Annotated in this window: 62 protein-coding genes and 1 tRNA gene; 13 read left to right on the forward strand and 50 right to left on the reverse strand. The window is 43.5% G+C overall.

Features of this window, described 5'->3' with window-relative positions; all coding sequences use genetic code 11:
- The 4 genes from FVW27_RS08530 to FVW27_RS20610 all read right to left on the reverse strand — a co-directional run.
- Positions 1 to 424 (reverse strand): ERF family protein (locus FVW27_RS08530; protein ID WP_167124330.1); only part of this gene is annotated, 424 nt, incomplete at its 3' end.
- 56 nt (positions 425 to 480) lie between these two features.
- Positions 481 to 972 (reverse strand): HNH endonuclease, encoded by a 492-nt coding sequence (locus FVW27_RS08535; protein ID WP_167124332.1) that lies wholly within the window; start codon positions 970 to 972, stop codon positions 481 to 483.
- On the reverse strand, positions 959 to 1,930 hold the full coding sequence (locus FVW27_RS08540; RefSeq protein ID WP_167124334.1) for a PD-(D/E)XK nuclease-like domain-containing protein: 972 nt from the start codon (positions 1,928 to 1,930) through the stop codon (positions 959 to 961). Before FVW27_RS08540 ends, FVW27_RS08535 begins: the two co-directional genes overlap by 14 nt.
- 3 nt (positions 1,931 to 1,933) lie before the next feature.
- On the reverse strand, positions 1,934 to 2,281 hold the full coding sequence (locus FVW27_RS20610; protein ID WP_208294704.1) for a hypothetical protein: 348 nt from the start codon (positions 2,279 to 2,281) through the stop codon (positions 1,934 to 1,936).
- Between the two features lie 395 nt (positions 2,282 to 2,676).
- Between FVW27_RS20610 and FVW27_RS08550 the strand changes: the two genes are divergently transcribed.
- Together FVW27_RS08550 and FVW27_RS08555 are read left to right on the forward strand one after the other, a co-directional pair.
- Entirely contained in the window at positions 2,677 to 2,907 is a 231-nt protein-coding gene (locus FVW27_RS08550) for a hypothetical protein (RefSeq protein WP_167124337.1), read from the forward strand.
- Positions 2,907 to 3,869 (forward strand): DUF6453 family protein, encoded by a 963-nt coding sequence (locus FVW27_RS08555; RefSeq protein WP_167124339.1) that lies wholly within the window; start codon positions 2,907 to 2,909, stop codon positions 3,867 to 3,869. The genes FVW27_RS08550 and FVW27_RS08555 overlap by 1 nt, the downstream gene beginning before the upstream one ends.
- A 26-nt stretch (positions 3,870 to 3,895) precedes the next feature.
- On the opposite strand, the gene FVW27_RS08560 is transcribed toward FVW27_RS08555, so the two are convergent.
- The 32 genes from FVW27_RS08560 to FVW27_RS08715 all read right to left on the reverse strand — a co-directional run bounded on the left by FVW27_RS08560 (position 3,896) and on the right by FVW27_RS08715 (position 29,369).
- Entirely contained in the window at positions 3,896 to 7,285 is a 3,390-nt protein-coding gene (locus FVW27_RS08560; RefSeq protein ID WP_208294705.1) for a TipJ family phage tail tip protein, read from the reverse strand.
- A gap of 80 nt (positions 7,286 to 7,365) precedes the next feature.
- A complete protein-coding gene (locus FVW27_RS08565; protein WP_167124343.1) occupies positions 7,366 to 7,938 on the reverse strand; it encodes a tail assembly protein in 573 nt (190 codons plus the stop codon).
- A complete protein-coding gene (locus tag FVW27_RS08570) occupies positions 7,919 to 8,677 on the reverse strand; it encodes a C40 family peptidase (RefSeq protein WP_167124345.1) in 759 nt (252 codons plus the stop codon). The genes FVW27_RS08565 and FVW27_RS08570 overlap by 20 nt, the downstream gene beginning before the upstream one ends.
- A 13-nt stretch (positions 8,678 to 8,690) precedes the next feature.
- Positions 8,691 to 9,446, reverse strand: coding sequence for a phage minor tail protein L (locus tag FVW27_RS08575; RefSeq protein WP_167124347.1), 756 nt, complete (start codon positions 9,444 to 9,446; stop codon positions 8,691 to 8,693).
- A 39-nt stretch (positions 9,447 to 9,485) separates the two neighbouring features.
- Positions 9,486 to 9,836, reverse strand: a complete 351-nt coding sequence (locus FVW27_RS08580) for a phage tail protein (protein ID WP_167124349.1) — start codon at positions 9,834 to 9,836, stop codon at positions 9,486 to 9,488.
- A gap of 1 nt (position 9,837) precedes the next feature.
- The gene (locus tag FVW27_RS08585) at positions 9,838 to 10,308 is read right to left on the reverse strand and encodes an HNH endonuclease signature motif containing protein (protein ID WP_167124351.1); all 471 of its coding nucleotides are present in this window, start codon (positions 10,306 to 10,308) and stop codon (positions 9,838 to 9,840) included.
- 71 nt (positions 10,309 to 10,379) lie between these two features.
- Positions 10,380 to 13,355 (reverse strand): phage tail tape measure protein, encoded by a 2,976-nt coding sequence (locus FVW27_RS08590; protein WP_167124353.1) that lies wholly within the window; start codon positions 13,353 to 13,355, stop codon positions 10,380 to 10,382.
- A gap of 37 nt (positions 13,356 to 13,392) precedes the next feature.
- Positions 13,393 to 13,644, reverse strand: coding sequence for a DUF1799 domain-containing protein (locus FVW27_RS08595; protein WP_167124354.1), 252 nt, complete (start codon positions 13,642 to 13,644; stop codon positions 13,393 to 13,395).
- 62 nt (positions 13,645 to 13,706) lie between these two features.
- A complete protein-coding gene (locus FVW27_RS08600; protein ID WP_167124356.1) occupies positions 13,707 to 14,021 on the reverse strand; it encodes a phage tail assembly chaperone in 315 nt (104 codons plus the stop codon).
- Between the two features lie 84 nt (positions 14,022 to 14,105).
- A complete protein-coding gene (locus FVW27_RS08605; protein ID WP_167124358.1) occupies positions 14,106 to 14,306 on the reverse strand; it encodes a hypothetical protein in 201 nt (66 codons plus the stop codon).
- Between the two features lie 108 nt (positions 14,307 to 14,414).
- Positions 14,415 to 15,074: a phage tail protein gene (locus tag FVW27_RS08610; protein ID WP_167124360.1), complete on the reverse strand. Its 660-nt coding sequence runs from the start codon at positions 15,072 to 15,074 to the stop codon at positions 14,415 to 14,417.
- Between the two features lie 11 nt (positions 15,075 to 15,085).
- Entirely contained in the window at positions 15,086 to 15,484 is a 399-nt protein-coding gene (locus FVW27_RS08615; RefSeq protein WP_167124362.1) for a phage tail terminator-like protein, read from the reverse strand.
- On the reverse strand, positions 15,484 to 15,921 hold the full coding sequence (locus FVW27_RS08620) for an HK97 gp10 family phage protein (RefSeq protein ID WP_167124363.1): 438 nt from the start codon (positions 15,919 to 15,921) through the stop codon (positions 15,484 to 15,486). Before FVW27_RS08620 ends, FVW27_RS08615 begins: the two co-directional genes overlap by 1 nt.
- Positions 15,914 to 16,285 carry a hypothetical protein gene (locus FVW27_RS08625; protein WP_167124365.1) on the reverse strand — a complete coding sequence of 124 codons (372 nt, stop codon included), beginning with the start codon at positions 16,283 to 16,285 and terminating at the stop codon, positions 15,914 to 15,916. The genes FVW27_RS08620 and FVW27_RS08625 overlap by 8 nt, the downstream gene beginning before the upstream one ends.
- A complete protein-coding gene (locus FVW27_RS08630) occupies positions 16,285 to 16,677 on the reverse strand; it encodes a DUF4054 domain-containing protein (RefSeq protein ID WP_167124367.1) in 393 nt (130 codons plus the stop codon). Before FVW27_RS08630 ends, FVW27_RS08625 begins: the two co-directional genes overlap by 1 nt.
- A gap of 41 nt (positions 16,678 to 16,718) precedes the next feature.
- The gene (locus FVW27_RS08635; RefSeq protein ID WP_167124369.1) at positions 16,719 to 16,964 is read right to left on the reverse strand and encodes a DUF7444 family protein; all 246 of its coding nucleotides are present in this window, start codon (positions 16,962 to 16,964) and stop codon (positions 16,719 to 16,721) included.
- Positions 16,965 to 17,056: 92 nt separating this feature from the next.
- Positions 17,057 to 18,001, reverse strand: a complete 945-nt coding sequence (locus FVW27_RS08640; protein WP_167124371.1) for a major capsid family protein — start codon at positions 17,999 to 18,001, stop codon at positions 17,057 to 17,059.
- A 91-nt stretch (positions 18,002 to 18,092) separates the two neighbouring features.
- Positions 18,093 to 19,136, reverse strand: coding sequence for an SGNH/GDSL hydrolase family protein (locus tag FVW27_RS08645; protein ID WP_167124373.1), 1,044 nt, complete (start codon positions 19,134 to 19,136; stop codon positions 18,093 to 18,095).
- A gap of 326 nt (positions 19,137 to 19,462) precedes the next feature.
- A complete protein-coding gene (locus FVW27_RS08650; protein WP_167124375.1) occupies positions 19,463 to 19,933 on the reverse strand; it encodes a structural cement protein Gp24 in 471 nt (156 codons plus the stop codon).
- Between the two features lie 10 nt (positions 19,934 to 19,943).
- Entirely contained in the window at positions 19,944 to 21,053 is a 1,110-nt protein-coding gene (locus FVW27_RS08655) for a DUF2213 domain-containing protein (RefSeq protein WP_167124376.1), read from the reverse strand.
- A 65-nt stretch (positions 21,054 to 21,118) separates the two neighbouring features.
- The gene (locus tag FVW27_RS08660; protein WP_167124378.1) at positions 21,119 to 22,375 is read right to left on the reverse strand and encodes a phage portal protein; all 1,257 of its coding nucleotides are present in this window, start codon (positions 22,373 to 22,375) and stop codon (positions 21,119 to 21,121) included.
- Between the two features lie 44 nt (positions 22,376 to 22,419).
- Positions 22,420 to 22,944, reverse strand: a complete 525-nt coding sequence (locus FVW27_RS08665; protein ID WP_167124380.1) for an HNH endonuclease signature motif containing protein — start codon at positions 22,942 to 22,944, stop codon at positions 22,420 to 22,422.
- 60 nt (positions 22,945 to 23,004) lie between these two features.
- A complete protein-coding gene (gene terL, locus FVW27_RS08670) occupies positions 23,005 to 24,579 on the reverse strand; it encodes a phage terminase large subunit (protein ID WP_167124382.1) in 1,575 nt (524 codons plus the stop codon).
- Positions 24,580 to 24,597: 18 nt separating this feature from the next.
- Entirely contained in the window at positions 24,598 to 25,104 is a 507-nt protein-coding gene (locus tag FVW27_RS08675) for a terminase small subunit (protein ID WP_167124384.1), read from the reverse strand.
- Between the two features lie 411 nt (positions 25,105 to 25,515).
- A tRNA-Arg gene (locus FVW27_RS08680) sits at positions 25,516 to 25,590 on the reverse strand.
- A gap of 405 nt (positions 25,591 to 25,995) precedes the next feature.
- Complete coding sequence (locus FVW27_RS08685; protein ID WP_167124386.1) at positions 25,996 to 26,232, reverse strand: hypothetical protein; 237 nt, start codon at positions 26,230 to 26,232, stop codon at positions 25,996 to 25,998.
- A 253-nt stretch (positions 26,233 to 26,485) separates the two neighbouring features.
- Positions 26,486 to 26,641, reverse strand: a complete 156-nt coding sequence (locus FVW27_RS08690) for a hypothetical protein (protein WP_167124388.1) — start codon at positions 26,639 to 26,641, stop codon at positions 26,486 to 26,488.
- A 49-nt stretch (positions 26,642 to 26,690) separates the two neighbouring features.
- Entirely contained in the window at positions 26,691 to 26,870 is a 180-nt protein-coding gene (locus tag FVW27_RS08695; protein ID WP_167124390.1) for a hypothetical protein, read from the reverse strand.
- 204 nt (positions 26,871 to 27,074) lie between these two features.
- Positions 27,075 to 27,305, reverse strand: coding sequence for a DUF7180 family protein (locus FVW27_RS08700; RefSeq protein ID WP_153647571.1), 231 nt, complete (start codon positions 27,303 to 27,305; stop codon positions 27,075 to 27,077).
- Positions 27,306 to 27,583: 278 nt separating this feature from the next.
- Entirely contained in the window at positions 27,584 to 27,844 is a 261-nt protein-coding gene (locus FVW27_RS08705) for a hypothetical protein (protein WP_167124392.1), read from the reverse strand.
- 177 nt (positions 27,845 to 28,021) lie between these two features.
- Entirely contained in the window at positions 28,022 to 28,240 is a 219-nt protein-coding gene (locus FVW27_RS08710) for a hypothetical protein (protein WP_167124394.1), read from the reverse strand.
- A 610-nt stretch (positions 28,241 to 28,850) separates the two neighbouring features.
- Complete coding sequence (locus tag FVW27_RS08715) at positions 28,851 to 29,369, reverse strand: DUF7174 family protein (RefSeq protein WP_167124395.1); 519 nt, start codon at positions 29,367 to 29,369, stop codon at positions 28,851 to 28,853.
- A gap of 684 nt (positions 29,370 to 30,053) precedes the next feature.
- Here FVW27_RS08715 and FVW27_RS08720 point away from each other — a divergent pair.
- From FVW27_RS08720 to FVW27_RS08750, 7 genes are all read left to right on the forward strand, one after another.
- Complete coding sequence (locus tag FVW27_RS08720) at positions 30,054 to 30,359, forward strand: hypothetical protein (RefSeq protein WP_167124397.1); 306 nt, start codon at positions 30,054 to 30,056, stop codon at positions 30,357 to 30,359.
- A 67-nt stretch (positions 30,360 to 30,426) separates the two neighbouring features.
- Positions 30,427 to 30,666 (forward strand): hypothetical protein, encoded by a 240-nt coding sequence (locus FVW27_RS08725; RefSeq protein WP_167124399.1) that lies wholly within the window; start codon positions 30,427 to 30,429, stop codon positions 30,664 to 30,666.
- A gap of 244 nt (positions 30,667 to 30,910) precedes the next feature.
- Positions 30,911 to 31,150, forward strand: coding sequence for a hypothetical protein (locus tag FVW27_RS08730; RefSeq protein ID WP_167124400.1), 240 nt, complete (start codon positions 30,911 to 30,913; stop codon positions 31,148 to 31,150).
- 368 nt (positions 31,151 to 31,518) lie between these two features.
- Entirely contained in the window at positions 31,519 to 31,740 is a 222-nt protein-coding gene (locus tag FVW27_RS08735) for a hypothetical protein (RefSeq protein WP_167124328.1), read from the forward strand.
- 162 nt (positions 31,741 to 31,902) lie between these two features.
- Entirely contained in the window at positions 31,903 to 32,256 is a 354-nt protein-coding gene (locus FVW27_RS08740; RefSeq protein ID WP_167124402.1) for a hypothetical protein, read from the forward strand.
- 73 nt (positions 32,257 to 32,329) lie between these two features.
- Positions 32,330 to 33,913: a DUF3987 domain-containing protein gene (locus FVW27_RS08745; protein ID WP_167124404.1), complete on the forward strand. Its 1,584-nt coding sequence runs from the start codon at positions 32,330 to 32,332 to the stop codon at positions 33,911 to 33,913.
- 3 nt (positions 33,914 to 33,916) lie between these two features.
- Complete coding sequence (locus tag FVW27_RS08750) at positions 33,917 to 34,252, forward strand: hypothetical protein (RefSeq protein ID WP_167124406.1); 336 nt, start codon at positions 33,917 to 33,919, stop codon at positions 34,250 to 34,252.
- 11 nt (positions 34,253 to 34,263) lie between these two features.
- Here the strand turns inward: FVW27_RS08750 and FVW27_RS08755 are convergent, their stop codons facing one another.
- The 11 genes from FVW27_RS08755 to FVW27_RS08800 all read right to left on the reverse strand — a co-directional run bounded on the left by FVW27_RS08755 (position 34,264) and on the right by FVW27_RS08800 (position 40,714).
- Positions 34,264 to 34,656, reverse strand: coding sequence for a hypothetical protein (locus FVW27_RS08755; RefSeq protein WP_167124407.1), 393 nt, complete (start codon positions 34,654 to 34,656; stop codon positions 34,264 to 34,266).
- Complete coding sequence (locus tag FVW27_RS08760) at positions 34,653 to 35,138, reverse strand: lysozyme (protein ID WP_167124409.1); 486 nt, start codon at positions 35,136 to 35,138, stop codon at positions 34,653 to 34,655. Before FVW27_RS08760 ends, FVW27_RS08755 begins: the two co-directional genes overlap by 4 nt.
- Complete coding sequence (locus FVW27_RS08765; RefSeq protein WP_167124411.1) at positions 35,138 to 35,353, reverse strand: holin; 216 nt, start codon at positions 35,351 to 35,353, stop codon at positions 35,138 to 35,140. The genes FVW27_RS08760 and FVW27_RS08765 overlap by 1 nt, the downstream gene beginning before the upstream one ends.
- Positions 35,354 to 35,481: 128 nt before the next feature.
- Entirely contained in the window at positions 35,482 to 35,658 is a 177-nt protein-coding gene (locus FVW27_RS21260; RefSeq protein WP_424991862.1) for a DUF7244 family protein, read from the reverse strand.
- An 84-nt stretch (positions 35,659 to 35,742) separates the two neighbouring features.
- Positions 35,743 to 36,873, reverse strand: a complete 1,131-nt coding sequence (locus tag FVW27_RS08770; protein WP_167124413.1) for a metallophosphoesterase — start codon at positions 36,871 to 36,873, stop codon at positions 35,743 to 35,745.
- 82 nt (positions 36,874 to 36,955) lie between these two features.
- Positions 36,956 to 37,207, reverse strand: a complete 252-nt coding sequence (locus FVW27_RS08775; RefSeq protein ID WP_167124415.1) for a hypothetical protein — start codon at positions 37,205 to 37,207, stop codon at positions 36,956 to 36,958.
- A gap of 366 nt (positions 37,208 to 37,573) precedes the next feature.
- A complete protein-coding gene (locus FVW27_RS08780; RefSeq protein ID WP_167124417.1) occupies positions 37,574 to 37,795 on the reverse strand; it encodes a hypothetical protein in 222 nt (73 codons plus the stop codon).
- A complete protein-coding gene (locus FVW27_RS08785) occupies positions 37,795 to 37,989 on the reverse strand; it encodes a hypothetical protein (protein ID WP_167124419.1) in 195 nt (64 codons plus the stop codon). The genes FVW27_RS08780 and FVW27_RS08785 overlap by 1 nt, the downstream gene beginning before the upstream one ends.
- Before the next feature lie 78 nt (positions 37,990 to 38,067).
- The gene (locus FVW27_RS08790) at positions 38,068 to 38,487 is read right to left on the reverse strand and encodes a VRR-NUC domain-containing protein (protein WP_167124421.1); all 420 of its coding nucleotides are present in this window, start codon (positions 38,485 to 38,487) and stop codon (positions 38,068 to 38,070) included.
- On the reverse strand, positions 38,484 to 38,717 hold the full coding sequence (locus tag FVW27_RS08795) for a hypothetical protein (RefSeq protein WP_167124422.1): 234 nt from the start codon (positions 38,715 to 38,717) through the stop codon (positions 38,484 to 38,486). The genes FVW27_RS08790 and FVW27_RS08795 overlap by 4 nt, the downstream gene beginning before the upstream one ends.
- Positions 38,718 to 38,719: 2 nt before the next feature.
- Positions 38,720 to 40,714: a DEAD/DEAH box helicase gene (locus FVW27_RS08800; RefSeq protein ID WP_167124423.1), complete on the reverse strand. Its 1,995-nt coding sequence runs from the start codon at positions 40,712 to 40,714 to the stop codon at positions 38,720 to 38,722.
- A 96-nt stretch (positions 40,715 to 40,810) separates the two neighbouring features.
- On the opposite strand from FVW27_RS08800, the gene FVW27_RS08805 reads away from it, so the two are divergent.
- The 4 genes from FVW27_RS08805 to FVW27_RS20615 all read left to right on the forward strand — a co-directional run bounded on the left by FVW27_RS08805 (position 40,811) and on the right by FVW27_RS20615 (position 45,300).
- Positions 40,811 to 41,284, forward strand: a complete 474-nt coding sequence (locus FVW27_RS08805; RefSeq protein ID WP_167124425.1) for a helix-turn-helix domain-containing protein — start codon at positions 40,811 to 40,813, stop codon at positions 41,282 to 41,284.
- 51 nt (positions 41,285 to 41,335) lie between these two features.
- Positions 41,336 to 41,815 (forward strand): HNH endonuclease, encoded by a 480-nt coding sequence (locus FVW27_RS08810; RefSeq protein ID WP_167124427.1) that lies wholly within the window; start codon positions 41,336 to 41,338, stop codon positions 41,813 to 41,815.
- Positions 41,812 to 42,735: a primase-helicase zinc-binding domain-containing protein gene (locus FVW27_RS08815; RefSeq protein WP_167124428.1), complete on the forward strand. Its 924-nt coding sequence runs from the start codon at positions 41,812 to 41,814 to the stop codon at positions 42,733 to 42,735. Before FVW27_RS08810 ends, FVW27_RS08815 begins: the two co-directional genes overlap by 4 nt.
- Before the next feature lie 87 nt (positions 42,736 to 42,822).
- A complete protein-coding gene (locus tag FVW27_RS20615) occupies positions 42,823 to 45,300 on the forward strand; it encodes a pectate lyase family protein (RefSeq protein WP_208294706.1) in 2,478 nt (825 codons plus the stop codon).
- Between the two features lie 36 nt (positions 45,301 to 45,336).
- Here FVW27_RS20615 and FVW27_RS08825 read toward each other — a convergent pair whose 3' ends face one another.
- The 3 genes from FVW27_RS08825 to FVW27_RS08835 all read right to left on the reverse strand — a co-directional run.
- On the reverse strand, positions 45,337 to 45,765 hold the full coding sequence (locus FVW27_RS08825) for a hypothetical protein (RefSeq protein WP_167124430.1): 429 nt from the start codon (positions 45,763 to 45,765) through the stop codon (positions 45,337 to 45,339).
- A complete protein-coding gene (locus tag FVW27_RS21265) occupies positions 45,762 to 46,136 on the reverse strand; it encodes an HNH endonuclease (RefSeq protein WP_167124432.1) in 375 nt (124 codons plus the stop codon). The genes FVW27_RS08825 and FVW27_RS21265 overlap by 4 nt, the downstream gene beginning before the upstream one ends.
- Positions 46,137 to 46,315: 179 nt before the next feature.
- Positions 46,316 to 46,669, reverse strand: a 354-nt coding sequence (locus FVW27_RS08835) for an ERF family protein (RefSeq protein ID WP_208294707.1), incomplete at its 5' end; no start/stop codon positions are given.

Here is a 46,669-nt window from a genome sequence, read left to right on the forward strand (position 1 = left end):
CTAGCTCGCGCTTGAAGTCTTTAACACCTTTAGCTGCGAGATTGCCATCGTCATCTGCCTGACTAAGACCTAAAGCTGCTGTAATGCCGTAGCGTCTAGCATATGTAAGAGCAGAGCCGTAACCTTGAGCGTCATTCTTGCTGATTGGGACAATCATTAAGAAGCTAACCCACTCTCCTGACTCAGCATGAAATAGCTTTGTCTCAACCTTCATTCTATTAGTTTGCTCGTCATCTAGGACGCTTTGAAACATAACCAAACCACACTCATCCAAACCAGGCTCAACGGCTGCTAAAACATCATCTAAGGTTGCATACTTGTTTTTAAGGTGCGAGTTCTGCTTAGAGCGCTCAGCCTTTGCAAACATTGCTTTTGCAGTGTGTAGCGCGTTTAAAATTGATTTGCATGATTCTGAAATTTGCATCTTTAACCTCGTTCGTTTTTGATGGGATAACTATACCTGAGCTATCCATTGTTGTTTTAGCAATTTGTGCTATTTCCGTGATTTCTATGAAATCCCAACTTAACCTCTTCGCTTTTTCTTGCTCTAGCGGCTTCCTCGATTGAGTCAAAACACCCAATGTGATACTCGTAACCATCCACACCCATTCTTGCTACATATTTTGATAGCCTTGGCACCCAACTAACACCCAGAACTCCGGTTTTGTTTGTTTTTCTCAATGACTGATTCATGGCATTTCCTTGCCTATTCACCAATCGCAAGTTCTCAATCCTGTTATCATTTCTAATGTGATTTATGTGATCAACAAATAAACCACTAGGTATTTTACCATTTACGATATCCCATATAATTCTGTGAACCTTGTGCTCCCTGCCATCGTACCTCAACCTTACATAACCGTTAGTCTTACTTACATTTCCAGCAACTTTACCAATGCAACCTCTAGTTCCGCTCATTATCTTCCATATCAAATTAACCCCATCGTAATCAAAAATTTCAGACCAGTTCATCTCTGTATTTCCTCATATCCCACTCAGGTACATCTAAATCAATCTCTGTTGCACCCATCGCATATCCGGGCCACACATCATTCTCTTTGCACTTCTTGTAAGTTGCAAGGGCCTCTAGATACATTCTACGACCAACCTTCAGTTGCTCTTCTGTAATATTGTAAAGCATTGGTAAGTAAGGTGCCTCTTTCTCGATTGCAAGTAACCTTACTTTTGTTCTTCTTTTCTCGTTAAAAGCCCTGACGAAAACATCGTGCTGAAGGGCCATTTTTGCGAGATACCCGTGCTTGAATGCAAGCCTCCCAAACTCCTGAGGTGATGCGCTGGCTGTCGTCTTCAGGTCTGTAATGCATACAACTCCATCAATTACATCTACGTGGTCTATTCGAATCTTCACTCCTACACCGAGAATCTCACCAAATATTGATAACTCTTTCTGCGCCGTTTCGCTATTCACGATTTTATTATATGCCGGAATATTGCAAAGAACCTCACGCATGGCGACCACTTCGTCATAGTCTGCTGCGCTAACCAGCTCCTTACCCTCCACAAGCGCTTGGGCGCTCTCCTGCTGCTCAATTAACCATTTAACACTCCAATCCTCACCAGAGCGATACATCATCTCTACAAGCTCGCTATACCCCTTCCCTGACGTGCCAGCTACACCAACTTTTTTAAGTGCTGCCGATAATGCTGTCTGACTTGTAATTAAACCATCAATCGCATCAAGGTCGGTTGCTCGCAAGTACTCTTTATCGAACACATCTTGTTCTAGAATCATACAGTGAGATAAAGTGCCAAACTTAAGCGCCTTACTATCATTGTTTCGCTGCTTGAACTTCCACTTAGCTGGAGAACCCTGGATAATCTCGACAAGTGAACTGCCAGAGATGTGATCAGTCTCAGAGTGGTAAGACTCGCTGCTTAACTCCTCTCGCGTAAAAACTTTAAAGCCCATATTTTATTCCTTAACCTTAACTACCTTAACAGATTTCAAATCTTCTTCAGTGAAGCACCCGGTCAGAACATCGCGGGCTTCTTCTTTGGTCTCGAATCTGTCAGCCTCGTTTTTATCCGTTGTGTATCCAGCAGGGCCACCAAAGTAGCAATCGCCGAACAGTGCGTTGTTTTTCTCTTTGATAATGTAGTAGGTCATTTCTCTATCTCTCTGGTTGTTTGCTTTCGATGGGTTAACTATATATTCGGCACGGTAGCTAGTCCAATTGGTTTTGCCAATCGTTGACTCAGACTTACGCGTGAATCCTTGTAATTTCGTGTAGGCATTGCCAATGGTTACGCTTTCTGGCATCTCGGCCCAGCTATAGCTTAATGTAACTAGTGTGTATATCGTGTATACCGTTTCTCGCTAAGGGTGCATCGGTATAGCTGCCGCGCAATACTGTATAAATCCACATGATATTAAAATTATAACCGGAACACTCTATAGAAGTAGTTACATGATATACACAGTAATATATAATAATAATAATAATAAGAGTAAAAGCTTGATATATATAGATATTTTAATGTAACTAATGCGTAACTAGGCGTAACAGCGCGTATACCATTTTCCGCGGACGAGATTGTATACACCGAGTTACATCGGTTACGCGTATACAATAGCACGAATAGCTAAAGACTCCGTAATCATCCTTTGCTATAGTTACTCCATCGAAACGAAACACACTCACTAAGGAATACAAAATGACTAACTTCATCAAATCAGCAATAATCGCGGCAGCAGTAATCATGACTGTAGGTTGTTCTTCCGGACCCCGACCTGACGGTTGGTGCGCGACTGAAGTTAACGGCTCATGTGTTGCTAAATGGAAAGGAGGTGTAGTTGTAGCTTCAGGTGAAACAGATATCCGCTGGGATGGTATCAAAAACTTCTCTGGATCAGTTAAAGATCATGGCACAAAGGAGTGGAAATAATGCCTCAGGGTATCTTGATAGACTTGAATGACGGAAGACCGAGAATGGAGATAACTGCAGGTTTAAGAGCGCCATCAGTAACAGGAAGCCTTAGCAGTAACTCCACGTTTAATTCCGCCAATGGCACTAGAGACTTCGGACTAACAATGACTCAAGGATCTGAGGCCTTCATATTGCCGACAAAGGCTATTGACGTTTATGACTTCAACTTCATACCTGAGGTTTATTTCATGAATGGATTTTCCAGGGTCAATAACTCAACTGGAAGGATAAGTATAGGTAACTTTAACGGCTCATCAGGACGTTTGATTGGATTTGGTGCGCAAGGTTTTGAGGTTCTTGGTGCATCACCAGGCAGTGAGGGGATATTTGTCAGTGATTCGACTAACTTCACTGCAATAACATCAAACAGTAGACTCCTGACTGCTCAGTATGTCGGAACTGTGACTGTGAATGGAAGCTATACACTCCCGGTGACTGGAATACCGTTTGGAAGGTGGAATAACCCAAATGTCACCCTTGAGTTTGACGGGGAAAGAATACTATGTAGAAACAATACCTACACAGGAATTGATAATGTATCAGCATCAGTAACTATCGATCTTGTTATATTCAACAATACAGCACCAACCGCAGGGCCTGGTTTAACAATTTCAAACGCCTCTGGCCAGATAGTGTTTTCCAGCGTCAAGCGACCTTTTGTACTAAGTGGATTCCTCCAGCTTTCCAACTCATACCAATCAATAGGTAATGGGTTTTTCCCAATACTAAGGTGCGGCGCGATGGTTGAGGTTACTGGTGGATACAACAACCTTAGATACAAGGGCGTTGCAATGTCAAATGGTCAGGTTAGGGCGCATAAAGGAAGTGTTTATGGTAACTACTCAACGAAGTCTGGCGCGCGGTTCCCATTCAACACCAACATCTCAATGCGGTTACCGTACATACCAAACATGTACTAAAAAAGCCCCCAGAAGGGGGCTATATTTTAACTCCATACTCCAACTACAACCATTCCTCCACCTGGTAGGTTAACAGTGATTCCGTTACCGTTAATCTGAACAGTGTTGCTTGTTCCGTTAAACGCGAAGTTACCATTGTTAGCGTAAAGGCTTCCTCTAACGGTGGCATTACTTAGTTCAGCAAAACCAGATTTATCAATAGCCCACCCCTGACTTCCTTGAACGTAGTCATTTGATTGAATTCTTTTACCAATCTTGGCATTAGTGATTGATCCATCCTTGATCACGGCGCTCTGGATGAACACCTGGTTGCTCTCAACAACAAAAGGCAATGACCACTGACCGGAACCAGATCCAATCCCGTTACTGATAGCGAATCTGTTTGCGTCAAAGATGAACTGACTCTTAACGCCAGTACCACTGCCAACAAGCTCCATGCTCATCCCTGCGCTATACTCAACCCCATTATATTTTAGACCTAACTTAACACCGTACTGAGCGCCAGCGGATTCCGCATCAACCCATGAGTCAAGTTTTTCATTAAGTGCAGCCTGAGTATCTCCAAGCTGAGCGCTCAAAGCAGTATCGGCAGTGGTCCTTGCTTCTGTTTCGGTGGCTAGTGCCGTCTGAACCTCAGTTATGGAAGCTACAACCTCACCATCAATCTGCGCTTTAAGCTGCGTGAGAGCCTCTACGCGCGCCTGAGTTTCATCAGCAATAAGATTCACCGCCTGAACGTATTCAGCCTTTCTGGCACCATTCTCCTTTGTCATGCGGCGAACATCAGTGTCATTTGCTAATGCGTTCTCGATGATTGCCTCAGCCTGATTCTGAATGTCCTGATTCTTTTGAATCGCATTCTGTTCGAGATATTTGAATCCTTCCGAACCTTCAATGTCAACTTTGATATATTCGTTGATAATGTTGGCATCGTCAGTGCTCATACCTCTAGCGAAATCAGACCAGTCAGAGGTGTTGCCGATTCTGTCAATTAATCTTGCACGATACCAGATAACCTTGCCTGGCTGAATTGGCGTGTGCCAGTATTCATAGGCTGGATAAGGAAGCAGCGTCAGCAAGCTCGCGTTATCAGGGTTGTAAGTACCGTCACCGTTATCAGCAACTTGCTGAAGTTCAGTGTAAGCTGTGTCGCCTGAGCCTTCAGGGAATCCCCATTTAACACGAATGCCAAACACCTCATCAGTTGAAGCAGTAATAACGGTTGGCGCAGATGGGCTACCAATCTTGCCAGTTAGCGATACAGTTACAATATCAGACCAGGCAGAGACGTTTTCAGTATCTGATACGCTGCGAACCCTAACGTCATAGATTCCTGCGTAAATACCTTCAATATCAACTTCTGTGCTAGCTGTTCTGGGTACGTTAATCCAGTTACCATTCTCTTTCCTCCACTGAACATTGTATGTTTTAGCGTATGGCGCTTTGTCCCACCCTATTACCATCGTCTCAACCGATAAACCCTGAACAACCTTGCTGTAGCTTGATACTGTTAAGTTCTCAGGTGGCGACAATCTGTCAGGTTCTACAATTGAAGTAGGGCGGTCTATAATGTTAACGCCGTAGTCAATCTCGTCATATTTGTTCGGGTCGTACTCAACAGCAGTAATTGTGTACTGGAACGAGTCCTGACCATCAGTATCTGCTTTTTGAATACCAGTCACAACATATTGCTGAAGTGCCAGATTGTCCTTGTCGATTGCGAAAACAGTATCTGGCTGAGCTACAAAACTGAACGCCGTGTTCAGGTTAATAGTTCTACCATCTTCAGATACGCTTGCGATAGTTCTAGCCTCTGGGCTACCGTCCGGTTTGTTAAGCAGGATTCTGTCACCAGGTGCTGCATCAACTTTAAACGGAGTAAAAACCTGCAATCCTTGCACAGATTCGATTCGACCAGAAAGGTTTAACTGATAGTTGCTCGACCATGCTGCGTCATTAACCGCAATAACCTCGCCAATCATCGGAATCATACCTTCTAACCCAGTTGTGAAGCTGATAGTTTCGCTTCTCAGGTTGGTTTTTAGAAGCCATCTTCCGCGCCTGTTTGCTTCACTTCTGCGAGTGCAGCCAATAGCAGTTAAATCAACAGGGTTAAATCCAAAGCGGCGGGTTGCCTCTAATTCAAATACCGGCTCTACATCTTGCTGATAGTTATTCTCCACATCATCAAACTGTACGTTCGCAGTAGTGTAAAGACTCTTTTCGCTAGCGAATGTGCGGCTGAATAATCCATTTACAACGTTATCGTTCGTGAAGATGTAAGATGGATTGCGAGGCTTATCAACTACGATGCCAATCTTTTCGCCATCATAGAATGTCAGGCCGCGGAATATTGAGCAGATATCACGAATTAGTGTGTATGCCTCAACCTTATTCTGTACAACCATATCGCAAAGATAACGAGGTTCCATTCCACCTTTACCATCTGGAACCATCTGGTCGCAGAATTGTGCAGCTTCATACAAGCCCCACTTATCAATCTCTACACCTAACTCTCGCTGGTCAAGTCCATATCTGCGGTTTGTCACTAAGTCATAAAGAACCCATGCTGGGTTATTTGACCACGCCATTTTAAATAAACCATTCCATGTGCCGCTGTAAGTTCTGCTTTCAGGGTTATAGTTTGTTGGGACCTGAATTAACTTCCATCGCTTCTTGATAGAGATTGTTGGGATTCCGTTAGGGAACAGGTCAGAGCCGAACTCAACGTAAACCAGAGCAGTAAGCGGATAGCGGAATTTAGCGTCAATTACTTCCTGATAGGTTGTAATCTGCATTCCATTAACCAGCGTGCTACTTGTTGAGTCTGCTGTAATCTTACGGATGCGAACCAGCGCACTATCAAATTCAGCGGGAAGGTTTACACGTATGCTACGGTCGTAACCAGTTGTTGTTTTCCCGTTTGCAACTCCGCGAGTATATTGCTGATATGCCCCACCATTAACTGACAAGTCAATTGCATACTCGCAAGTTGTGCCATTCAGGTCTCCGTTACTTTCTTGTTTGATCAGTCGAGGCCAAAAGAGTTTAACTCGAATCGCCGAAAGCTGGCTGTTATTAACCGCAATGATGTACGGGGTATCGTTCGTAATTTCCCTGGAAGCCTGAATCTCTGAGTTCGCACCGTCAAGCCCAGCGATATAGTCCTGATATTGCGTACCAGCGCGAAACTCGGCGCGAACACCTTCATAGTTGTAGGTGCCATTCTGATTTTGCACTGGAACATCAGCAAGGTATAAATCCTTCAATGAGAAGTTAGGGTCCACCTCTCCGTCAGCAACCGCAAGTAATACCTTAACCTTGTTAAGTGAAATTAGGTTATCTTCCTGCTCCACTGGTTGATGCTGCTTCTGGCTACCGCCTTTGGCACCATAAATCTTAATTTCTTCAGCCATATCACAAAGCCTCATGTTTGTTTTGATCATTTGTGCCATTCTACACTAAATAAAAAACCCGCACTAGGCGGGTATGATATTTAAGCATTGTCTTCAGAATAGCTTCCCGCACTAAACACGGAGCCGCCAACCGTTCTATAACCATATGGAAGGCAAACTGGATAACCAGCCGCTACCGTGTTTACAGCAGAGCCGAATGCGTAAGAAGCTCTATTGCTTGTCTGGTTACTTTGGTCTTTTAATCCGGTAGCTTGAGGTGAAAGAAGCTGGGCAATGCCGCCAGCAGCCAGAGAAACACCAGCGCCAATCAAGTAAACCTGCCCAGTGAAGATGCCAACTGTAATAAGCGCGGCACCTAGTATTGTCTGAAATAACCCACCAGACTTACGACCCTGCGGAACTGGAAGAATGCGTATCTCCTGAACGGCGCTAAAATCAGCAACTCTATGCTCATTAACATTTCTACCATCCACAAAAATTGCATACCTGGTGTTTTGCCCCACATGGCTATTCATGAACTCCTTGAAGGCTGGAATCTGAGAACAAAGCGCCCTCATTGCCTCAGGCACACTGTTTACTGCCATTTGGTGAACCTTGCCAAACTTGCGACCTAGAGATAGGCCTAACTTAATATCAATCAGTTTCTGGGTCATAAATTACATCCTCTGGTAAATCCTTATGGCGAACAATGCGAACAGTTCGCTCGCGCCAGTAATCGGAATAAATATCTACAGAACTCATTTTACCATAAAGGTGATGTATGAATCTGTTGTTGCCAATGTAGATTCCTGCGTGGTTAGTAACCTCGCTTTGTACTTGCATCATGATCATTGAGCCAATTGGAATATCTGAAGTTTTTACTAGCTCAAAACCTTCCTTAACCCAGTTGTCGTCATAGATATTTTCCCCGTACCTCTTCTCCCACCACGGGTAATTAACTCGGTAGTCGTTTAGTTTGACGCTGTATTTTTTGTGAAATCCCATGACTAACTCCCAGCAATCAAAGCTACCCAAACCCCACGGTCGACCAATCAGTGGCATTGTTGATGGTTCAAGTATCCTCATGTCTCCTTCTGGAATACTGACGATAACATAAGGGATCTCGCACTCGTTGCAGCTACAGATATCCGCTGGGCTAGGTCTTGTTGTCGCACCATCACCAGTGTGGGAGTGAACTACGTAAACAATTGACTCGTTATCAACCAGATTAAATGCAATGTCGGCATACTCATTTGAATCAAGTACAAACTCATTTTCAGGGTCTTTGCTGACATTGGTTATTCTATGATACTTCTGCGCACGACCCTTCTGCGTAACAACTCCACAGCACTCATGCGGGTAAACTTCCTTTGCGTGCTGGAAAATTTCCAGTTTAACCTTTGAACTTAACATTAATAAATCCCTCTTAGTTCTGATTGGCCTTTGCCTGAAGGCTTGCTGCCGCACAACCGCCGAAATCCAATTGATTGTTAGCGCCAAATCTAATTTTGCAACTGTTTACCGTTCCGGAGCAGAAGTCTAATGAGGGATCACTAACTGGGTTATCATCTTTATCAAAGTATCGGTTTCCAGCATAGGCGCAACCATTGCCGCTACGATACCAGCCACGAGAAGCCCAATAGCAAACTGACTGAACAAGTCGCGCTGGAATGTAAATTCCATCCATATCCATTGGGCTACTTAGCTCAAACGAGGCAGTCTTGTAGTCAACCTGCTTTGGTCGCTCAATGAAGTAAACGAATCGTCGATAGTCCCCATCAGCGATGCTTCCGTCTTCATTGATGTTATCGCGCGTAGTAATCCAGATAGTAACCTTAGCCTTAACTAGACCATTGTATTCACGAATCAATGCGCTAATGCGCTGGTCTACGTTTGATACTGTCAGAGTAACCTTGTTTGCCTTGCCGTCAGAAGTCATATTGATACCCGAGATACCAAATGGTCGGGGCCCATACTCTTCACCGCGGAAGGTAATTGTCTTCTCTGGCAGTGGCTCTCCGTTCATTTGGGCCAGCATGATTTCCTCTGGCGTGTATGAGATGTTTTCATTGTGGAAATTATAAACGAGACTACCAAATGCCGTCCCATCAACCTGGATTAGTGTCACAATCTCGCCAGGGAAAAGGCTTTGCAACTGATTTTCAAACTTTGGACTTAACATGATTTTCTCCAATAAAAAAAGCCCCTAATGGGGCTTAGTTTAACGCATTGAGCTAAAGACTTCCACGAATTGCATGCTTACAGTCTGAACTTCGCTACTTAATGGCGTTACACTGATGCTATCTTGCTGAATAACAAACATAGAAGTATCGCCTTGCGGTGTTCTCCAGAAGAATGGTGTGATGATGTGATTGAAACAGAAATCCATAACCTCACGCCAGTTCTTGTTTGTGTAAGTCATCTGGTAGCTGCGCTTATTGCTGCGGTATCCTCCCGTCCCTCTTTGTTCATAACCATTGCCAAAGCTAACAATACGCACGTTATTGGTGTTAGAGAATGTCGCGCCTCCATTTTGAATCTGAGTGCAAAAATTAAACGTATCTAGAGCCATATTATTTACCCCCGTGATTTTTGTGATAATTAAGGGCTATCTCTGCGCTTTTTCTCGCTTTTACAGCCTCTTCAAAATTGCTTGTTGTTAATAGAATTCTCTTACCTATCTTTGATATAAATTTTTTCTTTGTTTTGCAGTAACTAACCCCGACAACGCCAGTTTTATTTGATGAGTACATGCTTTTGTTTTTCATGTTATCACTCTTCGTTACCAGTCTTATGTTTGATATGTTGTTGTTTTTTCTAGAGTGGTCAATGTGATCAATTTCCATGTCATCAGCTATTCTTCCATTAAACATTTCCCATACAACCCTATGGGCCATTACCTTTACACGCTTGTATTGAACGATTATGTAACCTCTCTTTTCACAAAAGAAACCAGCAACATCGCCAATATTGTATTGTATTGCTGGCTTTATCTTCCAATAAAGAACGCCATTTCTATAATCAAAAATATCATTCCAGTTCATTTTATCTCCTTATGATTTTAATGAGTTGATTATAGCAAGCCAAATCCTTTTGGCTTTACCATTTTGTGCTATTAGTTGAAACCTCTCAAATAAGCAAAGGCTCTGCCGCCCTGCTGGAAAGACTGAGCAATCTCTTCTGCTACAATTGCCTTAACGCCATTTTGCAGCGCCTTGGCCTGTTCCGGGTCGCTTCCAATCCCACTATTAACGTTAACGGTTATTCCGCTAACATTAACATCTGCACCACCAGAAACCAAGCCGCCATTTGCATAGCCCGAAGGCCCGCCTACAACACCGCCATTTGCGTAACCTCTCATCAATGCGTAAAGGTTTTTAACACCAATCCTGCTTGTTGCTTCTTTTGTGAATACAAACTCCCCCTTATGTACAGTGCCTGCTGGTTGATATTTTCCACCGTCTCCAGTGTAACCGCCGCTAGCAAAGCCACCGCCAATCGCAGATGCGATAGACCCAATCGCGCCACCAGTACCACCAAAGCTACTTAAGCTAGACTCGATAGCCTTAACAATAAGAAGCTGAGTTGCAATTCTTGCAATCTGCTTGAGTATGTTTACAGTAAACTCCCTGAAGTTTGTTTCTCCAGTGGTTACAAGGTCAGTAATCTGGTCAGTAATGCCTTCAAATACCTTAGTGGTTAAACTTCCGGCAATTGAGAAAGCATCTGTAGCGCTTTCAGCCCAGTTAGCAAAGGATTGATTCACGCCAGCAAGCCAGTTTTCACGTAGCGCATCCTCTTGAGCATAGAAATTACGCCTTGCTTCGAGTAAAGCCTGAAAATCAGTGTCATCTACAGAGCCACCTTTGTTTACCTGATTGGACTGAAGCGCCTGAAGCTCTTTTGCTCTCTGCTTCTCCCTGTCAGATAAATTAGCAGCAAGCGAAACATTATTTGCTTCATTCTTAATCTGCACAGTCTTCTTAAGGTTGTCATCAAGTAACTTGTTTGACCTCTCCTGAAGCACAATCTGGTCACCAAGCTCAGCCTTCTGTTTAGCCTGTTCAAGAATGATATTCTTCTGCGCAAGTAACTTGGCTTGTGATTTTGTAAGCGTACCATCCGCTTGCCTTTGCTCAAGTATTGCAAACTTCGCTTCTTCCTGGAATAACTGCTTGCGTTCGTTGCTTATTACATCACTTATTTTCTTGTGCTCTTGTAAAACCTTCAGCTGAGCCTGAAGAGCAAGAACACCAGATTCATAAGATAAAGTTAAATCCCTTTCTGCCTTACCCCTTTCTGTCCTGTTTTTAATTATGGCGTCTAGCTCATCTTTGAGTTGCTTCCTCCTGCTCTCAAACTCCTTATCAGTTGATGGGTTATTCCCGTTCAGGTTAATGTTATTGTTGCTATCGATATAACCAAGTTCGCCTTTCCTGATTCTCGCATCTCGCTCGGCTATGCTTTTTGCTAGCTCATCGTTTTGCTTCTTGGCTGCATCAACAACCTTTTGCTGCTCAGCAATTACCTCATTTCCTACATCACCAAGCCCAGGGATTGATTGCAGTGTCTTGGTTGCAGCTATGGCGAACTCACCCAAGATAATATCACCAGAGTTTATGAGCATCCTTATCTGCTCAATCGTCCCGGCAACAACGTCAGTTATTAAGTTAAGGGCCCCAAGTGTCCTTTTGCCGATAGCGTCCCAAATCTCACTCACAAACTTCCTGAAGCTATTCCAGGCAGTTTCAAGAGGACTAAGGCTTAGCGCAACGTCATCGAGCCTGTTTTCCATAACTTCAGCAAATATCTCAGTGGCCGCAGATGCTGCCGCTGTCTCACCGGCTGTCTTCCTGATGTTCTCAATGTATTTAAGCTGCCCGGGTTGCAGGAAGTTAAATTGCTTATCAAGCTCAGCAAGTCCTTTTACCGGGTCTTTTGTGATTTTGTCAAAGTACTCAAGGATTGTCTTTGAGTCTGTTGATGTAACAGTTGCCCACTGAGCAGTTGCTTTGGTTATCTTATCTATTTGTGTAAGCGTAAGATTTCCGCTCGCCACCAGGCTATTCGCTATCTCCTGAATAAGTCCGCGCGTAGCCAGTGTTGACCTCTCAATTCCATCAACAACCTGATTTATCTGCGCCGTAGACGTGATAGTTGAGTTGCCAACCAGTGTTATCGTTGATGCGAGTCCTCGAGTATTCTTGTCTGCCTGATAAGCCGCAACACCAAGAGCACCAAGAGCTAAACCCAAAGTCCCAACAACTGCTGTTAATGGGTTGATGGCCGCTAATGCAAACCTTGCGGTGTTAGCAATGCCGCCAAAACTATCCTTAATCTGACCGCCCTGCTGAATTGCAATGAGCCAAATAGGAATACCACCAGCAAGAGAGGTTCCGATATCTGTAATCTGGGCTGGTAACTGTCTGATTGCCTGCTTGTATTGCCCCGCGCTTAAACCTGACTTAACAAAAGCGGAACTCTGCTTCTGCAATTGAACAGCTGACGACTCAGCGGCATTTCCAATCCTGTCGATAATCGGTGCAGCTTTGTCACTGACGCCTAGCTGAGCAGCCTTAAGCTGAAGGAGCTCAGTCCTTGTCATGGTTGCCGCGTTAGCCTCGTTCTCAAGCGATTGAATGAACTTCTGTGCGGTTGCTGTTGCCTTTTCCTTATCTATTGACGCCTGTAGCGCAGCCCTTCCTTCCTCGCTAAGGGCAGTTTTAGACCTTTTTAGCTTATTTATTTGAGTTTCAAGGACCTCACCTAACCTAAAGAACTCTTCATCTGGAATCACGCCAGATTCAAATGCTTTATCCAAATCTGTTGCTGCTTTCTGCAACTTCTGGAGTTTGGCGGCGGTTGGGTCTATTGCTCGCTGAAGTGATGCGAAAGACTTGCGCTGCTCATCAAGTTGCCTTGCGGTGTCCCTGGCTTGAGTCTTAGCAACAAGCTCGGCGTTGATGAAGCTATTGATGCCAGTTGCAGCTTGCTCGTTTGCTTGCCTGAATTTCTGTAATGATTGCGTACCCTTATCGACCTGAGCGACGTCGACGGCTAGCGTGATACCAGCAATTTCGTTAGTTGCCATATTGTCTCCATAATAAAAAAGCCACCCCGAAGGATGGCTATTTCTTGGCGTTCATCATATCCAAGGCCTTGGCCTCGAGTATTCTGATATCGTTAAGTACCATTTCGTCATCATCTATTTTATAGACTTTGAACAAGAATGGAAGGCAATTATAATCAAGGCCTGTGGCTCCACAAGCACCTACTCGCCATTGAGTTGACATGGCACAGTACACATCCCAGCTTTGCATCATTGTTTCATCGAAGAACAATTCTTCAGGCTCCTCACCTTCGTAATCGGAACGTTTCATTCCGATAGCTTCTAGCTCGGCATCCGTTGGTGGCGACTGGTATTGTAAGTATACTGCGCGTTTTAGTTTTTTACTCGCTGCCCTGCCAGTGCTTTCATATAGCTATCCATCAAAGATGGCACAGCGCCAGGGAAAAGGTTTGCAAACTCATCTACGTTTTCATCGTTAAATGGCTCTTCTAAATCCCAGTCAGAGCAGACTTCGCTAATCAGTTCCTTAGTGCTAAAGTTTTCACGATTAAGAATCTCCTGCAACTCAGATGATTTCTTGTGCTTAACTGTCAGTACAACTTCTGCGTCCTCGCCATTTGCAAGCTGAAACTTAACTGGAAGTTTAAAGTCAGGAAGCGCCTTAAGTGAAAGTTTAAATTTTGCCATCTCGTTTATCTCCTTTGTTTATGTTGAACGATTATATTACTTAGTGTTTTCTTTTGCAATCTTAGCGGCTGAGTCCTTGCAAACCTATTTGCCATATTTCATGATTTGGTCAACTTTACCACCAACAAGCGACTGACATGCTCGCTCAGCTTTAGCAAATTCAACAGTGTATTTGTTTGCTTTTGCGTTTGAATCAGCCTCTCCAGTTGGATTAACAATCTGAACTACTGCATAGAAAGCAGCCAGAACCGCAGCAAGTTTGATGATATTTTTTACGTTTTTCATTTCATTAATCTCTCAATTCGTTTCGATGAATTAACTATACAGTAATCCGAGATTTAGTCTTTAACAAAAAGTGCTATCAATAAAAAACCCTCCGAAGAGGGTTAATTTTTATGCCAGCTCAGAAGCTACAGAACTCAGCCTGCCACGGATAGATACCGCGATTGATACCGTTTCGATTTCGTTAACACCAATGCTCGGGGTGTCGTTGAAAGCGATGGTGCCAGACTGAAGGCGCATCTCACTGGCGCGAGGTACGAACAGGCGAATAGCAACAACAGCACCAGATTCGTCATAGTTACGCAAAATCGGATAAACCGGGTTGGTGTATTCGTGCGCAAACGTGTAAGTGTTGGTTACCGCAGACTTATAGGTTGGAATCTGCTGCTCACGGTCATCAGACAAGCACTGGAAGTTAACGAACTGCTGTTCACCACCGTCAGTGGATACGTCCTGAACACAAGGAACCTCAAACCAGCTAAGAATCTTAACCACTTCGCCAGTTAAACCGGCCGGGAACTTGGTGGTGTTGGAGGTATCAATACCTTCAACGGTTACAGTTGAACCAGATACTGCGGTAACGCGAACTTGCTTGTCAGCCAGCAGGGTTGAAGCTGAGCTGGTAAACAGAAGGTAATCACCGCGAGCAATATCTGCAACGCTGGATAAAGTTAAAACAGGAGTAACGGCGTTGGAAATCGCGGTTACGTCGATAGTAGCTCCCCTGGTGCCTTCTACGAAGACCTGAGTGCCGTTACTAAGATGGGCCATATATTTTCCTTTTAGTCTAGACGAACATAGAAACGAACTGGAATGAACCAGCCATATTGTGACTTCACTACTGGGTGAACTACTCCGCCCTCATAAATGTAGCCTGTGTCAAGCATTGTACCATCAGTCATTGATTCTGCCAATTGATTAGCAATTCTCCTTGCGGTATCGATACCATCTCCAGGTGAGAAGAAGATTGATACTTGAACCATGCCCACATAATATTTACACTTTCTGCTTATCCCGTATGTTACAGTATCAGCTTCTGTGTAGTCATACTTGAACCACATTCCACCATTATTTGGTGGGGAGAAAGCTACATTTTCGTAAGCAATTGGATATCTGACTGGTAATGTTTTTACTAAATCAGTTACAAACCTTCTTGATGCTAAAGATAATTCATATTGCATTATCGCTTACTCCTAGCTTCAGCTACTGCCTCTTCAAAATACCTGCCAAGCCTGATATTAACAACGCCAAGAACACCCGCTGGCGCTTGCCTTGATGACCCGTATTCAAGGCCAGACGCATAATCAAGGCGGTTGGTGATGTAGATAACTTTTGTGGCACTGGAGTTAGCAACTGCCCTCGCCTGCCTGGCTAATGAAGCCTTAGTTTCATTTCCTGATTTGTCATAATCATTTAATGATTGCTGGGCTGGTGAGTTGGCGGTGATTTGCCAGTTTGCTTTGAACCTACCAGTATCTACAGGAGACAAATCAACAATAGCATTTGCCGCTTTAATTACAGTTCCGGAAACAATGTCCGAGAAGCCATCATCAGCCCTTGAAATCCAATTATTAATAGAGTTGGTGAAGGTGGCTAAGCCACCAACATTGTTAGCCATAAGTAGCAATCCTCCTAAGGATGGGTCTGTAAGCCACTACAGTACCCGTTGGTTTAACTGGTCTTGGGTCAACCACTACGTAAGTTTCACTATCTACGATAATCTTATAGCCTTGCAGGATAGGAACTTCAGAAGTGAAGATTCCACGCTTGTCGCCAAACTGGATATATTCTCCATCAATATCCCTATTCTTAATCTCCCTTACTAAACCCTTAATCAAAGCAACGCCACCAGATACCGGAACCTCAACACCATCAACAATCTCAACGCCGCCCTTACCTGTTTTCATGGTGAAAGTGCCATCGCCATCGCTAAAGATATTGATTCCCGTGCGCATTAATGATTCTACTTGAGAATAATTCATCAGCAACCGCACCCACGCCCAGAGGACGAAATTAAACCAAAGCCGCCACCTTTCTTGCGAAGGAGATTCCAATAAAGACGACCCCATGGAGTAGCTGTTAGTGATGATTGGGTTTGAGAGCTTGATTCGTAGCTAATAGAGAATTCACCGCTCAGGGAGTAACTGGCTACCTTCTTGCCATAATCATCTAGTGACTCATTCTGCTTAAGTGCACCATCAAGAAAGGCTATGTGTAAAGTGTATAGCGCCAAAGCCTTGTAAGCATCATCACCAAACTTACTGGCGCAGATGTATAGCTTTGCCAGTTCAAGCCATACGTCCAGAGTTTCATCCGGCACGTTACGCAAAGCAGGAACTAACGATCTCATAAAGACTAGTGCTTGTTCGTTCATAAAACCCCCATACAAAAACGGACGCCGAAGCGCCCATTTGGTTATTTATATTCCTGACCAGTCTGAGCCTCGTCAATGGTCTTCGGTTCTTTTCGCTTTTTCTTACTGTTGATTTCTTGTGCCACTTCTTTTGTTGCCTTGTAGTCACCTTCAATGGTGAGTTTGCCTTCAGCAATCAGACGCTTCAGTCCGTCACAAAGTTCATTTGCTTCAATTGTGTCGCCTGGTAAGTATTTATCACCCTTGTAAACAATCATGCACGCGCCACTGTGTTCTAACTTAATCATTACTTTCTCCTTTGTTTATCTGATTTGGTGATTATAACCCAACAATTCCATTTGGTACAGACGTAAAAAAGCCCTCCTGAGAGGGCAATTTATTAAGCGAAGGTGATGCCTTTGATTACTGCCATTGTCAGAGGGCGGTATACAATCAAGCCAGTTGCCTTGGAAGTTACAGGATATTTAAAATGCAAATCCTTAGGTTGACCAGGTAGCACGTTCGTCGCTTCCGGAATCTCGATGCTCATGTTGAGCGGATCCTTTTCAAACGCCAGTGCAGCTTTACCGCCTGCGCCATCGTAGTTGTCCAGGAACTGCATAAAGCGCAGGGTTACACCTGGGTTGTTACGAGTAAACAACTCACCATAGCTCAGGGTTGTATTAGCAACCAGCGTTTGCATTACACGGCGAGCGGAAGCTGGCAGCAGAATATCAGTTACATGGTGGAAGCCCTGGGTGCTGGTTTCTACAGCATCAATCATTGCGGTAACGTCGTTAACTGCGTTCTGTGGGACGCTCCAGTTAGGAGTTGCAACTACGTTGTTAATATTCGGCTGGTCAAACACGCTTACGATGCCGTGCGGGGCAGAGCCCTGCCATACCAGCTTATCAAGCAGGTTATCGTGAGCTTCGAAAGCCAGAGCCTGTTTGCGAGTTGACAGTGACTGACCAGTTGCGGCACCGGCTTTGATTTCGTCGGTGGAAATCAGGAACGCGTTACCAAAACGGAAAACTTTACCTTGCTTCTCGGTCATAAAAGCATCAACAAGCGGCAGGTCATCTGAGTAATCAGCGATAATCTGAGCAATACCAACGCCATCAAACTCAGGGTATTCGAAGTATTTCGCGTGACCCGGAATTTCGTTGGTTACAGGAAAGATATTAACAACTGAGTTGTCTGCGTATTCTTGTTCGTAAGCGCGATTCAGTGATGCGGTCAGCTGTTTAACAGTCCAGATACCAGCAGCATCTGCTTTATCTACGCCCATTTGCTCGAGGTGAGCGGTGATTTTTGCTTGTTCTGCATCAAATTTAATGGCCATTCTTGTTTATTCCTTTTCAGTTAGGTATGTACAAGTCAATTATACACTAGTTTTCAGGTGTAGCAATAGCCTCGTCCATGAGGCGCTTAAGTTAAACGATTTCAATCATTATAGAGCCGTTAGCTTCAGCTCGTGACTTGATGATATTTTGTGCAGCCTCAAGAGATTCAGCTTGAACAGTTTCCGATTTAACTTCAACAGAAAATCCGTTTCTCTCGATAAAGTTAACAATATATCCAGAGGTAAATTTCGGAACAAGGCTGCCGCCAGACAAAGCAACCATTTTGACGTACCTTGCAATCTCCAAGCCACGATGTTGGTGCCCAAGACCGTTAGGGTGAACGTTATCCGTGCCAGTGTAAACAACAGAATTGGCGTTAGTTACCGCATTACTAACCTCGAGCAGCTCGATACCATTCTTAGAGCAGAAACCCTTAACCAGGTCATAAACAGTCTGAATGTTTGATGTAATTCCCTTCGGAGTGGCGGGGCTTACTACAACGATTGGAACATTTGGGTGAGCGGCCTTGGCTGCCGATACCGCTTCAATCATGCTGGTTACTAGCTTTTCTTTGTTTGTACCAGAGTTAATTGCGGCAGCGTCATTGTAACCAAGAGCGAAAACAATCGCAGATGGTTTTCTGTTAATATTAGCAAGCCTGGTTGATACCCTTGTTGCTGGATACTGACCGCCAGTACTGTTCCACCCACTACCTCCGATCCATTCAGCAATTCCGTCAAATCCTAGGGCGCGACTATATGCATAAAAGTCATTGATTGCTGGGGATGATACATAAGCCTGAGTTGGGTATGCAGCACCAGTACCATAAGTGTAACTATCACCCATCTGATAAATTAATGGCCGCTCAGAGCTGATATCCGAAGAGAATGTGTCTTCCGTGTTTGCCTGGATTGCACCAAGCGCTGTGTTTATGCCATAAATCTCAACGTGCCTTACCTTTCGAATTACTCCATCGTTAGCCTTTACCTGAATCCAGCTAACAGCCTCTCCGTTTGCGGTAGTGATTGCGTCAGCATTGCAGAGCTTTCCATCAACAAAGATTGAGTATGTGGCAATTGAACCAATAGTTTTAATCTCAAAAAGTTGACTATCTGTCATAAACTCGACTTTCATTTGAATGCCGTTACTTGGCGCAGTTCCTGTGTAGGAGCTGGCAACAGTCGCAAACCCGTAGTTAGTAAATCTTAGCTTTGTTTCATCCCTTGCAGTGATTGTTTGCGGTGACGCAATTGATGTGGCTGGTCGAATCTCCTTAAAGACAGAGAACTCATTAGATAGTTCAACACCTTTAATGTTAACTGCGCCATTGCGAATATTTTCCCTTACTAATTCAATGAAGCTAATTTTGTTACTCCTGAAATTGTTTAAGAGAGTTGATGTTAACAGATTTTAAGCATAAAAAAACCTCCCGAAGGAGGCTTATTTAATTAAGGATAATCTTACTTCTGTTTAACCTGAACCTCAACCAAAGCGCCATCTACGCTAAGGTCTTGCGGCTTAGTGCCAGTGTTAGGAATGAAGCCGCCAGCGAAGGTCCAGCCAGTTGCTACACCAGCATCGCCTACAACGCCAGTAGCGCTTACCAGTACAGGAGCACCAAATGTTGGCGCTTTTGTAAGGGTGGTGCGCATCCAAATTCGACCATCAGTCATTACGTTAACGGCTTCCTTCGCTTTAGCGGTGCCGTCTGGAGTCTCGTAATGAGAGTTAACAACTACGCCGACAGCCTGGTTAGCTGCGATGCCAGTAGCGACCACAACTTTGTGACCATCGATTAGTGGTGCTGGGTCAACTTTAACAGCCACACCGACATTGATTGGAGCAGTGCCACCAACTACACAAGCGCCATCGATATTATACAGGGAAGTATCAGCTACCATACCTGCCAGAGCTACAGAACGAATTGCCATTTAGGACTCCTTATTTTTTAATTTTAGCCAGACGAGCGCGAGGGTTAAGAACCTTCACATCATCTTTGCCGTCAGATTTATCGGAAGCTGTGGTAGCCTTGCGAACTTCAGCCATTTTATCAGATTCCTTGGCAATGTCGAACGCCGCGTCGATATACGCGTCAGACTTCTCAGAAACATCCAGACCTGAGACTTCTTTAACGTAAGCTACTTTGATGCCTTTAGCATCCAGACCATCAGCTTTAACACCAGCTTCAGCAGCAACAGCAACCAGAGTTGCGAGCGCGTCTGCGTCTGATTTCGCTTTAGCAACTGCTTTCTCGATTTCTGCTGGCATTGCATCAACTTTAGCCTTAAGTGCATCACGCTCAGCTTCCAGCGCGTCAGCTTTTGCTTTCTCTTTTGCGGAGTCAGCTTTAACTGCTTCAATGTGAGCGGCGACTTCGGGAGCAATTTCAAACTCCTGAGCGCCGTCTAGTTTAATCTTAACCATTTCTTTTACGTCCTCTTTAATAGAATCAACGCTGTCAGTATACGGGTTTTCCTGTTGAGCGTCAAAATTAAGTTTGGCTACTCCCGCGCGACCATGATAGACAAGTGCGACGTGGTTTACTTTGATTTCAGTTTGCAGAGCATCGAATCTAACCCAGTCAGAAGGGATTTCACCTTGTGATTGGTACTCCCCATCTAGCTTATACTCACCAGTTTCATTGCTACCCCAACCTTTCGAATCAATATCAACAGTGGAGTATCCTACTGATAACTCACCAGCCTCGCCAGATTTAGCCTTCTCAATTGATTCCTTGTCGTAAACAGTTAAAGGAACAATAACATTCGAGTCTTCACGCATAGCTGCGCCAGATACAGCACCTACAACAACCTCTTTAGCATTCTCTGAGTTAACAAACACATGACCCAATGTAATTGGCTTACCTTGATAACTAGCCAGAGAATCAGGTTTAAATACCTCTGAGGCTGGCCTAAATTCTCTGCGTTCCGTACCGTCTGGAAGGTAGTAAGTTTGCACCCCGACGCGCGCAACAATCGGGGTATCAACAAGAAAGCCGTTTTCATCAAATCGAGCCTTCACCTTTGCACTGTCATAGCGTATTTTACACATCCCAATTCTCCTCACTAAAATCCATCAAACTCATCATTCATTACCCCTCTCCGAAACCAGTTAATTTACGCAATTACAACCTCCGTCTCTGTAATTAAATCCGATTGCTCGAACTGAATATCATTATCACCAATCTTAATCTCTGGTGCGATAGATCGTAGTGTATCACGTGCCTCATTGGTATCCATAGCGCCAGATGCAATTAGTGCTGCGATGCTGTTTACGTTCTTCTCCAAAACTTCTGCCTTGTCCTTGCTTGATTCCTGGGCTAGAGGGTTAAACTCAACTGACCATTCTTCTGCGTTTACGATGAACGGGATTAAGAACTCAAGAATTGGCAGTAGTTCAGCGTTGCGCTTACGGTCAATCAACTTGTGGAATGTCTCAAGCGCCGTATTCTGGCTGGATGATAAGCCACCAACGTTCTTGTTCTTCAGGATGATTTCATGAATGCCGCTCAGAGCAACGATTCTGTCAAACTTCTTATCCAGGAACGCATCAATACCGCCAATATCAGAGTTGAGAACGCTATACTCTTCAGATTCGGCATCAATACCAATTGCCTGACCAACGCCGCTATTATTGTCAACCTGCGCTAGTCGTAATCTTGCAGCGCCAAACCCCTCGCTATCATCACATAACTCAGCCAGCCCTTTCGCTTTCCACACTGCCTGCTGTTTACGTCTAAGTAATTGCGTGGCGAGTCGCTCGCAGTTAGTGTAATCCTTGATTGAGTCAAGAATGTCACTGGATAGAACGCTACGACCCCAGCCATCATTCTGCCTACGCATTACGTTAGGGATTCGCTCACCATCGATGATATGAATGCGGCTGTAGTGTACGTCGTAGAACATTTCACTCTCGTTAGTAGTGATGCGATAGGTTAGCGGCTTACCGAAACGTGCGTTGCGCGGATTCTCTTCGCGAGTCTGTACTTTTACCTGCGTACGGTCGTAAACGCGAACAGTTTCAAGCTCAGAACCTTCTCTGACCGGACTTGTTAGCGCTCTATTGTCCTTAACGATAGCTACAATGGCAGAACCGCCGAATAATCTGGCCCACGACCAAGCGTCGTTAATATTCTGCGTCATCTCCAAATCGTCCCAGCGAGACCAGAATGCGGGTTCGTCATCAATACCGTCAATGCGGAATCCTGCTGCTAGTGCCGTCTCTGGGATTGTGTCAATAATTCGACGCACAATTGCATTATCCGCATAAAGCGAAGCCAGAATTGTAGGCGCTTGATTCTGTAAACTTCCGTAAATCTCACTACCATCACTGCCGCCAAGAAAGATATTGGCGTAGCTGTCTGTTTTTACCATTGCATTTCTCCAATAAAAAAAGCCCCATGTGGGGCTATTGTAACTCAGATTTCATCAGCTGTCTTGCCATGGTTTTTGTGATAACCAAGCCTAATCTCAGCTAGCTTTCTTGCCTTTATTGCGTCCTCCCTGTTGTGAAAACACCCAAGATGCTCATGAGTTTCTTTGTTGCGCCCACCTATCGAAGCTTGCCAGGTCCCCCTGTTTTTATTGTAGTGAACGCCAATGTGACCAGATGTGTTGTTCTTCGGCATCTTTATGTTTACTGAGTTCTCATGATGGGTGACTAACCTTAAGTTCTCAATTCTATTATCGGACCTGTTGTGGTTTATATGGTCAACTTGCATACCGTCAGGTATTGGTCCATTAATAAACTCCCAAGCGAACCTGTGCGCCATTACTGGTTTTCTGAATAGAGCAACCCTAATATACCCCTGAAAGTCAATTGTTCCAGCAACATCTCCAGGGTAGTACTTACTCTTTTTTATCTTCTTCTTCCATAAAACATTAACACCGTCGTATGTAAGATAATCTATTGCTATATCGTAAATTTCAGTTCGCTTAATCATTTTCCCTCCTTATTTTTATTATGATAACTCATCCTTGAGTTATTCTTTTAACAAAAAGTGCTACTTAATCCCAGCAAGGCGCAGCATTCTTAGTTTTGCATCGTCGGCTAAATTTAGCTCACAGTTTATTGCCATGGTTGTTGTGTCTACAATGTCATCATGGCGGTGAGATAGGTCTGCTGTAAATGCTGAAAACTCAGAGATGAGTGCACTCATCCACGGCGCTGACTCTGGTATCATGACATTGCCAGCCTTAATCTGAGGCATGGCAGAAAGTACGCGAGTTACCTTGTCTGTATCTGGTATAAATGGCTCAATCGGTGTGCGCATAACCCTACTTGCAGATTGAATTAAGCCGATACCTGACGCTTTCTTCTCGATTATTACCTTGCGAAGTATCCCCTCCTCTCGACTAGTGGCTCTTGCTTTGGCCTCAAAGTCCAATAGTGTTGCCTCGAGTTCCGGTGCCTCATACTTACCCCTAACCATATCAAGAAGGTATAGCTTTCTATCCTTAACGCCCCACAACTGGAACACGCTAAAGTCACTGTACGACTTAGTCGTGAGCGCGGTATCCGCAGTGATGAATCGGTAGTCATACTTTAATGGCGCTCGCAAATCCCCACCGTAACGAATAAACCAATCCGTATCAATCATGTTGCCACCGAGAGCTATTGGGCTTTGCATATATTGGCTTGCGAACGTATATGGGTCCGCGTCCTGCATTGCCATTAAATCATGAATGGATTCCTTCTGTGGGTAGTAGCTGTAGTATTTAACCCCATCTCGCTCGATGTACTCGCTAGATAGAACATCAGCCTCGAAGTGTGGCTTTAGCCAGTCAGGGAGCGTGTCGATGTAATCCTCAGTAACTATCGCTGGAATCTTCACAACATCGAAATCTATACCCATACCCCCAGATTCAGCCATGAACCACGAGCTATCGTTCACATGCAATCGCTGCTGTATTGATATAATTGGTGTTGCTTTTCCTTTTACCGAACTTGCCCGACGAGAGCGAATTGTGTTCTTTAGAAGCATATGTACTGCTTCACGCCTCACCTTGCTAAGCATGTCATCAACTTTATCAACGTCATCCAGCATCAGGCAGCCGCTATAAGTATCAGTAATGTAACCACCTCTCGATCCGGTTATTTGCCCTCCAATAGCCTTTGATATTGACTCAAATCTAACCTTTCCTGATTCATCAAGCACCTGAATCTCGTCATCCTTACACGTACCGAACCTGCTTGGGAATAACTCCTGGAACTCCATTGATTTAATAAGGTCCCTAACTCGCTTAGAGTTTCGCTTGACCAGGCTATCAGAGAATGACAGGCTAAGGTTACGAACTTTTGGTAGCTTGAGGTAACTATAAACAGGAAAGTGAATGGACGTGATTTCGGTTTTTCCGGCGCCAGGTGATACATTTATGATTGTATCCTTTCGCTCTCCGCTAATAATCTCATCAACAATCCTGCATAGGTATCTATGATGCCAGTTCATTATATACTTCTGCCCTTGCGTGATGCTGAACCACACACGAAGGAATGTTTCGAAGTTGTGGGTGGATAGTAGCTTAATCGCCTGTTTCTCTGATTGGGATAGTTCCTCCCAAACTAAAACATCAGTCATTGTTATACCCTCGTATTGTTACAGCTTGCTAATCACAGACTCCAGCGCTTCCTTCATGCTATCAACGTCGTTAGCTGTGGAGTTGTTGCTAATGGTAATCTCCTGCGGCTTATCAATCCCTAGCTCTTTACCAACGATTGTGGGGTTGATGATACCCGCAACGCCAAGCTGATATTTTTGCTCGTAGATTACGTTATCAATAAATTCCATCACGTCAGAGTAACCAGCCTCAGTACGCCAGCTGGCGAATCTATTGATATTGACACCCATGAATAGCGCCAGGCCGGTTAATGTGAATACTCTCGGCTTATGTACAAGGTTTTCACTAACAACTCCCCGGAAAGCCGCCGTCTCAATAGCTTTGATTGCCTCACTCTCAGCCCATGAGAAGTATCTCACCGCGAAATCAAACACCTCTTCTGGCGTGTACTTGCGATTGATTGCCACCATAGCAATATCGCCATACTTCTTGTTGTAGAGCGCCTTGAAATTCCCCTCGCCCATCTTTAACGCTACTTTGCTCATGTTATTAGAATCCTAGTAAAGTTAGTAACCATACCACACCTAGAACAAATGAAAGGCAAAGTGGCACCAAAGATAATTGTAGCAATAATATTACTCATAAATCCTCCTCTGTTCAGGATAGATTATAGCATATTGCAGACGAAAAAAAGCCCTCAAGCGAGGGCTAAAACAACGAGAGAGATGAAACTTAAACGAGGGTATAACACTTTTTATTTTCGCTCACGAACGTAAGCTACTAGGAATTTATGAGTGTCAGGGTCAGCGCCCGACATCTCCTTTACTTTCGCTACCGCATCCTCAGCGCTGATTGCGGCAACTGACGCGATGTATTCTTGAGTGCAATTCTTGCAACTGCGACCCATTAAACGAATAGATAACTTCACATCCCACATTGATAGTGCTCCTTGAATTTGGCGCTCCGTGGTGGAGTTGAACCACCATCAACAGCTTAGAAGGCTGCGGCTTTCTCCATTAAGCTAACAGAGCATAATCTTTAGCTAGACTTGCTAGATGAAGATTACTGGTTACGGCTCCAGCGTCGCCTGCTACGACCGATTTAACTGCCTATTTGCGCTAGGTCTTACAAGCCACTTGAGGGTTTAATGTGCCGCATACGCTACCTAATGAGCGACGGACTTAGTAGTTGCGCTCCGTGCGCCGTTGCCACTTGGTGGCCTCGTTTGTCTACGTGGTTAATATTAGATGCTTCCGCTCAGAGATGCAAGATCTTTTTAACAATCCTCATTTAAACGATTAAAAATAATCTCAAGCAACCAGCCCTTCGATAAACCAGATTGTTAACTCGCTCATAACATAACCACGAACACAACAGCGCCGATGCTGTATGCAACCACCAGACAAAAAGCAAATCTAAAAAATGCTTTATCTAACTTACTCATAAAGGCTATTCCCATTCTCATCATGACCAACACGACCTTTTCTATAACCCGCAATCCATACAAACTTATCCCTCGCGATTAGTGTTGATACGGGCCCCCAGATCTGGGTTATAAGTGCAGCAACAACTTTATCATCCTTCTTCTTTGCTCCCAGTTTGCCGTACTCATCGTTCAGCTTGTCAGCCTGGCGCTTAACTGCGTTAAAGTATGCGTCTTCTAATCCGAACATTATTTAACCTCTCGTTGTATCAGCAAAATCAATCTCTTCGAAATCGTATTCATCAAACGCCCTCTTATCATTACAGTTCATTGAATTTACGAATGATTCAGCGTCACACCTCGTCGGGAATGCGATGACGCTTATAGAATCTTCGTCACCTATATTATACCCATAGACTACATAAATCTTTGAATAACTCATCTCTCAATCTCTCATTGTGTTGATAAGGTAATTATATGCCGTCCATGGCGAATGCGTTTAGCTATTCTTGCTCTTTTTTCTCTGCTGTAAGTCCCATCTTATCCTCGCGCTCCTTCCATAGATTCATTAGCTCAAAGTACATCATAGCAATATCTCCATTCCTAGCCTCATCCATCTTTCTCTTTGCCCACTGGCTTGGTAATTCGTAGTTATCCATCTAATCGTATGCCTTAAATTATCGTTCGTTAGAATGCGTTTTAGATGCGTTAAATTCGATTCAATTGCTCAAGAATTTCGTAAGCCAACTCTCGAGCCTGCTCTTCAGTTAAATGAATTGTGTGAACCTGTGGGTCTTCACGCATTCCGCAAGCCTGTGCAATGATGAATGTTGCGTAGCCATCGAAGTGGTTGGCCTGAAGCTTAGGTTCGCTCTGTTGGAATCTCATATGTGTCACCTCATCTCGTTTGATATGGTAACTATACCAAATTACCCCAACCCTGTTTTATCAATTAGTGCTATTCAGCGATTTTATATGAATTAATGTCACCGCCAAGAACCAGCCATTGCGCCTTTGCGCTCTCGTAGCTATCGTGCACTCTAACGTGCTTAACGCTGTTAAATTTTCCCGTGTAGTACGTATGAACGTAAATCATTTCTTTGTTTCCTTATCCCAGTTAGCCAAGTATGCAGCGTTGACGCTTAGTGACTCGTACTGGCGAGATGACTCGAAGTCGCTTACATCGAATTGCTGATTGTTAATCTGAGTGCAAACCTCTTTAGCCACACGCATTACAGCAAAACTCCTTGTATCTTTTGTTGGTGAGTTAATTATCGACTTAAGAATTGCTGCATCTGTCTCTGACAGGTTAATCGTAATCATTCTTTAATCTCCTCTTTATCGTCATCCGCGAAGGATGCAATCATATACACAATCATAAATCCAAGTGACCAGATTAGCCATGGCATTGTTTGATATAAAACATCACCCATCATCAATTGATTGTGCATTAATTCTTCTCCGTAATCTTAACAATGGCAACAATAGCCACAATACCAACCAGGCAAACAGCGATAACGTCGTAGTACATCTTGAATCCATCTCTCGTTTCGATGAAGCTATTATGCCAAACTCCTTCCCTGGAGTTTTAACAAAAAGTGCTATTTAACATTAAGTTTTGGTTTGGCCGACTCGTTAATCACTCTCTGACCGTAAAGCTCTTTAGCCTTCTGCAATGATTCAATTGAGTCATTAAGGTCAGTCAGGTAATCCTTGTGGCCACGCAAGCCAGTGCAAAGCATCTTCTTTATCGCATGCTGCGTGGCCGGGTCCGATACACCGAACGCATCAAGAACACGATAAACATCTACTTTTGTCACAGTTCCATCAATCCCAATAATTTCTCGATCGTAGTTACTCATATCTCAACCCTCGTTATTGTGCCGCCATGCGTCTTAAGCATGAGCTTTGCGTATTTTTCGTCTAAATAGTGCAGGAGCATATCAATACCCTTGCTGCTGAATTTGTGTTCGTATATGGTCAATCAAATTCCTTTCGTGTGGTTTATGCGGGGATTATACCAGTCAGGATGAAAAGTGCTATTTCATTACCACTTCAAAAACGAACTTAACTGAGCGGCAGCTACTAACAAAACCAAGGTTTCCGCCAGGTATGTGCTCAAGTGGGAATTTGTAATCCTGGAAGCCACCTTTAACTGCCCATGTTTTACCGTCTACCAGGGTTGCTAAATATTTGTGACCTTTAATAAATTCTGGGTTATTTGTCTTAATGCATTGCAGTGTGATTGTCTTGTTCATTTTATTTTTCCTTTGCATCTCTCGTTTCGATGAGATGATTATGCCATCCTTGGCATTATTACGTTAGGCAAAAAGTGCTATTTCCCAGTCAGGAGTAATTTAGCTTTCCGATAGAACTTCATAGCCATCTCAACCTCCTCCTCACTGTAACGCAAGTGGTATGGTAGTCTACTAGGATGCTCACCTTCGTATACTTTGAAGTTAGGTTCCCAACACTCATCAAGGATTGCAGGGTGAACATAAATCTTATCACCAATCATGCAGACGAGATTCATCTTCTCTAGGTCTGGGATAAGTCCCTCCTGAAGCCTCGCCATTAGTCTGACATTACGTGAATCAACTGGTTTTGATTTCCTGAGGCCTTCGTATAATGACCTAACACCAAGCACCCCTTTCCCGTTTCTTCCCATTTTCATAATTAGATTAACAAGAACCGCATGCTCGCTACCTTTGTAGATTGACGATGCATCAGGGCGACCCCAGAAGCGCTGAGTTTGCCGATATCAGTTATTACTGATTGCCACGCGAAGAATTGAGTAACCATCACGCTGCGCAATTCTTACGATTTCCTCGCCACTTAGCTTCACATCATTGAAATCAAACATTCCCATTATTTGGTCTCCTTGATAAGTTCCTGGTAAGCGGTTAGTGCGAACATTGCGCCATTAAGCTCCTCGCCTTTCAGGTGGATTACGCTCGGAGTAACTGCAAGAAGTCGCTTCTTGAACTTCTCAATGATAGCCGCCTCCCTCTCTTCCCCTGCTTTGCTTCGTGAGCCATGATTGATTGCACCAGGAACAAGCGAGATTACCGCAGAACGAACCTCCTCACCATTAAACTCCATATCCTTTATCGAGAACATGGACCTGACGTTTGCAGCCTTAATTTCAGGCATGCGACTTACTGTGTTTGAAACGTATGAGGACTTCAGCTTATTGAGATTGTACTTACCATCCGGCTTAAGGTCTTCATCATAAACCTTGCTAATTTCCTCCTTGCTAAGCCCGTACACCTGGCGAACAATCATACGCACTGGTACTGCAAATGATTTCGTGTCGCTATTTAAAGCCTGAGTCGCCATGTAGCGAACTACTTCACCAAGACTTACTGCTTCTTTACGTTCTGACATTCTTATTACTCCTGATTGGTTGCTCTTCGTTAAGATGCATCCATAGTATCACACATCTACATGTTATCAAGTGTTATCTCATGTTATTTTCAGCCAGATACGCCAAACCACTCTGAGAGCCGCGCCAGAAGCGGTGTAAATGTCGTGTGTATGAATTTCCGCGGAAATGTCGGGGGTATACCTATATATATTAATATAGATAAATATAGTCATTTTCATAAAAAACTATCGACCCTCCCCATATGACAGATATACAAGATATACATATATATAATAATAATAATAATAATAAAGTAAAAGGTTGATATATATAGATATTATTATGTAACCATTGCGTAATTGCGCGTTATAGGCGTACAGCATTCCTACGGAGGGTGGGTGCATCTACACAACATAACTTCGGTAACGTGTACATCCAAAATGGCTCAGCCAGAATCAAAATCAACTTGTATGGTAGTCCTTCCTCTATTCATTCACTCCCACACAAATAATTGCTAAATTCGCAACAATCAAAAACATCATTGCATCAGATACAATATTGCTATATGTGCAATAATGAGGTGAATCATTGCAATATCTGCAAGAATCAATAAATCCAACGAATAGCACTTTTTGCTAATGACCAATCAGGAGTGATTTGCTATTATTACTCCATCGAAACGAAGAACTCACGGAGACACGAAAATGATTAACATGAACCTTTTCACTAAAGCTGACCGCGAAAATATGCAATCACTGGCAGACCTTTTCGCCACCGCTGAAATTGCTGAAATGTTCATGACTGAGAATGAGTTCCGTGATGGCATCAGTAACTCAATCGAAACTAATTTCGGTGATGCTCGTATAACTGGCGCGATGTTCGCAAACGTTGCTCGTAAATTCTTCCAGTCATTCCGTGATGCTCGCCACGCAAAAGGCGCTTTCCGCTCCGCAATGGAAACTTCTGAAGAAATTAATGCATACATCGAACGCAATAGCACGAATTGCTAAACCTCAATGCCAAGGATGGCGTATAGTTACTTCATCGAAACGAAACGAACACACCGGAGATAAAAAAATGAGCATTCAGACCACTAAAACAGAAAAACTTCTCTTCACTAAGCCTGGCTCAAAAGGCGTTGAGATGATGTTGGTAAACGGTAGCGTGTTTAATAACTGCGGCAATGTTCGAGTAGGCAACAAATACACCTGGTTGAGAACTCTCCTTACTGAAGATAGCCTCAACTCAATGATCGCCAAAGGTACATTGATTGAAGTCCAGGATGACTGGAAGTTTTACACAGCAAAGCAGCACTAATAAATTATATCGCCGCCGGACGACATCCGGTACAAACCAAATGAGGGTATAGATATAAATATTTATAAAGATAAGTTACGCCACGAATGCGCACTGATTGGGCTTAACGAGGATTACACCGACCTTGTGGTGCGCGGAAAGTTGGATATTAATTTAGCTAAGCAATTCCAGTCAGATGATGAATTCCTGTGCTGCGATGGACTTGGATGCGTCGAGTGTTTACCATTTATTTGAGGATTGAAATATGAAAATTCGCTGCACCAATTGCATTACCAGCGCCGACAAGAAAGTATTAACTCCATTCGTTAAAGGCTCTGTATACGACGCCGAGCCGCTAATTATTAAAGGTAAGACAATCCCGAACGAATGGGTTATTAATGGCGCTGAGAGACCTCACAAGCACGATTCTGGATGGATTGCTATCGCTGGCTGGAATCTTGGTATGTTTATTCCTGGAATCGCAACGTTTGATGAGGTGAAATAATGAAAATTAAATTAATCAGCTTTGCAACGAAACACGGCAAGTATGAGAAAGATTTCTACGAAGTCGAGATTGGAGGTGTTTACGAAGTTATGCGCCAGTATGAGTCCGGTGAGGTTAGTATTAAAACTCCGTCAGGAAGGGAACTTCCATTGTTTACATCAGAGTTTGAATACATTATGGAGGCCTAAATAATGCTACTACCATCTGAGATAAATTATTTCGATCTTGAGGTCATCAGCGCCTATAGCGGAAAGGGCTGGCCTTGTGGTGACTGGTTTCGTGAGGACTTGCTGGAAAGCCACGAGATTATGCTCAAGGCGATAGAAAAGGCAAGAAATAGCACGAATTGCTAAAACGAAATCGCAAGGATGCGGTATTATCTTTCCATCGAAACGAAACAACGAAAGGTAAAGAAAATGATTATTTTAACTCTGATGGTTATCGCAGTAGTTTTCCCGATGGTTGCCATGATGGTTGTTGAAGTGATTGATGCTCGCGACACTAAAAAAACTTACGAAGCAATTAACGCTAACCGCGGCCCTTCAAAGTTTGCTGGTGCTAAATTTTCTAGCAACTGTAAGGCTCACTAATGTTCGACAACTTTTGTGACGCAATGGAAGAGGCAGTGTACCGCGCGTCACTTGATGGCAAGATTTACGGACTGGTACAAAAGACAGATAAGATAGTCGTGCGCATCGTGCGCAAATCAGTACCGAACAAATTCATGTGGAAAACGAAAGAGAGGGCTTAAAATGACTACTACGATTACAAAAAACTGGGTATCAAGCGATAACAATTTGTTCAAGGCCCGCGTTAAAGATGGTGTAGAGCAGATTAAGGTTAATGGAAAATGGCAGAATCTTACAGAGCGCGGAAAATACATCAAGACCAAGACTCTATATTGTACAAAGGTTAACCATCACTCATCTATTCGCAAATACTTCACTGAAGGAAAGCGATATCAAGTTGATATCCATGCTGGACTTGGTCAGCGCGCTGGATATATCTATGACAAAGAAGGAACCGCCTGGCAGCTATATAGGGATGAGGATGTTGGATTTGTTACTGTCTGTGGTGACTACAGGTTTGAAGCAAAATACTCATAATAGCACTAAAAGATAAAGACATACTGAGCGGGTGTTATATAATGCCCGCATATTAACGAGATGGAGTATTAAGATGTTTGATTTCAACGAAGATAAACTATCTGTTGAGCAGGTTATGGCAATTGCTGCGACCGACAACCTTCCACCGCTTCGCGTGGCTATTAATGCTAATGGTTATCGACAGTCCCAATCATTCTGGAAGGCTCCGGTCGAGATTGATGCTGCAAATGATAAGTACCCTGTAATCTCACTAGGTAATGATATTGATGTTGTGGGCAAGTTATCAGCTAACATTGCTCGTTCGGTTCAATTCCCTGAGTCTTCAGCTTATATGCACTTTCTGGGGTGCATTTCTGCCGCCATGCTTGGTCGATTTACTGTTGAGTATCACGGAAATCAGCAGCCAACCGCGCTCTACGTCGTAACAAGCCAGCCACCATCAACTGGTAAATCAGCAATTAACTCGCTTTCAATTGCCCCAATGATTGCTGAGACTGAGCGGATTAATGAAGTGCGAAAGCGCGAGCGCAAAAAGATTATGGCCAAACTATCTGCATTATCCAAAGAGATGAAGCAGGAAAAATCTCCGTCAGAGATGGCTTCACTTTTTGAGGAAAAAGAAGATTTAGAAGAGAAGCTGGAAAAGCTGTGCGATATCGTTTTCCCCGTATCCGACACCACGCCGGAAGGTCTTGCGCGAATAAACAACCGACAGGGCAACTTCGCAGTAATCTCTGATGAGGCAACGAGCGTAAACTCACTACTTGGCATGACCTATGGTGATGGCTCAAAGAAAACGAACAGCGAGCTTGTGCTGAAAGCATGGGATGCTGGTAACGTTTCTATTGCGCGTGCGAACGCTGAAAATAACATGAGCTTTGTCGCTATGGGCTGCATCTCTGTTATCGCACAGGATGAGACCATCAACGCGATCATGAATGCTGGTGCGCGTGGTATCGGTGTGTCAGAACGTTTCTTGCTTGTGCGTGAGAAGTCATTCCTTGGAGACCGCGTGTTTGTTGACGAGAATGGTGACTCAACATATGAGGCTATTGACGGTGGGCTGAAGGCTGATTACTTCCGTCTCGTTCATGAGATTATGAGTGAAGTCGAAGTGAAACTAACTGTAAGTGCCTCTTCAATGCGTTACCTGAACCGCGCGCGTCAGGAAATGGAACCGCACCTTGGTGATGGTGGTAAGTACTCTCACACAATGTTACGTGGCGCTCTAGGTAAGTTTGATAAGCAAGCAATTCGTATCGCCTCTGTGCTGCACGTTATTCGTAACTGGTTCGCACCAGCAGGGTCGAGCCCCCAGAAGTCCAGGGAGATTGAGCTTGAGACAATGCAGGAGGCGGTTATGATTTTTAACGAACTAAGCAAGACTTATTTGTCATCCGCTAGTGCCGCTGGTCACGCTGGTGATAATGCTGAGATGAATAAGCTGGTTGATATTCTGATTAAGCAAGGAAAAAATGGTAAGGGTGTCGTTGGTGTTCGCTCATTGTATGAAGCTGCGCGAAAGGTTAAACCTTTTGAAGCTCAAGCTGGAATCATGACTCGTATTAAGGACCATTTGATTCCGATGCTGGACGAAAAAAACTATACGTGCCTGATTGGTGATAAAATTTACATCAATCCAAGACTGCTGGGGTAACCTATGTTTCTTCTCGACGTGTACAGGTTCTGCGAAGGATGCAAAAACTTCAACCGCCAACACCTCGCAAGATTCATCTACAAGCACAAGGATTGTGCAAGGATTGCTAAAGCTGCGGGGGTTGATGAAAGATATTTTGCATCGAGTTGCTCGAAGGAGTTTATGGCGAGAATGCTTACGGCTGGGTATCTTGATGGAGTTAATGGTGTGTACTGGTCTAAAGGCTCGAGCAAAAGGCCATTCCAGTTTGAATTTATGAGCTTTAAAGGTAAGTCTAGTGCCTATGTGAATGAGATGATGAAAATAGCAAACATGAGTGACGAAGAATTATTTGCATAAAAATAGCCCCATTACGGGGCTTTTTTGTTTGCTCTATAAAGTACATAGCAGCCATTAAAAACAATTAACAGAGGGAACCCAATTAATGCCAGTAATTCATAAATTCCAGATGAATCATTGTTGGTGATTTCAATCTTCTCAGCAGTGATTGTTGAGGCCTTAATCGAGTTGTCAGAAGTCTTTTTCCCGCTAGAGCTATCCAGCGACCCAACCTTGGAATCTTTAACCGTGGATTCACTGGAGCTACTGGAGTCAACCTTGCTCGTTAAACCAACTCCAACCTTATTGTTCTCCGCACCTGCCTGAGCACTAATCTCTGGTTTACTACCAATTAACCCGGTCAGCGCAGATGTTGCCGAACAACCAGAAAGCAGAATCACCGCAGCAATTAATACAACCTTCATTTACCAACCCCACTTAAGCATAATTTTATTTCCTCGTTGCGCCTGTTCACGAGCCCCTTGACGACAACCTTCTTACCATTCTTGGTTATCTTGTTCCACATCCCGAGAGCCTTGCAACCCTCCTCAATCTTACCTTGGTTAATAAACCTTACTGCCGTGGACTTCCTCATTGCAGAGCCGCCAACGTTATAACTAAAACTGATTAATGCCGCTCTTGTTTCTGGAGAGATAGGGTATGTCACCGCATCCTGAACATACTTCCCATGAATCTGAATGTGCTTCTCAAGCAGATTCCGGCACTCCCTGTTACTGTACCTCTTACCCCATACAACATCAGGGCCAGTAATGCCAGCACAGACCGTAGGGATTCCTGCAATGTCCATGTAAGGCTTGTACTCAACGCCCTCTACAAGCTCAATAATCGGCGCTGCGATGTATATTGCCGCTGCCGTCGCTGCACTAATTACCAGCTTCTGCTTCATTACTTACTCCTAATATTGATAGCTTTTTTTAAATCTCCTGACTCCAGCGCCTTCCTGATTGCCTGGCTATCCTTAAACTTCCAGTAAGCTCCCCACAACCCGAAAACAACAAGAGCTATAAGGCTGATTATTGCGATTGTCATTTGACCAGTTGCGGCGCCAGTTACAGCCGCCCCACCTGTTGATGCCGTAGCGGCGTTAATTACTTCCCTCACGTGATCACCTTTAAATCCTAATTTGTCAATAGATAGTGTAAATATAATACAGTAGGCAAGTGTGGATTGTAAGCACAAAAAAGGGGAGCCAAAAGGCCCCCCGCTTGCAAATCTATGTTTTTGATGTGTTAATCTGCGATAATAAATTCAACTAACGAACCATCAATCGGCGCTAAAATCCACGTCATATCGTCGCCGTAAATCTTGTAATATCCGTCACCTTGGTACTCTGCATTGTACGGCTGGTTGACTGTAAATGGCAGGGTCTTGGAATTGTTTTTGGTGCAATAAATCATTTTAGTCATTTTGTGTTTACTCGTTTAGTTTATCTAGTTTCGATGCGGTGATTATGCCGCATTTCTACGGCATTGGTTATGCAAAAAGTGCTATTAGCTAAACATTTCTGGGCGACAAGTGAATCGACCAATCTCGCCGAATTTAGGGCTGTAGATTATTACAGACGCCTGGCGATAAGAGCGATAACCACCGTTTGCGCTGTAAGCATCTTTCGCACCAAGCTGACCATGAGACTCATCAATACCCAAGTTACCTTCTGTAATCGTTTGATGGTGATAATGGCCCGAATGGGTATAAACATATTCTGATTCACCAAACGCCTTGCGGTGGTCACGTGCCAAAGTTGATAAGCGAGTATCTGGCTTGCGAAGCTCATGACCATGACAGTATCCAAGAAGCGTCTTGCCAAACTGAGTTACGTGCAACGCAGCAGGTGAAGCATCAACATTTACCCTTGGCTCATCCATATAGAATGCCGCCATTGCTGCACGCAACCAAATCATACCCGAAAGGTCGTGGTTACCTGGAATAATCTGAACTTCAACTTCTTTATGCTTATCAAGCATCCGGCTAATTGCTCGCCGAGTCGCTCGAACCGCTACGTAAACAAGCTTATGGTATCGGCTATCCTGGTCCAGCACATGATGACTAGTAGGCGTAACAGCTTCCAATCCATCTGAGTGGAGGAAGTCGCCACCAATCAGCAATACTGCTTTCTTAGAACAAGGAGCCTTAGCAACAGCGTAATCAAAATAATCATTAAGGACACGCTCTGCGATTTCAGTACTGTAATTCTCCCCGCATTCTGCATGGTGCGCCATTGCTCCAATGTGCATATCAAAAACAGGATAAAGACTTAAAGTGTCTTCCCACAAACCAACTCTTAATGCTCTAGGCTTCTCGCGCGGCAATTCATCAGTAAGCGCTTCAATAGCCTGAAACATCATCTCTTCTTGCTTCTCTTTGTCGATGTCAGACTTAACCCACTGCTGCTTAATCTCACCATCAGCACCAATAAGACTTGATACACCCTTAACTGCATAACCTTGAGGAATAAGGTTGCTTACATCTCTACCGTGCCCCTCTCCAGCCTTAGCTAGCTTACTACGACGCAATTCAACATTGCGAATATTCATACCGTACTTCTCTGCTATTGCTTTGTTAGTCATGCCGCTCGCTAGTTCTTCACGAAGCTGTTCGTTGGTTATTTTTGCAGTTGCCATTTTTAAGTTCCTTAATTCATTACGATAAAGTATAAGATAATAAAGCTAAACAGTGGTGTTAATGCTACTAGTGTTAGTGCTCTCATTCAACCTCTTTTAACCAATAATCAATCATCTCAGCACTAATTGCTAATTTCTGATCTAAGTCAGTCATGCAAAGGTTTCCACAAGCTGGAGAATAGTAAATCTGCACCCACTTTCCGTCTTTAGTTTTTGCGTTCACATCCACATAATCAGGAGGAAACCAGTCAGCAATAGGTATCGCTCTGAACTTTGCTCCACTTTGCCCATGTACTAAATCGTAATGCTCTGGCTGAAAATCTAAACCTAACATATTTAAACCTTCGTTATCTTAAATTTGCATCCCTGAGATTTCAGGAAATCGTTAACATCAATACTCACACCAGGCTTAACTCTCACATATTTCCTTGGACGATCTTGTATATATGAAAATTTACCGCCGTACACAACGCTGATTTCTTGAATATCGAAGTATTTAGATATTTTCTTGATGTCATCTTGCAAACCCGCCTCTCCACAGTGCGCCCATACAGCGGCGCGTCCGGTTTCAACTATCATAGGCCGTAAGCCATTTTTAAGTATTCTCGAGCGCACATCCAGCAATACTCTGATCGAGTCTTAACAGCGTCACTTGCGTAAACCTGTGCAATCTCGAACATCTCTTTGTCTACTATTTTCATCACTCAAAATCCTCCAGGCAATCCTTTTTCATTTCTTCGATATCAGCAATTATACGGTCACGCCATGTATCAATATCGGTATTTAAATAATCTTCTTCAAAGCTCATATCAAGACAAAGTGCTAAGTCCCATGGGTTTTTGTTATAACCAGATTTCTTTAGCTCATGAACTGCCATTAACTTAAACACTTCCCATTGATTTTCAAAAGTAAAGATAGCCATTATTCTGATACCTCATCAAATTTTTCGCCGAATGCGTTTTTAACAGTTTCTAAATCATCTTTGTAGGTTGGGCTAACTTCGAATGAGTAACCACAATTATCATCAAGCACATAACCGCCTTCAGTGATAACCAACTCGTACACATAACCAGTTTTGCGTGATTCGTACATTTTGCCAGTATAGATAGTAGCCATTTTCTTTCTCTCTTTGCTTGTTTCGTTTCGATGAGTTGATAATACACCAACTCACCAATTCGTCTTTAGCAATTCGTGCTATTTTGAAATCATTTCTTTGAATGCTGCAAGAAAACCTTCGCGCCCATAGGCTACAGCGGAGAAACCACCTGATTCTCTTACGCTTTTAAGGAAAGACTTTTGTTCGTCGCTGACTGTGCTAGCCTGGGTTTTGCCAGCCCTCTTTAGCTCTATGGCTCCGAAAGGGTACTTTCCGCGAAGTGATTCAGGTATCAGGAATAAGCAGTCTGATACGCCCTTAAGGAGCCCTTTAGCTGCATCCTTCCTTGCTGACCCAATTGATTTCATCCCTTCATTAACTGTGTGCCAGTAAACAATCTGAGGGTAATGATACTTAACCCAATCAGAGCAAAAGATCTGTTCGTCGTCCTCCTTTGGGCATGACTTTACAGCACCAGGGTAAAACTCAATGTAATCTTCTTTATCTGTGATTTTCAAAATAATGGTTCCGCATCTTGATTTCTAGAAAAGTAAGCTGAGATTATTTCATGCTCACTAAGGTAAATGCCATTGTACACCATACCTGCACAACAGGAATCCTCGCTCGTTACCCCATGATATAGTATATGTTCAAAAACATTATCAGAGACGGACATTAGAGTCTCATAGTTTCTTTTCTTTATGTCTTCTTCAATCATTTCCTTTATAGCTAAAGCTAATGCACTCATAATCAATCCTCCATAGTAAAAGATTTGTTTGCAATGATATCCTGACCTTTCTGATTTTTTCTATGAGTCACCCGCAAAGGCTCACGAAATTGACTTGCGTTAGTCATAATCATTCTTGCATTACGCAGTCTCCCGATGCGAAATGCTTCTGTTTTGTTAGCGATGTGAGTTTGGCAAAACGCCTTCCACTTCACAGAGCAAACGCGATGATCACTCTCTGGAAAGAAAGTTTCGTAAGCAACAAACCTGTCACCGCTGTGAGCCATGATTTCATAGCGAGCAACGATCCCGTTTTGGTTTTTAGTTAACCCAATACTGAATCCGTAAACTCTCAACCAATCCCCTTGTCGATACATCTTTCCAGACAGCTTTGCGTTAGGGTCAATAAGCATTTCTCCGCAGCAACGGCAGTTTTTAGCAGCAATATCATTCTTCTCACTACAACCTTTCTTAATAGTAACTTTTGTCTGCGTGTCTTCAATATCATCACAGGTACGAAACTGAAAAAAGTGCTCACACCTTTTACCTTCGATAACATTATTACAACGACGAGCAAATGGCGAGTTCTCATAGCTACAAGCTGGACATACCCTTGGCTCGTCACCACCTTTACTAGAAGACTTGAATTTCTGGTCTTGCACCCCCTCTATAATTGGGTCAAAGTACAATTCTGCCATATCATCAAGAGTACCAGCGAAGTCCAGCACCACGTGATCATCCTTAACCATTCCCATTTCCTTATGCTTCTTCTTAAGAATCCGCATACCTCGCCCCAAAAGTTGAATCAATAACGTGATGCTTCCAACCTTCCGAAGAATTATTGACGTATCCCATGGCGGGACGTTCACGCCGGTTGTGAGACAACCAATCTGAAAGATGAATTTATACTTACCTTCAGCTGCGTCAGAAAGAATCTCACGACGTTTTTTCTCACCAGTAGAGTCAGTTACTATAGCCCAGGTTACGCCATCAGGAAGCGCCGCGGCTGCCTCCTCGCAATGCCGCTTGCCTGAACAAGTTACTAGCGCTGCGTTACGAGTTTCCATAAACTTGGCTGCGAACTGCATAATCTTTTGCGTCATGGACTGGTTTTGATGAATTTTTTCCTGCATCGCATCCATTTCTTTCTTACTGAAGTCTTTGATTCCATCATCACCATCTGGCGCAAATTCAGCAAGATCATAACCCAAATCACCAACCTCACCGTAAACAGTTGGGACAACAAAACCCAAATCCACCAGGTAATTGGTTGGAACCTGCATAACCGTCTTACGCCAAAATCCTCGAATGTTAGGATTACTTACCACGATATGATTGTTATCACGGTATGGGCTACCAGTGAGACCAAAGATACGTAGTTCTCGCTTGTATTTCTCACGGCAACGGCGTTTCATCTCTGTAATGATTAAAGTGTATTGCGAACGACCTGTACCAGTTAACCCCGTGTATTCACCATCCTTGAAAACCATCTCACCTTTTGCGGTGCTCATCTGCTCAAACGTTTCCTCGTTCTCTTCGGCTTCGACAATATCCATATGATTTAGCATGTGGCACTCATCAATAGCGATAACTGCCGGAACATAGTCACCAAGCCCCTTGAACAAGCCGTTTGCCGCCGTTCCTTCACTTGCCACTATAGTTGGGTAGTAAACAGATTTAACGTTAAGGCCAGCGCAATATACGCTATTACGGATACCGAAGTTACGGAGTTCTTCAGCATTCTGGCTGATGATTTCTGACTGGCGAGAAAGCACCATGTAAGGAAGGCCAAGCTGCTCCATGCGTTTACCAATCATGGCAAGAATGATTGTCTTACCTGCCGATACCGACAGGTCTGCTATGAATGGCGCTTCGTACTTAGCGATGTGCTTACCTATTTGGTCGAATGTCACGCACTGGAATGGGTATGGCGTGATTTCTCCAAACTGATAATCCTTCTGAATCTGCTTAATCTTCTCTTGATCAAAGTTGGCTACTAAGCGCTCTACTGGAAGCATTTTAAATATCCTAGCTGTTTGTTAGTTCGTTGCATTGCTGTATAATAGCAATTATCGAACCTATTGTTTAACAAAAAATGCTATTGAGGTGATTAAATGAATGCAGTTGATAAGCGAACCATTAACGGCAATAACGGAACTGTCCGCACTGAAGACAAAAAACAACGAAAACGACCATCGGGTTACTACGTTTTAAAAGATGAAGTAAGAGCCGGGCTACGCGCGCGACTGGAGATTGTTCTTGATTTCTTCGGCACAAAGGCGAATATCGCAAAGCAGCTAAAGGTGACACCGCAGGCTGTAGAAGAATGGTTTAAGCGCGGAATGATATCGGCACGTGGAGCTCAGCTTTCACACAACTACTACAAGCGAAATGGAGAAGGCTTTCGAGCCACATTCTGCCGACCAGACCTGCAATTCGACGGCAATGGCAAGCCGCTAACTCTGCGCTGCAAAAAGCGTCACATGCTGCGCGTGGTTACAGAGGCTGAACTGGCCACTAAGCCAGAGTGTCGTTCGTGGCGAAAAATTAAAGCCGCCAACGAAGCAGCACGAAAAGCTAAAGAGTAAGGAATTGGATGTGCCATAATCGGTACATCCTTTTTTATTGGAGAGAAGAAAATGAACTGGCATGATTATTTTTACTATGTAGATGGCAAATTGCATTGGAAGATTAGCACTGCAAGACGTGTTAAGGTTGGCGATGAGTGCAACTCACTATCTACATCTGGCTATTACAAAGTGTCTGTTAATGGCTTTAGGACTTATGTACATAGAGTTGTGTGGGAGATGTTTAATGGAGAGCTTCAAAATGGCGACTACATTGATCATATAAACCATAACAAATTAGATAACAGAATAGAAAACCTAAGAGTAACAACAAATCAAGGTAACTCAAGAAATTGCAAGCTTAGCGTTTTATCAACAAATGGTTATTGTGGAGTGGCAAAGCTAAATCACGGAAAATTTAAGGCTCACATCAAGGTTGACGGCAAGCATCTACACCTTGGGAACTTCGATACTCCAGAGCAGGCGTATAAAGTAAGAATTGAAGCAGAGAGAAAATACAACTTTCACGAAAATCACGGGTTAAGCAAATGAATTACGATAAGAATGAAGTTATACCTAAGATGGCCGGATTGTGGAAATCATTTTATGCAAAGGAACTTGGTTGGAATGATAGACACCTAAGTAAGAAGCACGGACCATGCCCATACTGCTTTGGCACTGACAGATTCAGATTTACCGACGAAATAGGCAGTGAAAAAGGAAATGGCGCGGCAGTTTGTTCGAAATGCGGAAGTGACTCCGGTATAGGATGGGTCATGAAGTGCACTGGATCGTCCTTCGCCGATTCAGTAAATTTGCTTGGTGACTGGCTGAACTTAACACCAATTGAGGTTATAGTTAAAGCAAACAAGCAAGCATCAAGAACCCAGCTCTACAAAATGGGCGCACAGATTGATCACGAAAGATGCCTGGAGATAATGGAAAGGACTGAGAGAGTAGAATCTACTCCACTCAGCATATACGAGGGTATTTATAGCGAGTTTGGTTTTGATGCTGGCAGGACAAAATCAGGCGAACTAATACACGCAGTGCCGTGCTTTATGGCTTATAGTGACGGCATATCAGAAGAAATGTGCAATGTAATGTTTATCAATGAAGAAGGGGGTGTTAGTTATGCTGCAAAAGATTATACTCGCCAGTCTATTGCTGTTATTGGCACCTTTAAAGATGATGAGTACGCTTATCTGGTCGATAATTGGATTGATGGTGTTCGCGTTCATCTTGCTACTGGCAAACGCTGTGTGCTTGTTTGCCACTCTAGCTACAACATGGAGATGGTTGCTTATGCGCTTAGAAACTACAAGCTGAGAGTGGCATGCAAGCTTGATAGGGAATTGCTTTGCGTTGCGGATGACAGGAACGTTGACGTGGTAATACCAAATGATGAATACTCATTCAAGAGCGGTATCAGGAAGAAGATATATAAAGCGAGTGATTTATTGAATAGTTAACCTCCTTCGGGAGGTTTTTTTATGCCTTAAAGATGCTACAATCCAAATTAGCAATTAGTGCTATTTTACAAATGGAGACTTTACACAATGGCAATTTATGACTTAGGAACAGCGTCTCTGGCCGCTAATGGCGAGGTGACTGGCGTAGGGACAACATGGAAGGCGCCCCTTACACTGATTAGAGTTGGTGCAACCATCGTATTTAAAACTGAACCAGTACAAATTTACACCATCTCTGAAATTATCAGTGATACTCAGATTAATGTTTATAACCCCAATTCTGAGACCGTTCCTGCCGGAACTGGTTACGCGATTCTTGCTCACGATGGAATTACCGTTCAGGGTTTAGCTCAGGATGTTGCTGAAACTCTCCGTTACTATCAATCAAGGGAATCAGAGGTCGCAACAGCAGTTGATGTTTTTAAGGCTTTTGATCAGGATAAATTTTCAAGTGATGTAAGCCGAGTTAACACACAATTTGGAGAAATTACTGCTATTGGTGCTCAGGTCTCATCTGATGCCGCCAAAGTGACCACCGATAAGAATGCAGCGGCAGCAAGTGCAACCAGCGCATCCGCTGACAAAGATGCGGCAGCTGCATCAGCGCGGGAGGCGGCAGATTATGCGGCGTCACTTGACACACAGAACATATTAAGAAAAGACTTGGCGCTATCAGACTTAACTGACAAGCCACTAGCAAGGCAGAACCTTGATGTTTACTCCAGGGATGAGACTGACTCAAAAATAATTAATGATTTGTCCGAGAGAGGAGGTGAACTCATTAATTTGAAAAGGGGCGGTCTTACATCAAACTTATCGACTACGATTGCTGATTTTTACCAGAATACAGTTATTAACCTTGTTACAGATTACGGTCTTGTTGGTGACTTTGATCCCACCACTGGCGTATCTAACGGAACAAATAACGTCACTGCACTTCAGGAAGCAATCAATGATGTTATTTCCAACGGAGGTAATGTGACATTAAGATTCCCGTCAGGGAAGTTTAGATTTAAGCGTCTAAACACATACAAGCCAGGTGGCGTAGCTGTTACTTTAGGTGTTGAGGGTGCAGGTTTAAAGAATGTAATTATTGAGGGGGATGGATTCTCAACCGAACTCTATTGCGATGATATTGGAAGATTGTTCGGGCTTTATGCTGCGAACAACGTTATCATCCGAAATATGAAGGTGATAGGTTACGGGGGCGGTGCTACTTCGCCATCTCGAGAAAGAGACCAGGCATTCGCGTTGGGTTATAAATGCAAGAGCGTCATTTTCGATAATGTTTACATTGATAACTTCTACGGTGACTGCATCTATTTTGGTGGAGATCTTGAGAATGGCGCAATAACAGGAAAATTCTCTAGAGATGTAACAGTAAGGAATTGCATACTTAAGGAGCGTTACGGCAACGGCATTCGATCCTGGGACGCATCAGGTGGCGGCACACGATCCCGTTTGGCAATGGCTGTTATCGACGTCGTAGGCCTGAAAGTACATGACAATATTATTTACGGAGAAATAGATCTAGAACCAAACTCGTCAGGCCAGAATATGCAGTATGTGGAAATCCATGACAATACATTCCGCAGTGCTGGAGTTATCCCAGTAACCAACCCTTACGAGTGTGAGCCATTGTACGAAGGAACAGCCACGATAAGAGGCGGTGTAACACTGCAAACTGTTGCGTCAAACTTGACGACCGCATCAATCACAATTCGCGATAACGCAATTGAGTACGGGCGAATTCGAATTACTGGTGGTTCAAATGCAGGTCATGTGTTGTGTCATGGCAATAGGATACGTCGTGGTGGGTTTTTTATTGGGCATTATTCTGGAACAAACAACAACCCTAACATGATCATTAGGGATAATCATGTTGATGCTGGGTTCAATGGTAGTGACGATTACAACATGGAAGACTGGATTACTGTCGGAAGCATCCCTTTAGCTGCATTCTTTATACAAGGCAGCCTTTCATCATGTCGCGTTATTGGTAATACATGTGGAAGCCAAGATGCTAGTTTTTCTAATATGTTTTATCTTCTTAACACCACGCAAACAGGTGGGGTAGATATTGAGGCGGGCGGCGGTAGTAACCAGTGGGTGGAAAACATTGCAGTTAACACCACTGCTCTTCGTAACTACACAACGCGAACTACAGACCTTGATATTGGGAACTCCGTAATGCCAAACTCTGGGGTTGGTCGAACTGAGTTTACTAAGCAGTTAGCGAGAGTATTAATTAATCCTGTCGTTAATGTGACCGTTTCGGGAAGTAACCAGAAGATACAATTTAATACAAATCCCGGTAATAAATATAGATTAACTCATAGTGCAAGCTCTAGTGTAGATGGAATAACTGGCTACACTGAGGAAGCCGGGATGCAAATACAAATAAGGAGTTCATCAGCTTCTGCATCAAACACTTTGACATTAAAATCTAGTTCAAGTTTTTATATGAAAGGAGGAGTAGACGCGACCTTGAAATCAACTAGACACATTATTATGGTTGAGTTAATAGAGCCAGAGGGGTGGACTGAGGTATATAGAAACTTTTAACAATAAAAAAACCCCGCCTATGCGGGGTTTTTACTATCAAAATGGAATATCATCTTCAAAAGTCTGATTCTGCTGTGGTTGTTTTTGCTGCTGCTGCTGTTGCGGCTGCTGTTGCTGTTGATGTTGTTGTTGTGGTGCTGAATCACCACGCTGACTAAACTCAAGTCGCGGGTTATTCATGTTGATTGTTACGTAAGTCTTTCCATCCTTATCACGAACATCAACAGCCAACGTTTCGCAACTTACGCTAACAATCTTTCCTTCCTGAAATGCCTCGTCATACCATGCAAGCATTGATTCTTTTGCAAAGAATACAGCCCTGTAATTGTTCCAGCAAGTTTCATTATCTTTGTTCTTATATCTTTCTGACAAGTCTATAGCATACATTTTCCATAAACCATTTGAATTGCTGCCTTCTTTTGTGAATGGCTGGCGGCGAATTGTACCGGTAATTACGTGACTCATTTCATTTCCTCTCTGTTTATAAATTCGGATTTAAACTTTGATTTTATATCCAACAACTCATTGTACGCATCTATAGGTAGCAGGTGATACTTTGTTGAGTAAAACTTTCTATTGTACATCCATCTACCGAAGTACTTTCCTGTTTTCTTGTGTAAGCAAACACCTTTATATCCAAGTGAATTATTTTTATTGGCACCCCTGTTTTGTTGGTTTTCTACCCTATTGCATTTCCTTAAATTTGCAACGTTGTTGTTTGATGGATTACCATCAATATGATCAATCTCAAAGCTACCTAGCAAATCCTCTCCAGAGTTAACGCAATATGCAATGCGATGCACTTTTAGTCTTTTATTGTCTTGGTATATTGACATATAACCAAGATGATCCGGCTTTCCTACAACTAATCCGGCCTTAGCCTTTTTTACCGCGAATCTCCTGCAAAGGTTTCCATCTTAATCTATTTTGAATAACTTAGATAAGTATTCAAAGCTCAAATTCTTACCATTCATTCTTTTCTCTCTGTTTTGTTGGGGCATAAGCCCCGTTTTATTTAGAATGTGTCGATTTGTTGTGATTCTACTTCAACCTTTTCGTCAGCACCACTTTTTTCTGCAACTTTCTTTGGTGTTGCTGGGTTGAATCCAGTTGCTGCATTGGCTTCAATCTCTGCCTTGCGCTCGATAATGTGAGGTTCGAAAACCTTCCATCCCGCCGCGTCTAGTGATTGCTTGGCCTCTTTCCAGACTTTACGTAACTCATCAAGCGTGTTGCACTTCTCTAGCTCGCGCTTGAAGTCTTTAACACCTTTAGCTGCGAGATTGCCATCGTCATCTGCCTGACTAAGACCTAAAGCTGCTGTAATGCCGTAGCGTCTAGCATATGTAAGAGCAGAGCCGTAACCTTG

The organism is Nitratidesulfovibrio liaohensis (assembly GCF_011682075.1).
GTDB lineage: Bacteria > Desulfobacterota > Desulfovibrionia > Desulfovibrionales > Desulfovibrionaceae > Cupidesulfovibrio > Cupidesulfovibrio liaohensis.

Excerpts from the sequence above, each read along its gene's own strand:
- FVW27_RS21260 (WP_424991862.1), bottom strand. The coding sequence starts at position 35,658 with ATGACTAAAATGATTTATTGCACCAAAAACAATTCCAAGACCCTGCCA.
- FVW27_RS08610 (WP_167124360.1), bottom strand. The coding sequence starts at position 15,074 with ATGGCCCATCTTAGTAACGGCACTCAGGTCTTCGTAGAAGGCACCAGG.
- FVW27_RS08785 (WP_167124419.1), bottom strand. The coding sequence starts at position 37,989 with ATGGCTACTATCTATACTGGCAAAATGTACGAATCACGCAAAACTGGT.
- FVW27_RS08655 (WP_167124376.1), bottom strand. The coding sequence starts at position 21,053 with ATGTGTAAAATACGCTATGACAGTGCAAAGGTGAAGGCTCGATTTGAT.
- FVW27_RS08700 (WP_153647571.1), bottom strand. The coding sequence starts at position 27,305 with ATGATTACGATTAACCTGTCAGAGACAGATGCAGCAATTCTTAAGTCG.
- FVW27_RS08675 (WP_167124384.1), bottom strand. The coding sequence starts at position 25,104 with ATGAGCAAAGTAGCGTTAAAGATGGGCGAGGGGAATTTCAAGGCGCTC.
- FVW27_RS08575 (WP_167124347.1), bottom strand. The coding sequence starts at position 9,446 with ATGTTAAGTCCAAAGTTTGAAAATCAGTTGCAAAGCCTTTTCCCTGGC.
- FVW27_RS08770 (WP_167124413.1), bottom strand. The coding sequence starts at position 36,873 with ATGGCAACTGCAAAAATAACCAACGAACAGCTTCGTGAAGAACTAGCG.
- FVW27_RS08735 (WP_167124328.1), top strand. The coding sequence starts at position 31,519 with ATGCGGTATTATCTTTCCATCGAAACGAAACAACGAAAGGTAAAGAAA.
- FVW27_RS08725 (WP_167124399.1), top strand. The coding sequence starts at position 30,427 with ATGAGCATTCAGACCACTAAAACAGAAAAACTTCTCTTCACTAAGCCT.
- FVW27_RS08745 (WP_167124404.1), top strand. The coding sequence starts at position 32,330 with ATGTTTGATTTCAACGAAGATAAACTATCTGTTGAGCAGGTTATGGCA.
- FVW27_RS08630 (WP_167124367.1), bottom strand. The coding sequence starts at position 16,677 with ATGAACGAACAAGCACTAGTCTTTATGAGATCGTTAGTTCCTGCTTTG.
- FVW27_RS08800 (WP_167124423.1), bottom strand. The coding sequence starts at position 40,714 with ATGCTTCCAGTAGAGCGCTTAGTAGCCAACTTTGATCAAGAGAAGATT.
- FVW27_RS08805 (WP_167124425.1), top strand. The coding sequence starts at position 40,811 with ATGAATGCAGTTGATAAGCGAACCATTAACGGCAATAACGGAACTGTC.
- FVW27_RS08585 (WP_167124351.1), bottom strand. The coding sequence starts at position 10,308 with ATGAACTGGAATGATATTTTTGATTATAGAAATGGCGTTCTTTATTGG.
- FVW27_RS21265 (WP_167124432.1), bottom strand. The coding sequence starts at position 46,136 with ATGTCAATATACCAAGACAATAAAAGACTAAAAGTGCATCGCATTGCA.
- FVW27_RS08635 (WP_167124369.1), bottom strand. The coding sequence starts at position 16,964 with ATGATTAAGTTAGAACACAGTGGCGCGTGCATGATTGTTTACAAGGGT.
- FVW27_RS08740 (WP_167124402.1), top strand. The coding sequence starts at position 31,903 with ATGACTACTACGATTACAAAAAACTGGGTATCAAGCGATAACAATTTG.
- FVW27_RS08690 (WP_167124388.1), bottom strand. The coding sequence starts at position 26,641 with ATGGATAACTACGAATTACCAAGCCAGTGGGCAAAGAGAAAGATGGAT.
- FVW27_RS08780 (WP_167124417.1), bottom strand. The coding sequence starts at position 37,795 with ATGGCTATCTTTACTTTTGAAAATCAATGGGAAGTGTTTAAGTTAATG.
- FVW27_RS08605 (WP_167124358.1), bottom strand. The coding sequence starts at position 14,306 with ATGAAAAACGTAAAAAATATCATCAAACTTGCTGCGGTTCTGGCTGCT.
- FVW27_RS08625 (WP_167124365.1), bottom strand. The coding sequence starts at position 16,285 with ATGAATTATTCTCAAGTAGAATCATTAATGCGCACGGGAATCAATATC.
- FVW27_RS08620 (WP_167124363.1), bottom strand. The coding sequence starts at position 15,921 with ATGGCTAACAATGTTGGTGGCTTAGCCACCTTCACCAACTCTATTAAT.
- FVW27_RS08660 (WP_167124378.1), bottom strand. The coding sequence starts at position 22,375 with ATGGTAAAAACAGACAGCTACGCCAATATCTTTCTTGGCGGCAGTGAT.
- FVW27_RS08540 (WP_167124334.1), bottom strand. The coding sequence starts at position 1,930 with ATGGGCTTTAAAGTTTTTACGCGAGAGGAGTTAAGCAGCGAGTCTTAC.
- FVW27_RS08535 (WP_167124332.1), bottom strand. The coding sequence starts at position 972 with ATGAACTGGTCTGAAATTTTTGATTACGATGGGGTTAATTTGATATGG.
- FVW27_RS08705 (WP_167124392.1), bottom strand. The coding sequence starts at position 27,844 with ATGAGTAACTACGATCGAGAAATTATTGGGATTGATGGAACTGTGACA.
- FVW27_RS08760 (WP_167124409.1), bottom strand. The coding sequence starts at position 35,138 with ATGAAGCAGAAGCTGGTAATTAGTGCAGCGACGGCAGCGGCAATATAC.
- FVW27_RS08555 (WP_167124339.1), top strand. The coding sequence starts at position 2,907 with ATGCCTCAGGGTATCTTGATAGACTTGAATGACGGAAGACCGAGAATG.
- FVW27_RS08650 (WP_167124375.1), bottom strand. The coding sequence starts at position 19,933 with ATGGCAATTCGTTCTGTAGCTCTGGCAGGTATGGTAGCTGATACTTCC.
- FVW27_RS08750 (WP_167124406.1), top strand. The coding sequence starts at position 33,917 with ATGTTTCTTCTCGACGTGTACAGGTTCTGCGAAGGATGCAAAAACTTC.
- FVW27_RS08645 (WP_167124373.1), bottom strand. The coding sequence starts at position 19,136 with ATGAAAGTCGAGTTTATGACAGATAGTCAACTTTTTGAGATTAAAACT.
- FVW27_RS08795 (WP_167124422.1), bottom strand. The coding sequence starts at position 38,717 with ATGAGTGCATTAGCTTTAGCTATAAAGGAAATGATTGAAGAAGACATA.
- FVW27_RS08730 (WP_167124400.1), top strand. The coding sequence starts at position 30,911 with ATGAAAATTCGCTGCACCAATTGCATTACCAGCGCCGACAAGAAAGTA.
- FVW27_RS08580 (WP_167124349.1), bottom strand. The coding sequence starts at position 9,836 with ATGGCTCTAGATACGTTTAATTTTTGCACTCAGATTCAAAATGGAGGC.
- FVW27_RS08720 (WP_167124397.1), top strand. The coding sequence starts at position 30,054 with ATGATTAACATGAACCTTTTCACTAAAGCTGACCGCGAAAATATGCAA.
- FVW27_RS08695 (WP_167124390.1), bottom strand. The coding sequence starts at position 26,870 with ATGAGATTCCAACAGAGCGAACCTAAGCTTCAGGCCAACCACTTCGAT.
- FVW27_RS08775 (WP_167124415.1), bottom strand. The coding sequence starts at position 37,207 with ATGTTAGGTTTAGATTTTCAGCCAGAGCATTACGATTTAGTACATGGG.
- FVW27_RS08600 (WP_167124356.1), bottom strand. The coding sequence starts at position 14,021 with ATGGCAAAATTTAAACTTTCACTTAAGGCGCTTCCTGACTTTAAACTT.
- FVW27_RS08590 (WP_167124353.1), bottom strand. The coding sequence starts at position 13,355 with ATGGCAACTAACGAAATTGCTGGTATCACGCTAGCCGTCGACGTCGCT.
- FVW27_RS08810 (WP_167124427.1), top strand. The coding sequence starts at position 41,336 with ATGAACTGGCATGATTATTTTTACTATGTAGATGGCAAATTGCATTGG.
- FVW27_RS08755 (WP_167124407.1), bottom strand. The coding sequence starts at position 34,656 with ATGAAGGTTGTATTAATTGCTGCGGTGATTCTGCTTTCTGGTTGTTCG.
- FVW27_RS08640 (WP_167124371.1), bottom strand. The coding sequence starts at position 18,001 with ATGGCCATTAAATTTGATGCAGAACAAGCAAAAATCACCGCTCACCTC.
- FVW27_RS08685 (WP_167124386.1), bottom strand. The coding sequence starts at position 26,232 with ATGTTCGGATTAGAAGACGCATACTTTAACGCAGTTAAGCGCCAGGCT.
- FVW27_RS08595 (WP_167124354.1), bottom strand. The coding sequence starts at position 13,644 with ATGAAACGTTCCGATTACGAAGGTGAGGAGCCTGAAGAATTGTTCTTC.
- FVW27_RS08710 (WP_167124394.1), bottom strand. The coding sequence starts at position 28,240 with ATGAACAAGACAATCACACTGCAATGCATTAAGACAAATAACCCAGAA.
- FVW27_RS08715 (WP_167124395.1), bottom strand. The coding sequence starts at position 29,369 with ATGTCAGAACGTAAAGAAGCAGTAAGTCTTGGTGAAGTAGTTCGCTAC.
- FVW27_RS08615 (WP_167124362.1), bottom strand. The coding sequence starts at position 15,484 with ATGCAATATGAATTATCTTTAGCATCAAGAAGGTTTGTAACTGATTTA.
- FVW27_RS08825 (WP_167124430.1), bottom strand. The coding sequence starts at position 45,765 with ATGAGTCACGTAATTACCGGTACAATTCGCCGCCAGCCATTCACAAAA.
- terL (WP_167124382.1), bottom strand. The coding sequence starts at position 24,579 with ATGACTGATGTTTTAGTTTGGGAGGAACTATCCCAATCAGAGAAACAG.
- FVW27_RS08560 (WP_208294705.1), bottom strand. The coding sequence starts at position 7,285 with ATGGCTGAAGAAATTAAGATTTATGGTGCCAAAGGCGGTAGCCAGAAG.
- FVW27_RS20610 (WP_208294704.1), bottom strand. The coding sequence starts at position 2,281 with ATGCCAGAAAGCGTAACCATTGGCAATGCCTACACGAAATTACAAGGA.
- FVW27_RS08815 (WP_167124428.1), top strand. The coding sequence starts at position 41,812 with ATGAATTACGATAAGAATGAAGTTATACCTAAGATGGCCGGATTGTGG.
- FVW27_RS08565 (WP_167124343.1), bottom strand. The coding sequence starts at position 7,938 with ATGACCCAGAAACTGATTGATATTAAGTTAGGCCTATCTCTAGGTCGC.
- FVW27_RS20615 (WP_208294706.1), top strand. The coding sequence starts at position 42,823 with ATGGCAATTTATGACTTAGGAACAGCGTCTCTGGCCGCTAATGGCGAG.
- FVW27_RS08665 (WP_167124380.1), bottom strand. The coding sequence starts at position 22,944 with ATGATTAAGCGAACTGAAATTTACGATATAGCAATAGATTATCTTACA.
- FVW27_RS08570 (WP_167124345.1), bottom strand. The coding sequence starts at position 8,677 with ATGTTAAGTTCAAAGGTTAAACTGGAAATTTTCCAGCACGCAAAGGAA.
- FVW27_RS08550 (WP_167124337.1), top strand. The coding sequence starts at position 2,677 with ATGACTAACTTCATCAAATCAGCAATAATCGCGGCAGCAGTAATCATG.